The 57,671-nt window shown below is 68.3% G+C and carries 15 protein-coding genes (2 of these 15 cut by a window edge); 4 read left to right on the top strand and 11 right to left on the bottom strand.

Features of this window, described 5'->3' with window-relative positions; genetic code table 11:
* From ACFVUS_RS31820 to ACFVUS_RS31800, 5 genes are all read right to left on the bottom strand, one after another.
* Window positions 1–43,602 carry the 5' portion of a non-ribosomal peptide synthase/polyketide synthase gene (locus ACFVUS_RS31820; protein ID WP_387774996.1) on the bottom strand. Its footprint begins 786 nt before the window's first position, so only the first 43,602 of its 44,388 coding nucleotides appear in the window; the start codon lies at window positions 43,600–43,602; its stop codon lies beyond the left edge, outside the window.
* Window positions 43,603–43,890: 288 nt separating this feature from the next.
* The gene (gene cobM, locus ACFVUS_RS31815; RefSeq protein WP_387774993.1) at window positions 43,891–44,649 is read right to left on the bottom strand and encodes a precorrin-4 C(11)-methyltransferase; all 759 of its coding nucleotides are present in this window, start codon (window positions 44,647–44,649) and stop codon (window positions 43,891–43,893) included.
* Window positions 44,650–44,719: 70 nt separating this feature from the next.
* A complete protein-coding gene (locus ACFVUS_RS31810; RefSeq protein ID WP_387774990.1) occupies window positions 44,720–45,145 on the bottom strand; it encodes a PPOX class F420-dependent oxidoreductase in 426 nt (141 codons plus the stop codon).
* A gap of 15 nt (window positions 45,146–45,160) precedes the next feature.
* Entirely contained in the window at window positions 45,161–45,799 is a 639-nt protein-coding gene (locus ACFVUS_RS31805) for a LuxR C-terminal-related transcriptional regulator (protein ID WP_387778392.1), read from the bottom strand.
* A gap of 17 nt (window positions 45,800–45,816) precedes the next feature.
* Window positions 45,817–46,971: a sensor histidine kinase gene (locus ACFVUS_RS31800; RefSeq protein WP_387774987.1), complete on the bottom strand. Its 1,155-nt coding sequence runs from the start codon at window positions 46,969–46,971 to the stop codon at window positions 45,817–45,819.
* A 131-nt stretch (window positions 46,972–47,102) separates the two neighbouring features.
* Here ACFVUS_RS31800 and ACFVUS_RS31795 point away from each other — a divergent pair, with 131 nt between their 5' ends.
* From ACFVUS_RS31795 to ACFVUS_RS31780, 4 genes are all read left to right on the top strand, one after another.
* Entirely contained in the window at window positions 47,103–48,161 is a 1,059-nt protein-coding gene (locus ACFVUS_RS31795; protein WP_387774984.1) for an ABC transporter permease, read from the top strand.
* Between the two features lie 26 nt (window positions 48,162–48,187).
* Window positions 48,188–48,913, top strand: coding sequence for an ABC transporter ATP-binding protein (locus ACFVUS_RS31790; protein WP_387774981.1), 726 nt, complete (start codon window positions 48,188–48,190; stop codon window positions 48,911–48,913).
* 13 nt (window positions 48,914–48,926) lie between these two features.
* On the top strand, window positions 48,927–49,952 hold the full coding sequence (locus ACFVUS_RS31785) for a TIGR03617 family F420-dependent LLM class oxidoreductase (protein ID WP_387774978.1): 1,026 nt from the start codon (window positions 48,927–48,929) through the stop codon (window positions 49,950–49,952).
* A 156-nt stretch (window positions 49,953–50,108) separates the two neighbouring features.
* Window positions 50,109–50,534 carry a DUF4254 domain-containing protein gene (locus ACFVUS_RS31780; RefSeq protein WP_387774975.1) on the top strand — a complete coding sequence of 142 codons (426 nt, stop codon included), beginning with the start codon at window positions 50,109–50,111 and terminating at the stop codon, window positions 50,532–50,534.
* Window positions 50,535–50,575: 41 nt separating this feature from the next.
* On the opposite strand, the gene ACFVUS_RS31775 is transcribed toward ACFVUS_RS31780, so the two are convergent.
* The 6 genes in view from ACFVUS_RS31775 to ACFVUS_RS31750 are tightly spaced (at most 12 nt apart) and all read right to left on the bottom strand, a layout consistent with a single transcriptional unit that may run on beyond the window.
* Window positions 50,576–52,510, bottom strand: a complete 1,935-nt coding sequence (locus tag ACFVUS_RS31775) for an acetoacetate--CoA ligase (RefSeq protein WP_387774972.1) — start codon at window positions 52,508–52,510, stop codon at window positions 50,576–50,578.
* Window positions 52,511–52,522: 12 nt separating this feature from the next.
* The gene (locus ACFVUS_RS31770; protein ID WP_387774969.1) at window positions 52,523–53,356 is read right to left on the bottom strand and encodes an HpcH/HpaI aldolase/citrate lyase family protein; all 834 of its coding nucleotides are present in this window, start codon (window positions 53,354–53,356) and stop codon (window positions 52,523–52,525) included.
* The gene (locus tag ACFVUS_RS31765; RefSeq protein WP_387774966.1) at window positions 53,357–53,845 is read right to left on the bottom strand and encodes a MaoC family dehydratase; all 489 of its coding nucleotides are present in this window, start codon (window positions 53,843–53,845) and stop codon (window positions 53,357–53,359) included.
* Complete coding sequence (locus ACFVUS_RS31760) at window positions 53,842–55,002, bottom strand: acyl-CoA dehydrogenase family protein (protein WP_387774963.1); 1,161 nt, start codon at window positions 55,000–55,002, stop codon at window positions 53,842–53,844. Before ACFVUS_RS31760 ends, ACFVUS_RS31765 begins: the two co-directional genes overlap by 4 nt.
* On the bottom strand, window positions 54,999–57,011 hold the full coding sequence (locus tag ACFVUS_RS31755; RefSeq protein WP_387774960.1) for a biotin carboxylase N-terminal domain-containing protein: 2,013 nt from the start codon (window positions 57,009–57,011) through the stop codon (window positions 54,999–55,001). Before ACFVUS_RS31755 ends, ACFVUS_RS31760 begins: the two co-directional genes overlap by 4 nt.
* 8 nt (window positions 57,012–57,019) lie before the next feature.
* Window positions 57,020–57,671, bottom strand: the 3' portion of a protein-coding gene (locus ACFVUS_RS31750) for a carboxyl transferase domain-containing protein (RefSeq protein WP_387774957.1). It continues 935 nt past the right edge of the window; only the last 652 of its 1,587 coding nucleotides appear in the window; the start codon falls outside the window, past its right edge — the gene reads right to left on this strand; the stop codon is at window positions 57,020–57,022.

Below are 57,671 nucleotides of genomic sequence, written 5' to 3'. Positions count from 1 at the left end.
ACTTTCGGCGAGGATGCGGGCGCGTTCGGTGGCATCGAGGATGTCGATATCGCCGACCAGTGCGGACGGTTCACCCAGTAGCGATTCCAGTACCCGGTTCAGGCGCGCGGCGAGGGTCTCGACCTCGTCGGCGGTGAAGCGGGTGTCCAGGTAGCGCATGGAGATCTCGATGGTCTCGCCGGCCATGACCACCAGCGTCATCGGGTAGTGGGTGTCGTCGTTGATGCCGACGCCGTTCACCGACATGCCGTCGATGGAGCTGGCGGCGGCGATGGCGTCCTTGTCGACCGGGTAGGACTCGAACACCACCAGGGTGTCGAATTCCGCTGCGGCACCGGCGAGTTGCTGGATCTCGGCGAGGCCGATGTAGTGGTGATCCAGCAGATCCGCCTGCTCGTGCTGCACCCGCTCCAGCATGCCGCCCACGGTGAGGCGGTCGTCGATGCGAATGCGCACGGGCACGGTGTTGATGAACAGGCCCACCATGGATTCCACGCCCGCCAGATCGGCGGGGCGGCCGGACACGGTCGCGCCGAACACGACATCGCCACGGCCGGTGAGCCTGCCGACCAGGATGGCCCACGCGGTCTGCACCAGCGTGTTCACCGTGACGCTGAGTTCGGCGGCCCGCTTGCTGAGCTGGCGGGTGCGTTCGGCGTCGATTTCGAGCACGTGCCGCCCGACCTCGTACTGCTCGTCCGCGCGTCCGGCGGGTGCGAGCTGGGTCGGCTCGGACACACCGGTGAGCGCACGCGCCCACGCCCGCAACGATTCCTGGCGGTCCCGCCCGGCCAGCCAGGCCAGGTAGTTCCGGTAGGACACCGCGCGCGGCAGTGCGGACAGATCCCCGCGCACCGCGTACAGCACCAGCAGATCGCGCATGAGCAGCGGCATGGACCAGCCGTCCACCAGGATGTGGTGGGTGGTGATCACCAGGTTGAACTGCTCATCCGAGGTGCGGAACAGCGTGAACCGCATGAGCGGCGCGGCGGCCATGTCGAAATGCCGCGCCCGGTCGAGGTCGATGAGTTCGCGCATGCGCGGAACCCGTTCGCCCTCGGGCAGATCGGTGAGATCGACAATGCTCCACGGCGCTTCGACGCGATCCAGCACGACCTGGTGCGCCTGTCCCGCGGCATCGGTGACGAACGCGGTGCGCAGGCTCGCGTACCGGTCGACGATGGCCTGTGCGGCCGCGTGCAGTCGATCGGTGTCCACGGTGCCGTGCAGGTCCAGGACGGCCTGCATGGTGTAGACGTCGATCGCCTCCCGGCTCTGCGACATCAGCGCCTGGAACAGCAGACCCGATTGCAGCGGCGACAGCGGCCACACCTCGGTCATGGCCGGATAGGCCCGCTCCCAGACCTCGATATCGCCCTGGGTCACCTTGACCAGCGCCATATCCGACGGCGTGTAACCGCCCGCGTCCGGCCGCTTCGCGTGTTCGGCCAGCGCGGTCAGCGCCGCCACGAACAGATCCGCGAACTCCTGCACCCGCTCGCGCGAGAGCAGTCCGGTCGGGAAGGCGAAGGCCGCGCCCAACTGCGGGCCGTCCTCGCCATCGGTCACGATGGCGTTGATATCGAGGGTGGCGTTGGCGGGCATATCGAGATCCATGTCCGCGTCCAGCTGCCCGAGGTCGCCGACGGGCACCCAGCCCAGCTCCGAAAGCTGTTCCGGCACTTCACCGGTCGATACGCGACCCAGGTAGTTGAAGCTGATCTGCCCGACACTGCGCAGCCGCGGCGCGGTCTCGGCGTTCAGGTAGCGCAGCAGACCGAAGCCAAGACCCTTGTCCGGCACCGAGAGCAGCTGTTCCTTCACCGATTTCACGATGTGGCCCAGGGCTTTTCCGCCCGCGAACGCATCGTCGAGATCGGCCCCGGCCAGATCCAGCCGCACCGGGTAGGCGCTGGTGAACCAGCCGACGGTGCGCGAAAGATCCGCGCCCGGAACGACTTCCTCTTCACGACCGTGACCCTCGAGCTTGATGAGGGCGGCATCGCTGCCGTCCGCCCGCCAGCGCGCGACCGCCATGGCCAGCGCCGAGAGCAGACCGTCGTTCACGCCGCCGCGGTAGCGCCCCGGAATCGAGGTGAGCACCGCATCGGTGACCGCCGCCGGAACCGTGACCTCGACGCGTTCGACCGTGGCGAAGGTATCCACCGCCGGATCGAAGGCCCGCGAGCCGAGCAGCGGATCGGCGGTGCCGACCACGCCCTGCCAGAACGGCAGTTCCGCAACGCGTTCCGGTGCGGACGCCGCGTCGACCAGGGCGTGCGCCCAGCGCCGCATGGAGGTGCCGTTGGCCGGGAGCGCGACCGGCTGACCGAAGGCCAGCTGCGACCACGCCACCGCGAAGTCCGGAATCAGGATGCGCCAGGACACGCCGTCGACCACGAAGTGGTGCGCGGCCAGCAGCAGCACATCCGGGCGGCCCGCACCGAAGGCGAACCACACGAACTGGATCATCGAGGCATTGGCCGGATCGAGTCGGCCCAGGGCCGCGTCGAGCTGAGCGCTCGCGACCCGCGACAGCTCCTCGTCGGAGATGTCGGCCGCGACCTCGACGCGATGCACGAGCGCGTCCACATCGACGCCACCGCGCGGCAGCGCCTCGAATTCCCAACCCGCCGTTGCGTTCCCGCGCAGGCGCGACCGCAGCACATCGTGATGGTCGAAGACCGCCGACAGCGTGCCGATCAGCAGTGCCCGGTCGATATTGTCCGGCAGGCGCAGGGCCATGGACTGCGAGAACCGCTGGTACGTCGAACCACTCGACAGAATCGCCGTCATGATCGGCGTCAGCGGAATATCGCCGACCCCGCCGCCGGGCAGTTCCGCCAGCCGCTCCTGCTCGTTATCTCCGCCCAGCACCGCGATTTCGGCCAGTCCGGCCACGCTGCGCTTCTCGAAGACCTCGCGCGGGCTGAACAGGATGCCGCGCGCCTTGGCCCGCGATACCAGCTGGATCGACAGGATCGAGTCGCCGCCGAGCGCGAAGAACGAATCGTCCAGGCCGACCTGCTCGACGCCGAGCACCTCGGCGAAGACCTCGGCGATGGTGGCTTCGATATCGCTGACCGGGGCGCGGAATTCGCGCGGTGCGAGCACCGGTTCGGGCAGTGCGCGCCGATCCAGCTTGCCCGCCGGGGTCAGCGGAATCTGGTCCAGCACCGTGATGGCGGTGGGCACCATGTATTCCGGCAGTCGCGCGGCGGCGTGCTCGGTGAGCGCGGCGATATCGATGACGGCACCGGCGACGGGCAGCACGTAGGCCGCCAGCATGGTGGTGCCGACCTCGGTCCGGTGACCCACGGTGACCGCGAAGTCCACGGTCTCGTGCGCCATCAGCGCCGCGTCGATCTCGCCGAGTTCGATACGGAAACCGCGCACCTTGACCTGGAAGTCATTGCGGCCCACGTATTCCACGGCCGGAGCGCCCTTGGCGTCACGCGTCCAGCGCACCACGTCACCGGTGCGGTACAGGCGTGAGCCCGGTTCACCGTACGGGTTGGCGACGAAGCGCTCGGAGGTCAGACCCGGACGCGCGTGGTAGCCGCGCGCCAGCTGCTGACCGGCCACGTAGAGCTCACCGGCGACGCCCTCGGCGACCGGCTGCAAGCGCGCGTCGAGCACGAGTGCCCGCATACCGCGCACCGGACCACCGATGACGACCTTGTCGCCCGGGTTCAGCGCATCGCTGATGTTGGTGGCGATGGTGGCCTCGGTCGGACCGTAGGCGTTGTGGAAACGACGCGGACCAGCCGGATTGACGGACCACTTCGCGACGAGGTCGGCCGAGACCGCCTCACCACCGGCGATGATGACCTCCATGCCCGCCAGCTGCGACGGTTCCAGCGAGGCCAGCACGGACGGGGTGATGAGACCGGCGGTGACCCGCTCGCGGGCGATCAGCTCACCCAGTTCGTCGCCACCGTAGGTGCCCGGCGGCACCACCACGAGCGTGCCGCCCGCGCCGAGCGCCAGCAGCAGCTCCAGGATGGAGGCGTCGAACGACGGCGAGGCGAAATGCAGTGCGCGCGAAGAGGAGTCGAGTCGGTAGCGCTCGACCTGCTCGCGGGCGAAGTTCGCCAGACCCGCGTGGGTGACGACGACGCCCTTGGGCAGACCCGTCGAACCCGAGGTGTAGATGACGTAGGCGGCGTGCGCGGCCCGGATGGCCCCCCACCGCTCGGCATCGGAAACCGCCGCGGGCGAATGCGATTCGATCTCGGCGATGACCATCGGATCATCGAGCGAGATCCACCCGGCCAGGCTCGCCACCGGCGGCAGCGCCGCCAGTTCGGCATTGGTGGTCAGGCCCAGCATGGCGCCGGAGTCGGAGATCATGTGCGCGATGCGATCGGCCGGGTAGGCCGGATCGACGGGCACGAACGCCGCACCGGACTTGGCCACCGCCCACACCGCGAGCACGGATTCGAATGAACGCGGAATGGCAACGGCCACTCGCATATCCGGTCCCGCACCGCGTTCGATGAGCATGCGCGCCAGTCGCGAGGACGCCGCGTCGAGTTCGGCGTAACCGAGCACCTGACCGTCGAACACCACGGCCTCGCCGACCGGGTTGGCGGCCACGGCCGCGGCCATGATCTCCGGCAGCGTCCGGGGTTCGACCGCCGCCGCGCCATTGCGGGACAGCAGATCCGCGCGTTCGGCGGCGGACAGCAGTTGCAGATCGCCGACCGCCTGCTGCGGCCGCGCGGTGATCTGCTCCAGCAGGCGGGTGAAGCGCTGCGCGAACTTCTGCACCGTGGCGTCGTCGAACAGGTCACGGGCGTACGCGAATTCGGCGTACATGCCCTCGCCCGCGGCGCCGGCCTCGGTAATGGTCAGCGACAGATCGAATTTCGCGGTGTCGTTCTCGAAATCGACGGCGGCGACCCGCAGTCCGGGCAGCTCGAAGGTGCTGTCCGGCAGGTTCTCGAACGACAGCACCACCTGGAACAGCGGATGGCGTGCGGTGGAGCGCTCCGGGTTGAGCACCTCCACCAGTCGTTCGAACGGGATGTCGGCGTGCGCGAAGGCGCCGAGGTCGGCGTCCTTGGCGTTCGAGAGCAATTGCGCGAAGGTCAGATCCGGGTGCACGTCGGTGCGCAGCACCAGCGTGTTCACGAACATGCCGATCACATTGTCGAGTTCGGCCTCACCGCGACCCGCGATCGGCGTACCGATGGCGATGTCCTGGGTGCCGGACAGGCGCGCCAGGAAGACCGCCAGCGCGGCGTGCACGACCATGAACATGGTCGCGTTCTGCTCGCGCGCGATGGCCTGCAAGCCGCGATGCAGTCCGGCCCCGATCGGGAAGTGCACCTTGCCGCCGCGGAAGGACTGCGCATTGGGGCGCGGGCGATCCGAGGGCAGGTTCAGCTCGTCCGGCAGCTCGGCGAGGGTGGTCCGCCAGTAGTCGGCCTGGCCCGAGATGAGGCTCTCGGGATCGGTTTCCGAGCCGAGCACCGCGCGCTGCCAGATCGAGTAGTCGGCGTACTGCACCGGCATGGGAGCCCAGCCCGGCTGCACACCGGCGGCCCGGGACGCGTACGCGATCATCACATCGCGGGTGAGCGGGCCCATGGACCAGCCGTCCGCGCTGATGTGATGCGCCACGAATACGAGCACATGCTCGATCAGCGGCGCGGCCGGAACCTTGGTCCGGACGCCGACCACACCCGCGGCCTGTGCGCCGACGGCGCGCAGGGTCGCGGCCTCGAAGGCGTCGGCCACATCCAGCACCGCGGCCTCGTGCGCGCCGAGCTCTTCCACGACCGGGGTTTCGACGCGGAACAGCTTGGCGCGCAACGGCACCTCGGTGGTCACGTCGAATCCGGTGGAGATGAGTTCGGCGATGCGATCGCGCACCGTCTCGGCCCCGACCTCGATCGGGGTGAGGTTCGGGATCGCCTGTGCGGCGCTCACGATGACCTGCGATGCCGCCCCGTCGACCTGCGGGTAGATGGTGCGCAGGGTTTCGTGGCGGGCGATCACATCGGCGACGGCCTGTTGCAGTGCGGCGGTATCCAATTCGCCGGTGAGGCGGACGGCGACCGGGATGTTGTAGGCCGCCGAGGTGGTGTCGAACTGGTTCAGGAACCACATGCGCTGCTGTGCCAGCGACAGCGGCACCGATGCCGGGCGCTCCTGCGCGACCAGCGGCTGCCGGTCACCGCTGCCCGCGTGCGCCTCGAGCTTGACGGCGAGTCCGGCGACGGTGGAGGCCTCGAACAGCAGGCGGACCGGGACGCGAGCGTCCAGGGCCGCACCCAGCCGGGCCGCGACCTGCGTCGCCAGCAGCGAGTTACCGCCGAGAGCGAAGAAGTCGTCGTCCGCACCGATGCGCTCGGTGCCGAGCACCTCGGTGAACACCCCCGCCACGATCTCCTCGATCGGAGTGGACGGGGCACGGAAGGCCGTGGTCTCGAACTCGGGCTCGGGCAACGCCTTTCGATCCAGCTTGCCGTTGATGTTCAACGGCAGCGCGTCCAGCACCACGAACGCCGAAGGCACCATGTACGACGGCAGACCCGCCGACAGCGCCGCCTTGGCCTGCGAAATCTGCACGCCCGCAGTGGGATCGGACGGCACCAGGTAGGCGACGAGGCGGTCACCGGTGCGCTTGTCGGACTTGGCCAGCACCGCGACCTGCGCGATCTCGGGCAGCGCCAGCAGCACCGCCTCGATCTCGCCCAGCTCGATGCGGAAACCGCGGATCTTCACCTGGAAGTCGGTACGACCCCGGTATTCGAGTTCGCCGCTACCCGCCCAGGTGACCAGGTCACCGGTGCGGTACATGCGCTCGCCGGTGGCGAACGGGTTGGCCACGAAGCGATCCGAGGTCAGATCCGAGCGACCGTAGTAGCCGCGCGCCAGCTGCGCACCGGCGAGGTACAGCTCACCCTCGACCCCGGCCGCGACCGGGTGCAGCCGCGCGTCGAGCACGTACACCTGGCTGTTCCACTCGGGCAGGCCGATGGAGACCGAACCCTTGTCGGCATCGGTGACCAGGTGGTTCGTGATGGAGACCGCGGCCTCGGTCGGGCCGTACAGGTTGAACAGCTGCGCCGCCGGGTTGGCCGTGCGGAAGCGCTGCGCGACGGTGGCGGGCAAAGCCTCACCGATCGCCAGCACCCGACGCAGCGAACCCGTCAGCGCTCCAGCGGATTCGGTGAGCAACGCATCCAGCATCGACGGCACCACATGCAGCGTGGTGACCAGCTCACGCGCCATCAACTCGTTCAGGTACGACGGATCACGATGACCATCGGCCGAAGCGATCACCAGACGACCACCACTCGCGGCAGCCGACCAGAACTCCCACACCGAAAGATCGAAGGTCGCGGCGGTCTTGAGCAGCACCGCGTCATCCGCGCCGAGCCCGAATTCCGCTGTCTTCCACTGCAACTGATTCGCCACCGCGGCATGCGGCAGCGCCACACCCTTGGGGCGGCCGGTCGAACCGGACGTGAAGATCACGTACGCGGTGTTCGCGGGCAGCAGCGGGGCGACCCGCTCGGCATCGGTGATCGGCTCGGCCGCAACGGTTTCCAGCGTCAGCTGATCCAGGCGCACCAGCGGTGCGGCCTCGGTCGTGAAGCGGGCTTCGGCATTGGTGAGCACGCAGACCGGTGCCGCGGTCTCCAGGATGTAGTCGGTGCGCTCGGCGGGCTGATCCGGATCGACCGGGACGTACGCGCCACCGGCGACGGATACCGCGTACATGGCCACGACCAGATCCACCGAACGGCGCAGCGCGAGCGCCACCCGGGACTCCGGGCCGACGCCGATCGAGATCAGATGCCGCGCAAGGCGATTCACCCGAGCACTGAGCTCGGCGTAGGTGAGCACCTCACTGTCCGGCCCGATGAGCGCCACGGCGGTCGGGATGGCCGCCACGGTGGCATCGAGCAGCGATACCAGCGTCGCGGAGCGATCGACCTCGTGCGCGGTGGCATTGCGCGCCAGCACCAGATCGGCGCGCTCATCGCCTGCGAGCAGTTCGATATCGCCGACCGCGGTGCGCGGTGCGGTGGTGATCGCGCCGAGCAGTCGCACGAAGCGGTCGACGAAGCCCTGCACGGTCGCCTGATCGAATAGATCGGTGGCGTAGGTGAACAGGCCGGTGATGCCGACGGGCGCGCCCGTCTCGTCGTACCGGTCGGTGGCGATGAGATGCAGATCGAACTGCGAGATCTGGGTGTCGATATCCAGACCGGACACGGTCAGGCCGGGCAGTTCCAGGCTGGACTGGGCCAGGTTCTGGAAGGACAGGCCGACCTGGAACAGCGGATGCCGCGCGGTGGAGCGCACCGGGTTGAGCACCTCGACCAGGCGCTCGAACGGCACATCGGCATTGGCGAACGCCTGGATATCGGTCTCGCGCTGGCGGGCCAGCAGTTCGGTGAACGGCGCGCCCGCCTCGACCCGGGTGCGGAACACCAGGGTGTTGACGAACATGCCGATGAGGTCATCCAGGACGGCCTCGCCGCGACCGGCCATCGGGGTGCCGATGGCGATGTCGTCGGTGCCGGACAGGCGGGCCAGTAGTACCGCGAGCGCGGTGTGCACGACCATGAACAGCGTCGCGCCCTCGGCGCGCGCCAAATCGACCAGCGCACGGTGCGTTTCGGCATCGATGCGCACCTCGACCCGGTCACCGGCGAAGGTCTGCACGGCCGGGCGCGGGCGATCGGACGGCAGATCCAGCTGATCCGGAAGCTCGGCCAGCGCCTGCTTCCAGTAGGCGACCTGCTTGGCGGACAGCGATTCCGAATCGTCCTCGCTGCCGAGCAGATCGCGCTGCCAGATGGAGTAGTCGGCGTACTGCACCGCGAGCTTGGACCAGCCCGGGCCCTCGCCGAACGAGCGGGCGGCGTAGGCGGTCATCAGATCGCGGGTCAGCGGCGCGACCGACGAACCGTCACCGGAGATGTGGTGAATCGCCAGTGCCAGTACGTATTCCGTGGACTCGTCGGAGCCGATGCGGAACAGCGCGACCTTCAGCGGCACCTCGGTGGTGACGTCGAAGACGGTGGAGGTGAGCGCCACCACCGCGCCGGTGACCTCATCGGCCGTGACGGTGCGCACCTCGAGCTCGGGGACCGCCTGCGCGGCCGGGAGCACGACCTGGACCGGCCCCTGATCGGTCTGCGGGTAGATGGTGCGCAGGATCTCGTGGCGGGCAACGACATCGGTGATGGCGGCGCGCATGGCCTCGATATCCAGCGCACCGGACAGCCGCACCGCGACGGGCACGTTGTACGCGGCGGACTGGTTGTCGAAGCGGTTCAGGAACCACATGCGCTGCTGGGCGAGCGAGAGCGGAATGTGTTCCGGCCGTTCACCCGCCGTGAGCGCCTTGCGGCCCGCACCGGCGTCGAGTTCGACCCGGGCGGCCAGCGCGGCCACGGTGGAGGCCTCGAACATCAGGCGCACCGGCACCCGGGTGTTCAGCGCCTCGCCGAGGCGTGCCGCCACCTGGGTGGCGAGCAGCGAGTTGCCACCCCAGGCGAAGAAGTCGTCATCGAGACCGATGCGACCGCCCTCGATGCGCAGCACGTCCGCGAACACGCCCGCCACGATCTGCTCGATCGGGGTGACGGGTGCGCGGAAGACCGCCTTCTCGAAGGTGGGTTCGGGCAGCGCCTTGCGATCGAGCTTGCCGTTGGCGTTCAGCGGCAGCGCGTCGAGCTGCATGAACACCGACGGGATCATGTAGGACGGCAGTTCCCCGGCGAGCGCGGATTGCAGCGCCTGCTTGTCGAGATCGCCGTCGATACCGACGACGTACGCGACCAGTCGATCACCGAGCGCCGAATCCTGGTGCGCCACCACGGCGGCCGAGGCCACCGCGGTCTGCCGCAGCAGGGCGGATTCGATATCGCCGAGCTCGATGCGGAAACCGCGGATCTTCACCTGGAAGTCGGTACGACCTCGGTAGTCCAACTCGCCCTTGGCATTCCAGGCCACCAGGTCGCCGGTGCGGTACATGCGCGCAGCGGTGCCGAACGGATTCGCCACGAAGCGGTCGGCGGTCAGATCGCTGCGGCCGTAGTACCCGCGCGCCAGCTGCGCACCGGCCAGGTACAGCTCACCGGAGACGCCGACCGGCACCGGGCGCAGATGCGCGTCCAGCACGTAGACCTGGCTGTTCCATTCCGGCGCACCGATGGACACCGACACCTCGTCGGCGGTGCTCACCCGGTGGTTGGTGATGGAGACCGCGGCCTCGGTGGGGCCGTAGAGGTTGAACAGTTCGGTGCGCGGACGCTCGGCCAGCACGCGCTGGGCCAGCGGGCCGGGCAGCGCCTCACCGATGGCGAGGATGCGCCACAGCGAATCCGGCAGACCGTCGGCCAGCAGCGCGTCCAGCATGGACGGCACCACGTGCAGGGTGGTCACCCATTCGCGAGCCATGAGCTCGTTCAGGTACGCCGGATCCTTGTGCCCACCGGGCTGCGCGATGACCAGGCGGCCACCGCAGGCCACAGCCGACCAGAACTCCCAGACCGAGAGGTCGAAGGTGGCGGCGGTCTTGAGCAGCACCGCATCGGCGGGATCGAGGCCGAATTCGGTGACCTTCCAGAGCAACTGGTTCACCACGGCGGCATGCGGCAGCGCCACACCCTTCGGGCGACCGGTCGAACCGGAGGTGAAGATGATGTACGCCGTATTGGCGGAGGTCAGCTCCCGCACCCGCTCGGCGGCGGTGATCGGCTTGGCCGAGTACTCCGACAGCTCGAGCTCATCGATCTTCAGCACCGTCGCGGTGTCGTGCTCGAAAGCATCGGCGACGGTCGTCAGAACCACTGCCGGAGCGGCGGTTTCGAGGATGTAACCGGTGCGATCGGCGGGCTGATCCGGATCGATCGGCACATACGCCGCACCGGACTTGGCGACGGCGTACATCGCGACCACAAGATCGGTGGAACGCCGGATGGCAAGCGCCACACGGTCTTCCGCACCGATACCACGCGCGATCAGCTCACGCGCCAAACGGTTCACTCGGGCATCGAGCTCGGCGTAGGTCAGGTTCTCCACCCCGTCGGCGGTATCGGCCACAATGGCCACCGCCTTCGGGTCGGAAGCCACGGCCGCGTCGAGCAGCGAGACCAGGGTGGCCTCGGCACCTTCCGGGAACACCTGCGCCACATCCTGCGCGGTGTTGTTCCAGCGCTTCAGGATTCGCTCGTTCTCATCGGCGTCGAGCAGATCGATATCGCCGACGGTGATGCCCGCATCATCCAGCACCGCGTCCAGTACGCGCAGGAACCGGTCGGCGAAGGCGCGCACGGTGCTCTCGTCGAACAGATCGGTGGCGTAACCGAATTCGGTGAGGATTTCGGCGGGCGCACCCTCATCGGTGTACCGGTCGTACAGCGTGACGTGCAGATCGGTCTTGGCCAGCTGCGATTCGAACTGGACGGCGCTCACGTGCAGGCCGGGCAGTTCGAACGCGGTCTCGGCCAGGTTCTGGAAGGACAGGCCGACCTGGAACAGCGGGTTGCGGGCGTTGGAGCGCACCGGGTTGAGCACCTCGACCAGGCGCTCGAACGGCACCTCGGCATTGGCGAAGGCTTCCAGATCGCGTTCGCGCACCTCGGCGAGCACATCGGCGAACGGCACCCCGTGATCGATCTTCGTGCGGAAGATCAGGGTGTTCACGAACATGCCGATGAGATCGTCGAGCTCACGCTCACCGCGACCCGCGATCGGGGTGCCGACCGCGATGTCATCGGTACCGGACAGGCGCGCCAGCAGAATCGCCAGCGCGGCGTGCACGACCATGAACAGCGACGCGTTGTTGGCGCGCGCCAGCTCATGCAGTTTGGCGTGCCGTTCGGCGTCGATATCGAAGCGAATCGCCTTGCCGTGGAACGACTGCGCGGGCGGGCGCGGCCGATCGGTGGGCAGTTCCAGCTGATCGGGGAGATCGGCCAGGGCGCGGGTCCAGTAGGCGACCTGCTGTGCGGCAAGCGATTCCGGATCGTCCTCGGTGCCGAGCACTTCGCGCTGCCACAGCGCGTAGTCGGCGTACTGCACCGGAAGCGCCGCCCACTGCGGGGATTCGCCATTGGCGCGGGCCACGTAGGCCGCCATCACATCGCGCGCCATCGGGCCCATGGAGGAGCCGTCGGCGGAGACGTGGTGGATGGTGAAGGCCAGCACATGCTGTTCCACGGCACTGTCGGAGATGCGGAACAGCTTGACGGCCAGCGGCACCTCGACGGTGACATCGAAGGTGGTCATCGCGAATTCGATGACCTTGCCGAGCAATTCGCCCTCGGCGACCGGTTCCGGCACCAGACCCACATCGGTCTGGGTCGCGGGCAGGATCACCTGGTGCGGTCCGTCGGCCGAGCGCGGGTACACCGTGCGCAGCACCTCGTGGCGGCTGAGCACATCGCCGATGGCCAGACCCATGGCGTTCAGGTCCAGCGCACTGGTGAGCCGCACCGCGAGCGGAATGTTGTCCACGGCCGAGGTGCTGGTGTCGAACTGGTTCAGGAACCAGTAGCGCGCCTGCGCCGGGGACAGCGGCAGGTTCTCCGGGCGCTCCCCCGCGACCAGGCGCGGGCGGGTGCGGCCGGAACCGGCATGGCGTTCCACCCGCGCGGCCAGCGCCGCGACGGTGGAGGCCTCGAACAGATCGCGCACGGCCAGCTGGATTTCCAGTGCCGCGCCCAGTCGCGCGGTGACCTGGGTGGCGATCAGCGAGTTGCCGCCGAGTTCGAAGAAATCGTCGTCGACGCCGACGCGGCCGACACCGAGGACATCGGCGAAGGTGCCCGCCACGATCTCCTCGATCGGGGTGGACGGGGCGCGGAAGACCTTGGCCTCGAACACCGGTGCGGGCAGCTGCTTGCGATCCAGCTTGCCGGAGGCGTTGAGCGGGAAGGCGTCCAGCACCACGAACGCGGTCGGGACCATATAGCCGGGCAGGGCTTCGTGCAGTTCGGCGCGCACGCCCTCGACATCGACCGAGCGTCCGGCGGCGGGGATGACGTAGCCGACCAGCTGATCGCCGAGGCGATCGTCGGAGCGGACCACGACCACCGACTGCGCGATGGAATCGATTGCCGTCAGCGCGGATTCGATCTCACCGAGCTCGATGCGCAGACCGCGCAACTTCACCTGGAAGTCGGTGCGGCCCAGGTATTCCAGCTCACCCGCGCCGGTCCACTTGACCAGGTCGCCGGTGCGGTACATGCGCTGGCCACCGTGGAACGGATCGGCGACGAAGCGATCGGAGGTCAACTCCGGACGCGCCACATAGCCGCGCGCCAGCTGCGCGCCCGCCAGATACAGCTCACCCGCGACACCGGCCGCGACCGGGTGCAGGCGCGAGTCCAGCACGTAGACACGGGTATTGAAGACCGGGCGGCCGATCGGCACGGACAGCGTGTCCGCCGCGGTCACCTCGTGATAGGTGACGTCGACCGCGGCCTCGGTGGGGCCGTACAGGTTGTGCAGTTGCGCGCCGGTCAGTTCCAGCAGCTTCTGCGCGGTCGGCGCGGGCAGGGCTTCACCGGAGGCGAAAACCTGTCGCAGCGATACGCATTCGGCGGCCTTGGCCTCGGCAACGAACACCGACATCATCGACGGCACGAAATGCGCCGTGGTGACGTCGTATTCGGTGATCAGGTCCGCCAGGTAGGCGGGGTCGCGGTGACCGTCCGGCTTGGCGACGACCAGCTGCGCGCCGACCTGCAAGGGCCAGAAGAACTCCCACACCGACACATCGAACGTGGCCGGGGTCTTCTGCAACACCACATCGTCGTCGAACAGGCCGTATTCGGTCTGCATCCACACCAGGCGGTTCACGATCGCGGCGTGCGAGACGGCCACACCCTTCGGGCGACCGGTGGAGCCGGAGGTGAAGATCACGTAGGCGGTGTTCGACTCCCGCAGCGGCGCACTGCGATCCGCGTCGGTGAGCGGGGCGTCCGAGTACTCGGACAGATCGATCTCATCGATGCGCACGGTGGCCGAACGGGCGGCGTCGAAGCCGTCGCGGGCGGTGGTGAGCACGCAGACCGGCTGGGCGGTGTCGAGCACGTAGCCATTGCGCTCGTCCGGGTGATCCGGATCCAGCGGCACGTACGCGCCACCGGCGGCGATGACGGCGTACATGCCGATCACCAGATCCAGGGAACGGCGCATGCCGAGGGCCACAAGCGAATCCGGTCCCACGCCATTGGCGATCAGGTGCCGGGCGAGCTGGTTCACCCGCGAGGCCAGTTCGCCGTAGGACAGGGTCGTCCCCTCGAACGCCACGGCCGGGGCCTTGGGCGTCTGGGCGGCCTGCACCGCGAACATCGACGCGAGGGTGACATCGGCATCGGATTTGCGGCCCGCCAGCGCGACGCGGGTGACGTCGTATTCGGTGGCGTTCCAGGACCGCAGCACCCGGCGGCGCTCCAGATCGTCCAGGAGTTCGATATCGCCGACCAGGGTGGTCGGCTCCAGCACGATGGTGGTCAGCGTGCGCAGCAGGCGATCGGCGAACGCGGACACCGTGGCGGGGTCGAAAATATCGGTGGCGTAGGCGAATTCACCGGTCATACCGGCGGGCGCGCCGTCCGCGCCGACCCGTTCGGTCAGGTTCAGGTGCAGATCGAACTTGGCGGTCACCACGTCCAGCGGCACACCCGCCACTTCCAGACCCGGCAGTGTGAAGGTGGCCTCACCGGTGTTCTGGAACGACAGCATGACCTGGAACAGCGGATGCCGCGCCTGCGAACGCGCCGGGTTGAGGATCTCCACCAGGCGTTCGAACGGCAGATCCGCGTGCCCGAACGCCGACAGGTCGGTGTCCTTGGTGCGGGCCAGCAGTTCGGTGAACTTCTCGCCGCCGTCGACCGCGGTGCGCAGCACCAGGGTGTTGACGAACATGCCGATGGCATCGTCCACGGCCGCTTCACCACGACCGGCGACCGCGGTGCCGATGGCGATGTCATCGCCGCCGGACAGCCGCGCCAGCAGGGCCGCGAAGGCCGCGTGCACCACCATGAACAGCGACGCGCCGTGTTCGCGGGCGAGGTTGTTCAGGCTGTTCAGCAGCGCGGTGTCGATCGAGAACTCGTGCACGCCACCGCGGTTCGAGGCCACGGCCGGGCGCGGGCGATCCGAGGGCAGATCGATCTGATCGGGCAGGCCCGCCAGTTCGGTGCTCCAGTACGAGACCTGCTGGGCGATCAGCGATTCGGCGTCGGATTCGTCGCCGAGGGTTTCACGCTGCCACAGCGCGAAGTCGGCGTACTGCACCGGCAGCGGTTCCCACTGCGGGGCGGCGCCATTGGCGCGCGAGGCGTACGCGAGCATCACATCGCGGGCCAGCGGGCGCACCGACCAGCCGTCACCGGAAATGTGGTGCACCACGAAAACCAGTACGTGCGTGTCGATCTCGGCATCGGTGACCCGGAACAGACCCGCGCGCACCGGCGGGGCCACGGTCACGTCGAACCCGGTCAGCACCAACTCGGCGACCCGATCACGCAGCTGCGCCTCGGTCACCTCGACCGCTTCGGCATCCACACCGACCTGGTCGGCGGGCAGGATGACCTGCACGCCACGGCCTTCCGCGTTCTCCGGGTACACGGTGCGCAGCACCTCGTGACGCTCCAGCACATCGCCGACGGCCAGGCGCAGCGCGGCCGCGTCGAGATCGCCGGTGAGGCGGACCGCGAGCGGGATGTTGTTCACGGCCGAGGCGGTGTCGAAGCGGTTCAGGAACCACATGCGCTGCTGGGCGAGGGACAGCGGAATCTCTTCCGGCCGTTCCTGCGCCACCAGCTCGCGACGGCGGCCGGTGCCGGACTGCGCCTCGACGCGGGCGGCCAGGGTGGCGACCGTCGGGGCGTCGAACAGGGTGCGCACCGGCACGCGGGTATCGAGCGCCGCGCCCAGGCGCGCGACCACCTGGGTCGCGATGAGCGAGTTGCCGCCCAGCTCGAAGAAGTCGTCGTCGGCACCGACCGGGTTCTCCAGTCCGAGCACCTCGGCGAACACGCTCGCCACGATCTCCTCGGCGGGCGTCGCGGGAGCGCGGAATTCGCGAGCCGCGAACTCCGGCTCGGGCAGTGCCCGGCGATCCAGCTTGCCATTGGCATTGAGCGGGAATTCGGCAACGGCCACGAACGCGGCCGGAACCATGTACGACGGCAGCTGCGCGGAGAGGTGCTCGCGCAGCGCGTCCACATCCACCGCACCGGCGGGCAGCGCCACGGTGCCGGGAGCAGCCGACACGGCGGTGTCACCGGCGGCGGCATCGGAATCGGCGGTCTGCGCGGCACCGGACGGGACCACGTAGGCGACCAGCTGGTCACCGGTGCGGGCATCCGAGCGCAGCACCACGACCGCCTGGGAGACGGCGTCGTGCGCGGTGAGGGCGGCCTCGATCTCGCCGAGCTCGATGCGCAGACCGCGCAACTTGACCTGGAAGTCTGTGCGGCCCAGGTATTCCAGTTCGCCCGCGGCGGTCCAGGTCACCAGGTCACCGGTGCGGTACATGCGCTTGGACGCGCCGAAGGCCGCGAACGGGTTCGCGACGAAGCGATCGGCGGTCAGATCCGGGCGCGCGACATAGCCGCGAGCCAGCTGATCGCCGGCGAGGTAGAGCTCACCGGCCATACCGGGCGCGACCGGGTTCAGTCGCGCGTCGAGCACGTAGACCTGGGTATTGAAGACCGGGCGGCCGATCGGCACCGTCTCGGTATCGGCGTCCACCACATGGTGATAGGTGACATCGACCGCGGCTTCGGTCGGGCCGTACAGGTTGTGCAGCTCGGCACCGGTCAGTGCCCGCAATTGCTGCGCGGTGGTGGCGGGCAGCGCCTCACCGGAAGCGAAGACCAGGCGCAACGGCAGCGATCCACCGTTGGCCGCGAGCTCGGCGGTGAACACCGCGAGCATCGAGGGCACGAAGTGCGCGGTCGTAACACCCTCGGCGGCAATGACTTCCGCCAGATACGCCGGATCACGGTGACCGTCGGGCCGGGCCACGACCAGGCGCGCACCGACCTGCAAGGGCCAGAAGAACTCCCACACCGACACATCGAAGGTGGCGGGGGTCTTCTGCAAGACCACGTCGTCGGCGGTCAGACCGTATTCGGCCTGCGTCCACACCAGGCGGTTCACGATCGCCGCGTGGCTGACCGCGACGCCCTTGGGGCGGCCGGTCGAGCCCGAGGTGAAGATGACGTACGCGGTGTTCGAAGGACGCAGCGGCGCAAGACGATCCGCGTCGCCCAGCGGCGCGTCCGAGAAGCCCGACAGGTCGAGCGCGTCCACCGCGAGCACCGGAACGCTCGCGTGGGTGAACCCATCGCGCTCGGTGGTCAGCACGCATACCGGCTGCGCCGTATCGAGCACGTAGTCGATGCGGTCCGCGGGCTGATCGGGATCCAGCGGCACGTACGCGCCACCGGCCTCCAGCACCGCGTACATGGCCACGACCAGGTCGAGCGAGCGGCGGATACCCAGCGCCACCAGGCTGTCCGGGCCGACCCCGGCCTCGATCAGCTTGCGCGCCAACTGATGTACGCGCCCGGCGAACTCGCCGTAGGACAGACCTGTGCCCTCGAAGCCGAGCGCGGCGGCGTCGGGCGTGCGCGCGGCCTGCGCCTCGAACAGCGCGACCAGCGTGTTCGCCGCGTCACCGGTCTCGGGCAGCTGCCACAGGTCGTGCCGGGACGCACCCGGGAGTTCCAGTGCGGCCCAATCGATATCGTCGCGCTCGACCGCATCGGTCTGCTCGGCGACGACCTCGTCGACGGAGTAGTAGGTGCGGTTCCAGTCCAGCACGACGCGCGACCGCTCACCACCGGCGAGCAGATCGATATCGCCGACCGGTGTTTCCGGCTGTGCCGCAACGGCTTCCAACAGACGGTTGAACCGCGCCGCGAAGCGTTCCATCGTCGCCGCGTCGAAGAGATCGGTGGCGTAGATAAGTTCGGCGGTAATGCCGGACGGGGTGCCGCCGAAGCCGTTGCCGGATGCGTTGTGCGCGGCGGTGGCCTCGGTGAGCACCAGTTGCAGATCGAACTTGGCGGTGTCCAGCGGCAGATCGACGCCGCTCACGGTCAGACCCGGGAGTTCCAGTTCGGCCGGTCCCATGTTCTGGAACGACAGCATGACCTGGAACAGCGGATGCCGCGCCTGCGAACGCGCCGGGTTGAGGATCTCCACCAGGCGTTCGAACGGCAGATCCGCGTGACCGAAGGCCTGGATATCGGTGCCGCGCACCGATTCCAGCAGCTGGGTGAAGCCCGCGCCGGCGTCGATCGGGGTGCGCAACACCAGGGTGTTGACGAACATGCCGATCAGATCGTCGAGGGCGCGTTCACCACGGCCCGCGACGGGCGTGCCGATGGCGATGTCCGCTTCACCGGACAGGCGGGACAGCAGCACCGCGAGCGCGGTGTGCGCCACCATGAACAGCGTGGCACCGCGCTGACGCGCCAATTCGACCAGCTTGGCGTGGGTCTCGCCGTCGATGACGAAGGTGTGCGTCGCACCCTTGCCGGTGGCGACCGCGGGACGCGGCCGGTCGGCGGGCAGGTCCAGCTGATCGGGCAGCCCGCGCAGCTCCCGGCCCCAGTACGAGATCTGCCGTGCGATAACCGATTCCGCGTCGGACTCGTCGCCGAGCACCTCGCGCTGCCACAGCGCGTAGTCCGCGTACTGGACTTCCAGTGGCTGCCAGGCGGGTTCGCCGCCCTCCACGCGAGCGCCGTAGGCGGTCATGACATCCCGGGTGAGCGGGCCCATGGAGAAACCGTCGGCGGAGATGTGGTGCACCACCAGTGCGAGCACGTGTTCGGTAGGGCTCACCTCGAACAGGCGGGCGCGGAACGGCACATCGACGGTGACGTCGAATCCGGTGCGCAGGAATTCCGAAAGCGCCTGCGGCAGTCCGGCTTCGGTGGCGTCGATCGGCGTCAGGTCCGGGATGACCTGGCCGGTGGGCACGATCTCCTGGTACGCGGTCCCGTCGATCTCGGGGTACCGGGTGCGCAGCGATTCGTGCCGCGCCAGCACATCGGCGACGGCGATCTGCAACGCCTGCCGGTCGACCAGACCCGAAAGGCGTACGGCGGCGGGGATATTGTCCACGGCCGATTCGGGATCGAACCGGTTCAGGAACCACATGCGCTGCTGCGCCAGCGAGAGCGGCAGGCGTTCGGGGCGCTCCCGCGCGATCAGCGCCTGACGCGCGTTCGTCCCGGCGTGCGATTCGGCGCGCGATGCCAGCGCGGCGACGCTGGACGCCTCGAAGATCTCGCGCACACCCAAATGGGTGTCCAGTGCGGCGGACAGTCGCGCCGCCACCTGGGTGGCGATGAGCGAGTTGCCGCCGAGGGCGAAGAAATCGTCGTCCAGGCCGACCCGTTCCAGGCCGAGGACCTCGGCGAACACGCCCGCCACGATCTGCTCGATCGGGGTGGTCGGGGCGCGGAACACCGCCGCCTCGAAGACCGGTGCGGGCAGCGCGCGGCGATCCAGCTTGCCGGAGGCGTTGAGCGGGAACTCGTCCAGCACCATGAGCACCGACGGCACCATGTACGCGGGCAGGCGCTCGGCCAATTCCGCGCGCACGCCCTCGATGTCCACGGTGCGGCTCGGCGCGGCGATGACATAGGCGACCAGCTGGTCGCCGGTGTGCTGATCCCCGCGCACCACGACCACCGACTGCGCGATCGAACCCAGTGCGGTGAGCGCGGATTCGATCTCACCCAGCTCGATGCGCAGGCCGCGCAGCTTCACCTGGAAGTCGGTGCGGCCGATGTACTCGATCTCGCCGTCTGCGTTCCACACCACGAGGTCGCCGGTGCGGTACATGCGCTCGGAGGAGCCGAACGGGTTGGCCACGAAGCGATCCGAGGTCAGGTCGGGGCGCGCCACGTACGCGGTGGCGAGCTGATCGCCCGCCAGGTACAGCTCACCCGCGACGCCCACCGGAACCGGGCGCAGGCGCGAATCCAGCACGTAGACCTGGGTATTGAAGACCGGGCGGCCGATCGGCACCGAGTCCACGTCCAGGGCGGTCACATGGTGGTACGTGACGTCGACCGCGGCTTCGGTCGGGCCGTACAGGTTGTGCAGTTCCGCGCCGGTGATCTCGCGCAGCTTGTGCGAGGGCTTGGGCGAGAGCGCCTCACCGGAGGCGAAGACCATGCGCAGGCTGGTGCAGTGCACCGCCGCGGGCTCGGCCACGAAGACCGCGAGCATGGACGGCACGAAGTGGGTGACCGTGACGCCTTCGCTCGCGATGAGCTCGGCGAGGTAGACGGGATCGCGATGCCCGTCCGGCTTGGCGATGGCCAGGCGCGCACCGATCTGCAAGGGCCAGAAGAACTCCCACACCGACACGTCGAAGGTGGCGGGGGTCTTCTGCAACACCACGTCATCGGCGGTGAGCCCGTATTCGGACTGCATCCACACCAGACGGTTCACGATCGCCGCGTGCGGCACCGCCACGCCCTTGGGGCGGCCGGTGGAACCCGAGGTGAAGATGACGTACGCGGTATTCGAAGCACGCAGCGGCACAACGCGATCCGCGTCGGTGAGCGGGGCGGCCGAGTAGCTGGACAGGTCCAGCAGATCGATCCGCACCTGCGCGGTCTGCACCGGCAGATCCTCACCCGAGGTCAGCACGGTCACCGGATCGGCGGTGGCCAGGATGTATTCGGTGCGCTCGGCCGGATGATCCGGATCCAGCGGCACGTACGCGGCACCGGCCACGGTGACGGCATACATGCCGACCACCAGGTCGACCGAGCGCCGCATACCCAGCGCCACAAACGATTCCGCGCCGACACCGCGCTCGATGAGCCAGCGCGACAGGCGATGCACCCGCTCGGCGAACTCGCCATAGGACAGACTTGTGCCCTCGAAGCTGAGCGCGATCGCATCGGGCGTGCGCTCCGCCTGCGCCTCGAACAGCGCGACCAGCGTCTTCGCGGCGTCGGGCTCCGCCCCCGTCATCCCGGCGTGCTTGTGGCCGGGATCCACACGATCGGTGTCAGCCAGCCCGTAGGTCACGGCCAAGGCGGTGTCGACGTCGTATCCGGTCTCGTTCCACTCGGTGGTGACGAGCTCCAGCTCATCGGCGTCGAGCAGTTCGATATCGCCCACTGCCGCTTCGGGTTCGGTGGTGATGGCGGTGAGTACCCGAACCAGGCGATCGGCGATGCGGTGGACGGTGTCCTCGTCGAACAGATCGCGCAGATAACCCGCGCGAACGCGCAGCCGGGTGTCGAGCTGGGCGATCAGGGTCAGCGGGTAGTGCGTGGCATCGGCGGCGTCCAGGCCGGTGACGGCCATACCGTCGATATCGGCGGCCTGGGACCGAATGCCCTCGGCGTCAACGGGATAGGACTCGAACACCACCAGGGTGTCGAAGAGCCCGCCGATCCGCGCCGCGGACTGGATGTCGGCCAGGCCGATGTAGTGGTGATCGAGCAGATCGGCCTGCTCACCCTGGGTGCGGTTGAGTAGCGCCCGCGCCGATTCGGCCGGATCGAACGCGACCCGCACCGGCACGGTGTTGATGAACAGACCCACCATCGATTCCACACCGGACAGCTGCGCCGGGCGACCGGACACGGTGGTGCCGAACAGCACGTCCTCGCGGCCGGTGAGGCGGCCGAGCAGAATGCCCCACGCCACCTGGAGCACCGTGTTCGGCGTGACGCCGATATCGGCGGCCAGCGCGGTCAGGCGCGCGGTCGCGGTCTCGTCCAGATCGAAGAAGTACTCACCGGACAGCGCGGTGATCTCACGTCCGGCGTCCGGGCGGGTGAGCAGCGTCGGCTCGGACACCCCGCGCAGCGCCTGCTTCCAGGCGTCGAGCGAAGCCGAACGATCCTGCTGCGCAACCCATTCCAGGAAGTACCGGTAGGACCGCACCGGCGGCAGCACGCTCACGTCCGAATGCGTGGCGTACAGCACCAGCAGGTCCTGCATGAGCAGCGGCATGGACCAGCCGTCGAGCAGGATGTGGTGGTTGGCCACGGCCAGCTGCCACGCGTCGGCGGCGGTCCGCACCAGCGTGTACCGGATCAGCGGCGGCGCGGTGAGGTCGAACCGGGTCATGCGATCGGCGTCGATGACCTGTGCCACCGCCGCCTGCCGCGCATCCGCGTCGGCGATACCGCTGAAGTCGTGCGCGGACCAGGCCACGTGCACGCCATCCAGCACCACCTGTACCGGAACGCCATTGGCGTCGGAAACGTATGCGGTGCGCAGGATTTCGTGGCGGTCCAGCAGCGCCTGGGCGGCCGCACGCAGGCGGTCGCCGTCCACGCGGCCGGTCAGGGTGAGCACCGCCTGCGCGGTGTACACATCCACCGAGGTGGCGGCGAGCTGGGCGTGGAAGAGCAGACCGGCCTGCAGGGCGGACAGCGGCCACACCTGGTCGATCGCGCCGAAACGCCGTTCCCAGCCGTCGATATCGCGCTGGGTGATGTCGACCAGCCCGAAGTCGGACGGGGTGTGCCCACCGGCCTGCGCCGATTCCGCGTGGTGCGCGACGGCGTTCAGCGCACTGATCCACAGCGCGCCGAATTCGGCGACGGCGGCGGCGTCGAGCAGGGTGCTCGGGTAGCCGATATTGGCGGTCAGCTTGTCCCCGACCACGATCGCGTTGATATCGATCGGGGCCATGGCGGGCATATCGGCGTCGTACGCGCCGCCGAGATTGCCGAGCTCGGGAGCCGGGATCCAGCCGAACCCGCGCAGCGCCTCGGGCACATCGCCCTCGTTGACGCGGCCCAGGTAGTTGAAGCTGACCTGGCCGGGCAACTGCTTGGGCAGCTGATCGGCGGTGGCCTGGTTCAGGTAGCGCAGCAGGCCGTAACCGATGCCCTTGTCCGGCACCGCGAGCAGCTGCTCCTTGACCGCCTTGATGGCGCGGCCCATGGCGTCGCCACCGGTGAGGGCGGCGTCCACATCGATCCCGGAGAGATCGAAGCGCACCGGGAAGATGGCGGTGAACCAGCCGACCGTGCGGGACAGATCCGCGCCGGGCACGACCTCTTCCTCGCGGCCGTGGCCTTCGAGGCGAACGAGGGCGGACTTGTCCCCCGCACCGATTCTCTTGTCCGAGCGCCACTTCGCCACGGCCAGCGCCAGCGCGGTCAGCAGACCGTCGTTGACACCGCCGTGGAACAGCGCGGGCACGGTGGTGAGCAGCGATTTGGTGGTCTCGGCGGAAACCTCGACCTTGTGCTTCTCGACGACGGCGGTGATATCGACGGCCGGGTCCATGGCGCGCTCGGTGAGCAGAGGATCCGGTCCGTCGACGACGCCACGCCAGAAGTCGAGTTCGGCGAGCCGCTCCTCGGTGGCGGCCTCACGCTCGAGGGCGTGTGCCCAGGTGCGCATGCTGGTCGCGGGCGCGACCAGTTCCGGGGTCTGCCCGGCGGAGAGCTGTCCCCAGGCGGTGACGAAGTCCGGCACCAGGATGCGCCAGGTGACACCGTCCACCACCAGGTGGTGCGCGGCCACGATGAGGCGACCGGCGCGGGACTGATCGGTACCGGATGCCGGTGCCAACCAAACGAAACGAACGACCACACCGGCGGTCGGATCCAGCTTATCGAGGGTGGCATCCAGTGCGGCCGAGGCGATTTCGAGGAACTCCTGCGCGCCGACGCTCGGATCGAATTCGGTGCGGTCGATGAGCGAATCCACATCGATCGCGCCCGCCGCGGCGGTCTCCACGACCCAGTCCGCGCCCGGCACCCGCCGCAGGCGTGCCCGCAGCATGTCGTGCCGGTCGATGACCGCGCCGACCGTGGCGGCGATACCCGCCCGGTCGATACCGATCGGGAGTTCCAGCGCCATGGTCTGGTTGAAGCGCCCGAACTCACCCGGCCGCTCCACCATGAACCGCACCACCGGGGTCAGCGGCATGACACCGACGCCGCCGCCGGGCAGCTCCAGCAGCTGCGGAGCCGAATCACCCTGGCCGTCGGCGGTTTCCGCGATGGCGGCCAGACCCGAGACGGTGCGCTGTTCGAAAACATCACGCGGGCTGAAGATCACCCCGCGCGCCTTGGCACGCGACACCAGCTGAATGGAGACGATGGAATCGCCGCCGAGGGCGAAGAACGAATCGTCGATACCGACCCGCTCCAGGCCCAGCACCTCGGCGAACACCTCGGAAATGGTGTGCTCCAGGGTGTTTCGCGCGGCACGGAACACCACCTCGGTGGCGAACACCGGTTCGGGCAGCGCCTTGCGGTCCAGCTTGCCGACCGGGGTCAGCGGCACCCGATCGATGATCATGACCGAGGACGGCACCATGTACGCGGGCAGCCGCTGTTCGACATGCGCGGTCACCGCCGCGATATCGACCGAATGACCAGGCGCGGCAACCACGTACGACACCAGCGAGGTCGCGCCCGCGGCGTTCTTGTGACCGATGGTGACCGCGAAGTCCACACTCTCGTGCGCGGCCAGCGCCGCATCGATCTCACCGAGTTCGATGCGGAAACCGCGCACCTTCACCTGGAAGTCCGAACGCCCGACGTATTCGACCTCGCCCGTGCGGGTCCAGCGCACCACGTCACCGGTGCGGTACATGCGCTCGCCGTCCACATACGGGTTGGCGACGAAGCGATCCGCGCTCAGACCCGGACGCGCGTGGTAGCCGCGCGCCAGCTGAATGCCGGACAGATAGAGCTCACCCGCGACACCGACCGGCACGGGGCGCAGCCGGTTGTCCAGGATCAGCGACTGCATGCCCCGGGTCGGGCCACCGATGGTGACCAGATCGCCCGCGACCAGCGCATCGCTGATGTTGGTCATGATGGTGGTCTCGGTCGGACCGTAACCATTGTGGAAGGCGCGAACAGTGCCGTCCGCCAACGGAATAGCCCACTTGGCGACCAGATCGGCCGGGACCGCCTCACCACCGGCGGACAGTACGCGCAGCGTATCCAGTCCGGCCGGATCGAAGGTGGCCAGCGCGGCCGGGGTGATGAACGCGTGCGTGACGCCCTCGGAGCGAATCAGCTCCGACAGTTCCTCACCGCCGTAGACGCCCGGCGGCACCACCACGAGCGCACCGCCCGCACCGATGGCGAGCAGGAACTCCAGCATCGAGGCGTCGAACGACGGCGAGGCGAAATGCAGTGCGCGCGAGGCGGAATCGAGGCCGTAGCGCTCGACCTGCTCGACACTGAAGTTGGCCAGGCCGGCGTGCGAGACCACCACGCCCTTGGGGACGCCGGTGGAACCGGAGGTGTAGATGACGTATGCCGGATGCTCCGGGCGCAGCGGGCGCACCCGCTCGGCGTCGGCAATGGCATTGGCGGAGAACGCGTTCAGGTCCAGTTCGTCCAGGACCAGCCACTCCACCGAGTCCGGCAGTTCGGCGCGCACCGAGGCGACGGTCAGGCCGACCGGGGAACCCGAATCGGTGACCATGTGCGCGATGCGATCGGCCGGATAGTTCGGGTCGACCGGTACGAACGCCGCACCGGACTTGGTGACCGCCCATTCGGCGAAATAGGAGTCGTCCGAACGCGGGACGGCGATGGCGACCAGGTTCTCGGTGCCGATACCGCGCTCGATGAGCAGGCGCGCCAGGCGATTCGAGCGCTCGTCGAGCTCGGCGTAGGACAGACCTCGCCCCTGGAAGCGGACGGCCACGGCCCGCGGATCCCGCGCCACGGCCTCGGCCAGCAGCTCGGGCAGGGTGCGGCCCGCGATGGCGGGCGCACCGAACCGCGCGACCAGATCGGCGCGCTCGGGCTGATCGAGAATATCGATCGCCCCGACGGTGACCTCCGGATCGGCGGCGACCGCTTCCAGCACCCGCAGCCAGCGCTGCGCGAACCCGGCGGCGGTGTCCGCGTCGAACAGATCCGTGGCGTAGGTCAATGCCAGCGCCATACCGGCATCCTGCTCGGACAGCGTGAATTGCAGGTCGAAGCGCGAGATGTTCTCGTCGAGATCCAGCGCGGCGACGGTCAGCCCCGGCAATTCCAGGGTGGCGCGGTCCAGGTTCTGGAAGGCCAGCATGACCTGGAACAGCGGGTTCCGGGCCTGCGACCGCTCCGGTGCGAGCAGCTCCACCAGACGCTCGAACGGCACATCGGCATTGCCGAAGGCATCGAGGTCGGTGTGCCGGGCGCGATCGAGCAGATCCGAGAAGGATTCCGCCGGATCGATCCCGGTGCGCAGCACCAGGGTGTTGACGAACATGCCGACCAGATCGTCCAGCGCGGCCTCGCCACGACCGGCGACCGGGGTGCCGACGGCAATGTCATCGCCGCCCGAGAGCCGGGCCAGCAGCACCGCGAGCGCGCTGTGCATGACCATGAACAGCGACGAACCACGCTTGCGCGCAATGTCTTCCAACGCGCCGATGAGCTCCGGGCTCAGGCTGCGCTGCAAGGTCGCGCCACGATGGGTGGCCACCGCCGGGCGCGGGCGATCGATCGGCAGCGCCAGCTCATCCGGCACGCCGTCGAGGGTCCGCTGCCAGTAACCCACCTGGCGGGCCATCAGCGAGGACGAATCCTCTTCGCTACCGAGCACTTCGCGCTGCCAGACGGCGAAGTCCGCGTACTGCACCGCCAGCGGGGCCCAGCCCGGCACCGCACCCTGGGTGCGCGCCGAGTAGGCCACCATGACATCGCGGGTCAGCGGGGCCATCGAGAAACCGTCACCCGCGATGTGATGCACCACGACCACGAGCACATGTTCGGACGCGTCCTCGGTGCCGACCCGGAACAGCCGGGCGCGCAACGGAACCTGGTCCGCCACATTGAATCCGAGGGTGGCGAAGGCGGTCACCGTCTCGGTGAGCTCACCCGCCGCGACCGTGACCGGGCGCAGATCCAGGGCGATCTGCTCGGCCGGGACGACCACCTGCATCGGCGTGCCGCCGTGCTCGGGGTACCGGGTGCGCAGCGACTCGTGCCTGCGCACCACATCGGCGACCGCGAGTTCCAGTGCGGCGGTGTCGAGTTCACCGGTGAGGCGAATCGCCAGCGGCAGGTTGTACGCGGCCGAGGAGGTGTCGTACTGGTTCAGGAACCACATGCGCTGCTGCGCGAACGACAGCGGAGCCAGTTCCCCCGGCACGCGCGGACGAGCTACCAGCTTGGCGCGCGAAGCACCATCGGCGTGGGATTCGATGCGGGCCGCCAGCGCCTCGACGGTGCTGGCCTCGAACAGCGTGCGCACCGCGACCGTGGTGTCCAGGGCCGCGCCGATGCGCGAGACCACCCGGGTGGCGATGAGCGAGTTGCCGCCCAGATCGAAGAAATCGTCATCCAGACCGACCCGGGGCAGGTCCAGGACCTCGGCGAAGACAGCGGCGACCGTCTCCTGGATCGGGGTCTCGGACGCGCGGAAGGCACGCGCCTGCACCGCCGGTGCGGGCAGGGCGCGGCGATCGAGTTTGCCGTTGACGGTCAACGGGATTCGATCCATGGCCACCATGGCGGCCGGGACCATGTACGACGGCAGGCGTTCGCCCGCGCCGTCGCGAATCTCGAGCAGGCGGATATCGGTCGGCTCGACACCGGCCTCGGGCACCACGTAGGCGACGATGCGCTGATCACCCGGCGCGTCCTCGCGCACGATGACCGCGGCCTGGGCCACACCCGGCTGCGCCAGCACGGCCGCTTCGATCTCACCGAGTTCGATGCGGAAACCGCGAACCTTGACCTGATCGTCCGCGCGGCCGAGGTATTCGAGCTCACCGAAGCGGTTCCAGCGCGCCACGTCACCCGAGCGGTACAGGCGAGAGCCGTGCGCGCCGAACGGGCTGGCCACGAAACGAGCCGAGGTCAGGTCGGGGCGACCCAGGTAGCCACGCGCCAATTGCGCACCGGCGACATACATTTCACCCGCCACACCGACCGGGACCGGGTGCAGGCGCTCATCGAGCACGTACACGCGCAGACCCGCGATGGCGCGACCGACCACGCTGCCGGTGGCGGCCGCGATGGTATCGGCGTCCAGGACCCGGTGCGAGACGTGCACCGTGGTCTCGGTGATGCCGTACATGTTCACCAGGTACGGCGACGAATCACCGTGGCGCGCAACCCAATCGCTCAGGCGGCGCAGCTCGAGAGCCTCACCGCCGAAGACCACGTAGCGCAGCGCGAGGGACTGTTCGTCGCCCGCCGCGGCGGCGATCCGCTCGGCCTCGGCCAGCTGATAGAACGCGGACGGGGTCTGGTTGAGCACCGTAACCCGTTCGCGGCGCAGCAATTCCAGGAACTGCTCGGGCGAGCGCGAGACGTAGTAGTCGACCACCACGAGCTTGCCGCCGTAGAGCAGCGGTCCCCACAGCTCCCACACCGAGAAGTCGAACGCGTACGAGTGGAACAGCGTCCACACGTCATCGGCGTTGAAGCCGAACTCGCGATCGGTATTGGCCATGAGCCGCACCACATTCCGGTGCGCCACGGCCACGCCCTTGGGGCGGCCGGTGGAACCGGAGGTGTAGATGACATAGGCGACGTGATCGGGCCGCAGCGCGGCGGTGCGATCGGCGTCGGTGATCGGCGAATCATCCGCGTCCACCACATCGCCCGCCTCGACGGTGTACCCGTCCAGCGATACGGTCGGCAGTCCGGCGGGCAGTTCCACCGTCACGGTCGAATCCACGACCACGCTGGTCGGCTCGGCATCGGAGAGCACGTAGGCGATGCGATCGGCCGGGTAGGTCGGATCGACCGGCACATAACCCGCACCGGTCTTGATGACCGCGAGCAGCGCGACAACCAGATCCAGCGAACGCGGCAGCAGCACCGCGACCAGCGACTCCGGACCCGCACCGTCTTCGATCAGCCTGCGCGCCACCACATTCGAGCGGCGATCCAGATCGTCGTAGGTCAGCTCGTCCTCGCCGAACCGCACCGCGATCCGCTCCGGATGCGCCGCGACGGCCCGATCGAACAGGCTCGACAGCGTGGCATCCGCGTCCACGAACGGGCTGGACAGCGCCGCCACCGGATCGGTGAACAACTCACCGACGGCACCGAGCACACCACCGGGTGCGAGCACCTCGGCCAGTTCCTCGGCGGACACGCCGGCTGCCTCGGTGGACGCGCCGGCAATATCCAGGCCGGACGCACCCGTGCTGCCGGTGGCAACGGCCGCGTGCCCATTCGTCGCGATCGACGTGCCGTTCACGCCGAGCGCGGAGTCGGTATGCGGCGCGCCATTGGCACCCGCGTCGGCGATATCGTTCGCGCGCACCGCGGCTCGTGCGACCGCCGCCAGATCGACGATGTCGTCACCGGCGGAGACCCAGCGCTCGGACACCTCGTGCCGCTCGACGCCGCCGAGCAGATCGATATCGCCCAGCAGCACCGACGGATCCTCGGTGACCGCGCGCAGGATGCGGACCAGGCGCTCGGCGAACGAGGCCACGGTCTCGGGATCGAACAGATCGGTGGCGTAGTTCCACGACAGGCTCAGCCCATCGTCGGCGCGCTCGCCGACGGTCAGCTGGATATCGAATTTGGCGGTGCCGGGATCGAATTCGACGGCTTCGAGCTCGAGACCGGGCAGCGAGACCGCGCCCGCGTCCTTGGCCCCGGCGGCCTCGAAGGTCAGCGCCACCTGGAACAGCGGGTGGTGCGCCTGCGAGCGGACCGGGCTGAGTACATCGACCAGGCGCTCGAACGGCACATCGGCGTGCGCGAAGGCGGCCAGATCGGTGCGGCGCACCTGCGCGAGCAGCTCGCGGAAGGTGGCGTCCGGCAGCACCGGGGTGCGCAGCACCAGGGTGTTGACGAACATGCCGATCAGATCGTCCAGCGCCCGATCGCCACGACCGGCGATCGGGGTGCCGACCGCGATGTCGATGGAGCGGGACAGGCGCGCGGACCAGGTGGCCAGCGCGGCGTGCAGCACCATGAACAGCGTGACATCGTGCTCGCGGGCGAGCCCGGTGAGCGCGCGGCGCAGTTCGGCGTCGATCGAGAAGTCGTAGGTGCCACCGGAATTGGTGGCGACCTCGGGACGCGGCCGGTCGGCGGGCAGCTCGATCTGCTCGGGCAGATCGCGCAGCTGTTCGCTCCAGTAGTGCACCTGCTGTGCGGCAACCGATTCCGGATCACTCTCGGCGCCGAGCACCTCGCGCTGCCACAGCGCGTAATCCGCGTACTGCACCGGCAGCGGGGTCCACTCCGGTGCGGCTGCGCCGCTGCGGGCCAGGTACGCGCCCACCACGTCGCGCAGCAGCGGGCGCAGGGAGAAACCGTCGGCGCTGATGTGATGCAGCACCAGCACCAGCACGTGGGTGACGCGGGCGTGCTTGCCCTCCGGGGTCACCGTGAGCACGGTGGCGCGGAACGGCAGCTCGCGGGTGACATCGAAGTAGACGCTCGCGAGTTCGGTGATGCGCGAGGGCAATTCGGCGGCGGCGACCGTCTCGGTGCGCACCTCGAAATCGATCTCGGACAGCTCCAGCACCCGCTGGAAGCCATCACCGGCCACCTCGGGGTAGATGGTGCGCAGCGCCTCGTGCCGCGCCAGCACATCGGCGATGGCGGCGTTGAAGGCCGCGATGTCGACATCGCCGGTGAGGCGCAGCGCCACCGGGATGTTGTTCACCGCGGTGCGGTTGTCGAAGCGGTTCAGGAACCACATGCGCTGCTGCGCCGGGGACAGCGGCGCGAGCGCGGCGGACTCACCGCTGGGCAGCGTGACCGGGGCGGGGCGCTCCTGCGCGACCAGCGGGGCGCGACTGCCGGTGCCGACGCGCGATTCCAGTTGCGCGGCAAGGGCTGCCACGGTGGTGGCCTCGAAGAGCGTGCGCAGCGGCACATCGGCATCGAGCGCGGTGGACAGGCGGGCGACCACCTGGGTGGCGATCAGCGAGTTGCCGCCGAGTTCGAAGAAATCGTCGTCCAGGCCGACCGCGTCGCCGCCGAGCACATCGGCGAAGACACCGGCGACGGTCTGCTGCACCGGGGTCTCCGGGGCGCGGTACACCTTGGCCGCGAAGGCCGGGGCCGGCAGCGCCTTGCGATCCAGCTTGCCGGAGGCATTGAGCGGGAAGGCGTCCAGCACCATGAAGGCGGCCGGGACCATATAGGCCGGAAGCTGCTGGGACAGCGCGTCTTTCACGGCGTCCAGGTCGATATGACCGTCGGCCGCGACCAGATATGCCACCAGTTGATCACCGGTGCGCTCGTCATTGCGCACCACGACCACGGACTGCGCAACCGAGTTCAGCGCGGTGAGCGCGGATTCGATCTCACCGAGTTCGATGCGCAGACCGCGCAACTTCACCTGGAAGTCGGTGCGGCCCAGGTATTCCAGCTCGCCGGTACCGGTCCAGGTGACCAGGTCACCGGTGCGGTACATGCGGGCACCGGCCCCGAACGGGTTGGCCACGAAGCGATCCGAGGTCAGATCGGGACGCGCCACATACGCCGTGGCCAGCTGATCGCCCGCCAGATAGAGCTCACCCGCGACACCCACCGGAACCGGCCGCAGCCGCGAATCCAGCACGTACACCTGGGTATTGAAGACGGGCGCGCCGATCGGCACCGTGGCGACGTCGGCATCGGTGACCTCGTGGAAGGTCACGTCGACCGCGGCCTCGGTGGGGCCGTACAGGTTGTGCAGGCGCGCGCCGGTCAGTGCGCGCAGGCGCTGCGCGGTCGGCGCGGGCAGGCCCTCACCGGAGGCGAACACATTGCGCAGGGTGGTGCAGGCGGCCGCACCCTCGGCGGCCACGAACACCGCCAGCATGGACGGTACGAAGTGCACCGTGGTGACGTGCTCGGCGGTGATGAGCCGCACCAGGTAGGCGGGATCGCGGTGGCCGTCCGGCTTGGCGACCACCAGGCGCGCGCCGACCTGCAAGGGCCAGAAGAACTCCCACACCGACACGTCGAAGGTGGCGGGGGTCTTCTGCAGCACCACATCGTCGGCGGCCAGGCCGTACTGGGCGTGCATCCACACCAGGCGGTTCACGATGGCGGCGTGGCTGACCGCCACACCCTTCGGGCGACCGGTGGAACCGGACGTGAAGATCACGTACGCGGTATTGCCGGGGCGCAGCGGGGTGGTGCGATCGGCATCGGTGAGCGGGGTGTCCGCGAAGCCGGACAGATCCAGCTGATCGATCCGAACCCGGCGTGCGGCAGACCCTTCCAGGTCCGCGACGCCGTCCAGATCATCCCCGGAGGTCAATACGCAGACCGGCTGCGCGGTCTCCAGGATGTATTGCGTGCGCTCGGCCGGATGATCCGGATCCAGCGGCACGTACGCGCCACCGGCGACGGTGACGGCGTACATGCCCGCCACCAGATCGATGGAGCGGCGCATACCCAGCGCCACAAAGGATTCCGGTCCGACACCCGCGGCGATGAGCCAGCGCGCGAGCTGCCGGACCCGTCCGGCGAACTCGGCGTAGGACAGCGATGTCCCCTCGAACGTAACCGCCGTCGCGTCGGGGGTCAGCGCCACCTGCGCCTCGAAGAGCGAAACCAGCGTCGCCGCGGCGCCGACCGAGACCTCGGGCAGCGCGGCGTCCAGCTCGAACGCGGTGTCGTTCCACCCGCGCAGCACCCGCTGGCGTTCACAATCGCCGAGCAATTCCACATCGCCGACCCGCATCGTGGGATCGCTGACCAGGGCGGTGAGCATGCGCTCGAACCGCTGCGCGAAGACCTCGGCGAACGCGCCGTCGAAAAGATCCGTGGCATAGACGAGTTCGGCGTCCATACCGGCTGGGCTCGGCCCGTCCGCGCCGCCGTCCGGCACCTCGGACAGCGTCAATTGCAGATCGAACTTGGCCGACTGCTGATCGATGCCCAGCTCGGACACGCTCAGCCCCGGCAGTTCCAATGCGGTGCGGCCCAGGTTCTGGAACGACAGCATGACCTGGAACAGCGGATGCCGGGCCTGCGAACGCGCCGGGTTCAGCACATCCACCAGGCGTTCGAACGGCACATCGGCGTGCGCGAAGGCGGCGAGATCGCGCTCGCGCACCTTCTTCAGCAGTTCGGCGAAGCTCTCATCGGTATCGACGGGCGAGCGCAACACCAGGGTGTTGACGAACATGCCGACCAGATCGTCCAGCGCCTGTTCACCACGACCCGCGACGGGGATGCCGACCGCGATGTCATCGGTGCCGCTCAGGCGGGCCAGCAGCGCGGCGAAGGCACTGTGCACCACCATGAACAGCGTGGTGCCGTGCGACTGCGCGACCCGCTGCAAACCGGTGATCAGTTCACCGGGCACCCGGAAACGGTGCGTGCCCGCCTCGTAGGAGGCCACGGCCGGGCGCGGCTTGGCGGACAGGCGCAGCTCATCCGGCAGACCGGTGAGCGTGCGCCGCCAGTAGTCCAGCTGTTCGGTGATGAGCGAGCGCTGATCGTCCTCGGAACCGAGGGTCTCGCGCTGCCACAGTGCGTAATCCGCGTACTGCACCGGCAGTTCCGGCCAGCCCGGGGCCTCGCCGTTGCTGCGCGCGATGTACCCGGTCATGAGATCGCGCACCAGCGGGTTCATCGAGAAACCGTCGGCGGCGATGTGATGCGCGACGAGCACCAGCACGTGATCGTCTTCCGCCAGGCGGAAGGCGCGCAGGCGCACCGGCGGTTCGGCGGTCACGTCGAAACCGCGACCGGCGAAATCGTAGACGGCGGCGAACAATTCGCCCTCGGCCACGTCCAGCACGTCGAGCTGCGGGATCGCACGGGCGGTGGGCAGCACCTTCTGGTAGGCGACGCCCTCGTAGGACGGGTAGATGGTGCGCAGCGATTCGTGCCGCGCCACCACATCGGCGATGGCACCGCGCATGGCGGCCAGATCCAGTGCGCCGGTCAGCCTTACGGCTGCCGGGATGTTGTTGGCGGCCGAATCGGTGTCGAACCGGTTCAGGAACCACATGCGCTGCTGAGCGAGCGACAGCGGCGGATGCTCCGGTCGCGTGCGGACCGTAAGCGCTTGGCGCACACCGGTTCCGGCGTGTGATTCCACCCGCGCGGCCAGTGCCGCCACGGTCGGGGCCTCGAACAGCACGCGCACGCCGATCTCGGCATCGAGCGCGGCGGACAGCCGGGCGACCACCTGGGTGGCGACCAGCGAGTTGCCGCCGAGTTCGAAGAAATCGTCGTCGACGCCGACGCGATCGATGCCGAGCAGGTCGGCGAAGATCGAGGCGGTGATCTCCTCGATCGGGGTGGACGGGGCGCGGAAACGCCTGGCCTCGAAGACCGGTGCGGGCAGCGCCTTGCGATCCAGCTTGCCCGACGCGTTGACCGGGAAGGCGTCCAGCACGAGGATCGCGGCCGGGACCATATAGCCGGGCAGCGAGCGACCGAGCGCGGCCTTGACCGCGTCCAGGTCGATGACCGCCTCCGGCTCACGGACCACGTAACCGACGAGCTGATCACCGGCATGGGCGTCGGCGCGGACCACCACGACGGACTGGGCGACGCCCTGCTGCGACAGCAGTGCGGCCTCGATCTCGCCGAGTTCGATGCGCAGACCGCGCAGCTTGACCTGGAAGTCGGTGCGGCCCAGGTATTCGATCTCCCCCGCGCCGGTCCACTTCACCAGGTCGCCGGTGCGGTACATGCGAGCGCCGGGAACGCCGAAGGGGTTGGCCACGAAGCGATCCGCGGACAGATCCGGACGGCCCAGGTAGCCGCGAGCGAGCTGATCACCCGCGAGATAGAGCTCACCCGCGACACCCGGCGCGACCGGGTTCAGGCGGGCGTCGAGCACATAGGTGCGGGTGTTCCACACCGGGCGGCCGATCGGCACGAAGACGGTGTCGGCGTCCACGACCTCGTGGTACGTGACGTCGACGGCGGCTTCGGTGGGGCCGTAGAGGTTGTGCAGGCGCGCGCCGGTCAGCTCGCGCAGCTTCTGCGCGGTCGGGGCGGGCAGCGCCTCACCGGAGGCGAACACCTGACGCAGGCGCGGCGCGGCGACGGTGGAGTCACCGTTCTCATTGCCGAGGGTGGCGACGAAGACCGAAAGCATGGACGGCACGAAATGCGCCGTGGTGATGCCCTGTTCGGCGATGATCTGCGCCAGGTACACCGGATCGCGATGGCCGTCGGGCTTGGCAACGACCAGGCGGGCACCGGTCTGCAAGGGCCAGAAGAACTCCCACACCGACACATCGAACGTCGCCGGAGTCTTCTGCAGCACAGCGTCATTCGCATCGATCGGGTACTCGTGCTGCATCCACAGCAGACGGTTCACGATCGCACCGTGTTCCACCGCGACGCCCTTGGGGCGGCCGGTCGAACCGGAGGTGAAGATGACGTACGCGGTGTGCTCGGGCCGGATCGCCTGTCCGCGTTCGGCATCGGTGATCGGCGCGGCCGAATAGCCCTCGAGGTTGAGGGAATCGATCTCCAGCACCGGCACATTGCGGCCGGTGACGTAGTCGTCGCGACCGGTGGTCAGGATGGCGACCGGGCGCGCGGTGTCCAGGACGTAGTCGATGCGCTCGGCGGGCTGATCGGGATCCAGCGGCACGTACGCGCCACCGGCCTCGAGCACCGCGTACATGGCGACCACGAGATCCACCGAGCGGCGGATGGCAAGGGCCACCAGCGATTCCGCGCCGACGCCCTGTGCGATGAGCTTGCGGGCCAGGCGATGCACGCGGCCCGAGAACTCTGCGTAGGACAGAGTTGTCCCCTCGAACGCAACGGCAGGCGCATCGGGGCTGGTCAGAGCCTGTGCCTCGAAGAGCGAAACCAGCGTCGCGGCATCGCCTTCGGGCAGTGCGGGCAGTACCTCGGCGAGGTCGAAGGCCGTGTTGTTCCAGCCCTCGAGCACCTTGTCGCGCTCACCGTCGATCAGCAGATCGATATCGCCGATCGGCTGCGACGGATCGGCGACGACCGCCGCCAGGATCAGATCCAGGCGGTGTGCGAACGCCGCGACGGTGGCCTCGTCGAAAAGGTCACGCGCGTAGGAGAACTCGGCGGACATGCCCGCGTTCTCACCGTGTGCGTCCTGCGCTTCCTGCAAGGTCAATTGCAGGTCGAACTTGGCCAGCTGGGCGTCGTAGTCGATGCCGTTGACCGAGAGTCCGGGCAGTTCCAGGCTGGCCTGCCGGGTGTTCTGGAAGGTCAGCATGACCTGGAACAGCGGGTGGCGGGCCTGCGAGCGGGCCGGGTTGAGCACCTCGACCAGGCGCTCGAACGGCACATCGGCGTGCGCGAAGGCGTGCAGATCGCTCTCGCGCGCCTGCGCCAGCAGATCGGCGAAGGTCTTCTCCGAGTCCACCTCGCTGCGCAGCACCAGGGTGTTGACGAACATGCCGATCAGATCGTCGAGCGCGGCCTCACCGCGGCCGTGCACCGGCGTGCCGATGGCGATATCGCCGGTGCCGGACAGGCGGGCCAACAGTACCGCGAGGGCGCTGTGCAGCACCATGAACAACGAGGCATTGTGCCTGCGGCCCAGTTCCACCAGGCGCTGCTGCGTCTCGGCGGAGATCGCGAACGGATAGGTGCCGCCGCGATACGAGGCGGCGGCCGGGCGCGGGCGATCCGAGGGCAGCGTCAGCTCGTCCGGCAGATCGGCCAGGGTGTCGGCCCAGTACCGAATCTGCTTGGCGATCAACGAGTTCGGATCGTCCTCGGCGCCGAGCACCTCGCGCTGCCAGAGCGCGTAGTCGGCGTACTGCACCGGCAGTTCCGCCCAGGCCGGGGCCTCCCACGAGGTGCGGGCCGCGTAGGCGACCATGACATCGCGGGCCAGCGGTCCCATGGACCAGCCGTCGGCGGAGATGTGGTGCACCACCATGCCGAGCACGAACTCGGATTCGCTGAGTTCGAACAGCGCGGCGTGCATCGGCACCTCATCGGTGACGTCGAACGCCATCGACGCCAGCTCGACCAGGTGGTCGATGAGGTTGGCCTGGGTGACCGGGACCGGGGTGAGGTCGGGCACGATCTGCGCGGCGTCCAGCACGCGCTGCACCGGGCCGTGCGCGGTCTCGGGGAAGACGGTGCGCAGCGATTCGTGCCGATCGATGACATCGATGACGGCGACCTGGAGCGCGGCCACATCGAGTTCACCCGACAGCCGGATGGCGACCGGGATGTTGTTGACCGCCGAGGCGGTGTCGAACCGGTTCAGGAACCACATGCGCTGCTGCGCAAGGGAAAGCGGGATATCGGCGGGCCGCTCGCGAGCGACCAGCGCCTTGCGGGCACCGTCACCGGCGTGCGACTCCACCCGGGCCGCGAGCGCGGCCACGGTGGCGGCCTCGAACAGCATGCGCACCGGCACGCGGGTATCGAGGGCCGTACCCAGGCGGGTCGCCACCTGGGTGGCGATCAGCGAATTACCGCCGAGTTCGAAGAAGTCGTCGTCGACGCCGACGCGCGCGATGCCGAGCACCTCGCCGAAGATCTGGGCGACGATCTCTTCGATAGGCGTTGTGGGAGCGCGGAATTCGCGCACCTCGAACACCGGCGCGGGCAGCGCGCGGCGATCCAGCTTGCCCGAGGCATTGAGCGGGAAGGCTTCCAGCACAACGAAAGCCGACGGCACCATGTACGCGGGCAGCGTGCGATGCAGCAGCGCCTTCACGCTGTCCAGGTCCACCGGGCCGCGGGTCACGACGTAGGCGACCAGCTGATCACCGGCGACGGTGTCGATGACCAGCACCACGGCCTGATTGACCGACGGGTGGCCGAGCAGCGCGGTCTCGATCTCGCCGAGTTCGATGCGCTGGCCGCGGAACTTCACCTGGAAGTCGGTGCGGCCGATGTATTCGAGTGCGCCGGAGGCGTTCCAGCGCACCAGGTCACCGGTGCGGTACAGGCGTGAACCCGGGGTGCCGAACGGGTCGGCGACGAAACGTTCGGCGCTCAGATCGGGGCGGCCGTAGTAGCCGCGCGCGACCTGGGTGCCACCCAGATACAGCTCACCCGGGACACCGGCCGGGACCGGGCGTAGTCCTTCGTCAAGGACGTAGGTGTGCGCGTTCCACACCGGGCGGCCGATCGGCACCTGCGCCGGGGTCGGGTTCCCGATCGCGGCGTAGGTGGCGTGCACGGTGAACTCGGTGGGGCCGTACAGGTTGTGCACGGCCGCGGTGGAGAACCGCCGGAAAGCGGTCACCGTGGCGGGCGGCAACGCTTCACCGGCAACCAATACCGCACGCAGGGACAGGCATTCGGCCGCCGAGGCGCTGCTGGCGAACACGCTGAGCATGGACGGCACGAACGAGGTCATGGTGACCCGGTGCCGTCCGATGACCTCGGACAGGTACATGGGATCGCGATGCCCGTCCGGGGCGGCGATGACCTGCTGCGCACCCACCGCGAGCGATCCGAACAGCTCCCACACCGACACGTCGAAGGTGACGGGGGTCTTCTGCAGGATCACATCGGTGTCGTCGATGCCGTATTCGTTGGTGATCCAGGCGATCTGGTTCAGAACCGCGTGGTGCGGTACCGCGACGCCCTTGGGTCGGCCGGTGGAGCCGGAGGTGTAGAGCACGTACGCGGTGTTCGACGGGCGCAGCGGAGCCAATCGATCGGCATCGGTGACCGGTGCGGCGTCGAATTCGCTCAGATCCAGCGAATCCAGGTGCAGCACGGTGCATTCGGCGTTCTCGACCGCGTCATCGGTGGTGGTCAACAGGACCACCGGACGCGAGCTGCCGAGCACGTACTCGGTGCGCTCGGCCGGATGATCGGGATCGACCGGTACGTAACCGCCACCGGCGGTGAGAGTGGCGTAGATGGCCACCAGCATGTCGATGGAACGGCGAATGCCGACCGCGACCAATGTCTCCGGGCCGACGCCCTCGGCAATGAGCTTGCGCGCCAGGCGATTCACCCGGCCGGCGAAATCGGCGTAACCGAGTTCGGCGGCCGCGCCGAACATGCTGCCGCTGCGCTCGCCCGGATCGAAGATCAGGGCGGTGCCGTGCGGGCGCACCCGGACCTGTTCCTCGAACAGATCCAGCACCGTGCGCGCACCGGGCAGCGCGTGCTCGTTGCGGCTCCAATCGCCCAGCACCTGGGCGCGCTCATCCTCGTTGAGGATGTCGATATCGCGGACCACGGTTTCCGGTGCGGTGACGGCGGTTTCGAGGACGCGCACGAAGCGGTGCCCGAACTCGGTCACGGTCTCGGCATCGAACAGATCGGTGGCATAGGACAGCACCACCGAGAGTCCGGCGGCGGCACCGGACACATCACGCTGTTCGGTGAGCGTCCATTGCAGGTCGAACTTGGCGATGTCGACTTCGAGCTCGTCCGCGGACACGGTGAGTCCGGGCAGCTCCATAGAGCCGTGTGACATTTCCTGGAAGGACAGCATCACCTGGAACAGCGGATGCCGTGCTTGGGAGCGGGTCGGGTTGATGACCTCGACCAGGCGCTCGAACGGCACATCGGTGGCCGCGAACGCCGCGAGATCGGTTTCCCGGGTGCGGGCCAGGAAGTCGGAGAAGCTTTCCGCCCCTTGTACTTCCGAACGCAACACCAGGGTGTTGACGAACATGCCGATCAGATCGTCCAGGGCCTGCTCACCGCGACCGGCGACCGGGGTGCCGATGGCGATATCGGAGGTGCCCGAGAGCCGGGCCAGCAGTACCGCGAGCGCGGAGTGCATGACCATGAACAGCGACACACCCTGCGCGCGTGCGAGTCCGGCGAGTTTGCCGTGCAGCTCGGCCGGGATCTCGAAGGTGACGCGGTTACCGCGGAAGGACTGCACCGGCGGGCGCGGGCGGTCCGCGGGCAGGTCCAGCTGATCGGGCAGACCCGCCAAAGACGAACGCCAGTAGGCGATCTGGCGTGCGGCCATGGATTCGGGATCGGCCTCCGAGCCCAATACTTCGCGCTGCCAGAGGGAGAAGTCCTGGTACTGCACCGGCAGCGGAGCCCACGCGGGCTCCTGCCCACCCACGCGCGCCAGGTAGGCGGCGGTCATATCGCGCGAGAGCGGACCGAAGGAGAAACCGTCCGCCGCGATGTGATGCACCACGAAAGCCACGGCGTAATCGGCAGATTCGGCCGTCGCCTCGCCGACCTGGAACACCCGCACCCGAATGGGCAGCTCGCGTGAGACATCGAAGCCGCGCGAGGCGAATTCGGCCAGCGCGGAGAACAATTCGCTCTCGGCGATGGGCTGCACCTCGATGCCGAGATCCACCTCGGACATGGGCAGCACCTGCTGCAAACCGCCGTCACCGGATTCCGGGAAGACGGTGCGCAGCGATTCCTGCCGCTCCACCACATCGTGCAGCGCCAATTGCAGGGCGTCGAGATCGACGCCGCCGCGCAACCGCACCACGAACGGCAGGTTGTAGGTCGGCACATTCGGGTCGAACTGGTTCAGGAACCACATGCGCTGTTGCGCCAGCGACAGCGGCACCCGGTCCGGTCGCCGCTGCGCCACCAGGGGCAGCCGCGAAACCTCGGACGGGGCGGTGTTTTCCATACGCGTGGCGATACCCGCGACGGTCGGCGTCTCGAACAGCGCGCGCACACCCAGGCGGGTGCTGAACGCGGCCGAGATGCGGGCCACCACCTGCGTGGCGACCAGCGAGTTACCGCCCAGATCGAAGAAGTTGTCGTCGATGCCGACGCGTTCGTGGCCGAGGACGTCGGCGAAGATGCCCGCCACGATTTCCTCGGCGGCGGTGCGCGGGGCGCGGTATCCGGCGGCGTCCACGCTGAACACCGGATCGGGCAGACCCTTGCGGTCCAGCTTGCCGGAGGTGTTGAGCGGGAACGCCTCCAGCACCATGATCGAAGCCGGGACCATGTAGGTCGGCAGCTTCTCGGCGGCGAAACGGGTCAGCTCGGCCGGTTCGATGCTCTGGCCGGGCATCGGCACCACGTACGCGACCAATTGCTGACCGGTCGCGGTGTCCATGACCAGCACGGCGGCCTGGCTCACCGACGGATGCGCGAGCAGATCGGTCTCGATCTCACCGAGCTCGATGCGCTGACCGCGGAACTTGACCTGGAAGTCGGTGCGCCCGATGTACTCCAGCGCGCCGGAATCATTCCAGCGCACCAGGTCACCGGTGCGATACATGCGTTCGCCGGTGTCCGACAACGGATTCGCCACGAAGCGATCCGAGGTCAGGTCCGGGCGGCCCTTGTACCCGCGCGCGAGCTGACGCCCGCCCAGGTAGAGCTCACCGTGCGCGCCGATCGCGGCCGGGCGCAGACGTGAATCCAGTACGTAGACATCGACATTCCACTCCGGCATGCCGATGGGCACGGTGGTGGTGTCGGCGTCGGTGTTCTCCCAGTACGTCACCGAGACCGCGGCCTCGGTGGGGCCGTACAGGTTGTGCAGACCCGCCGAACTCAACGCCCGGAAGCTCGCACCGGTCTCGGGCGGCAACGCCTCACCGATGACGAAGACGGACTTCAGCGAAACACACTGCGCGGCACTGGCGTGCGAGACGAACACGGTCAGCATCGACGGCACGAAGTCGGTGACCGTGACCCCGTGGCGCTGAATGGTTTCCGCGACGTACACCGGATCGCGATGCCCGTCCGGGGTCGCGATGATCATCTTCGCGCCCACCAGCAGCGGCAGGAAGTAGCCCCAGAGCGAGACGTCGAAGGTGGTGGCGGTCTTCTGGAGGTAGACGTCGTCGGCGGTGAGGCCGTACTCGTCCAGCATCCAGAGTTCCTGGTTGACGATGGCGTGATGGGTGACCGCGACGCCCTTGGGGCGACCGGTGGAACCCGAGGTGTAGATGACGTACGCGGTGTTGAGCGGGCGCAGCGGGGCGATTCGATCCGCGTCCGTCACCGGGTTGTTCGAGTAGCCCGATACGTCGAGGGTGTCGATCTCCAAGCGCCGCACCGAATCCGGCAGCGCGAGTTCATCGCGCGCGGTGGTCAGTACACAGACCGGTGCCGCGGACTCGAGGATGTAGGCGGTGCGATCGGCCGGATGATCGGGATCGATCGGCACGTACGCGCCACCGGCGCGCAGTACCGCGTGCATGCCGATGACCAGCTCGAGCGAGCGGCGCATGCCCAGGGCGACAAGCGATTCCGGGCCGACGCCGTCCGCGATCAGGAACCGTGCCAGACGATTGACGCGCTCGCCGAATTCGGCGTAGGTCAGCGTCGCGCCCTCGAATTCCAGGGCGATATTGTCCGGCGTCAGCGGGATCTGCGCGTCCAGCAGCTCCGGCAGCGTGGTGGTCGGGACCTGATGTCCCGCCGAGTTCCACTCCACCAGGGTGCGGGTGCGTTCTGCGGTGGTGGTGATGGGCAGACCCCACACCCGCTGTTCGGCGCTCGCGGCCAGGAAGTTGTCGAAGAACTCCAGGAACCGCGAATGATGCTGACGCGTCTCGTCTTCGGAGTACAGGTTCGGGTTGGTCTCGAAGTCGATGTGGTTCCGGGTGCCGGCCACCGACTGGTAGAAGTTGATGCCCAGATCCTCGATGGAACCGGTGGACAGCACGCTGTACTCACCGGTGACCGGGCCCAGGGTGACCTCGTTGTGGAACAGCATGATGTTGACCCAGGGCCCGAAGAACTCCCGGTTCACCACGCCTTCGCCCGCGCTGTCGCGGCGAATGTCCTCGTGCCGGTAGCGCTGATGCCGCAGCGCGCCGGAGATCTCGACGGTGACCTGTTTGACCAGCTCGTCGATGGTGGTGCCGTGCCCCACCCGCAGGCGCAGCGGCACGATATTCGAGGCCGCGCCACCCGAGCGGCGCATGGCCGCGGTGGTACGCGCGGTCACCGGCAGCGACAGGATGACATCCTCGGTGCCGGTCCACTGCGCCAGATAACCTGCGAAACCCGCGACGAGCAGTACCGCCGGAGACGAATCATGAACGGCCACCGCGGTATCGAGCAGTGCGCTCTGATCATCGCTGAGCGAGGCGGAGGCGACGCTGTTCATCGCGGCCGGGGGCGCGCTGCGCCCGGACAGAGATGTCCCCTCTTCCAGACCGGCCACTCGCTCGGCCCAGTGCGCCTTGTCACCGGTGAAGCGGGTGCTCTCGCGGTACGCGAACTCCTGCTCGACCATGGTGCGCAGCGGGGTCGCCTTGGAAGCGGCGGGTTCCTCGCCGTTGTAGCGCGCGGTGTAGATCTCCGCGACGCGACCCAGGTAGGTCATGGCGCTGAAACCGTCGAGCACGATGTGGTGCACGCGGGCGTACCAGTAGTAGTGGTCCTCGCCCAGCTGGATCAGCGCCGACCGGATCAGACGATCCTCGGTGATGTTCAGCGGCCGGCCGTAGTCGGCGCGCATCCACTCCAGGGCGGCCGCGCGCGGATCCTCGGCAGCGCGGACGTCGATCTGATAGATCGTGCGGTCCAGCGACTCGTCGATCAGCTGCAGCGGTTCGCCATTGCGCTCGATGATGCGCAGGAAGCCCGAACCGACCTCGAGCGAGCCGTCGACCATGGCCTGCTCCAGCAGCGGAACGTCGATCGCCCCGCGCAGTTCGACGTACTGCGCGATATTGATCGGCACCTGCGGGTCGAGATGCTGGGCGTACCAAATGCCCAGCTGAGCAGGCGACAGCGGAAACGCCTCGCCCGATCCCGGCGCGATTTCGCTGCCAGCTTCGCCGTTGCCGCCGAAATCTAGCCGGTCCAACCCAAACCTCGCTTCTGGAACACCACAGCGCTCCCCACCGAAAACCCGAACAGGACGCCACACCAGCCAGGGTGGCGTCCGATGCTCGGGGCTCACTTCACGTATTTTTGAGATCCCCTGGGCTATCTACCCAGTCGACCGAACTTGTTACATGGGCGTACGAACGTCCAATGGACTTCCGGCCGCTATCGGCACAATGCTGCTGAACACCCGGACCAATCTACCGGCAGCTTGCAACCCCTAACGAAGAAGCACCATAGCTGCGAACTATCACCGCATTTCGCGGTCTCAGCCAGTGATATGCGTCCTGTCCCGGGCCGGGTCATAGAGGTGCGACTGGGCACAATCCACCGATTTCGCCAGTGCCCGACCGACCAGGATGACCGCGGCCTGACGCAGCTCGGCGGCCTCGACGCGGTCCGCGATATCGGTCAGGGTGCCGCGCAGGACCAGCTGATCGGGTTGGCTGGCCCGGTAGACGACCGCGACCGGACAGTCGTTCCCATAGTCGGGAATCAGCTCCTCGGCCAGGGCCCGGATGCGGGTGATAGCGAGATGCAATACCAGCGTCGCACGGGTACGGGCGAAGTTGGACAGCGCCTCGGAATCGGGCATCGCGGTGGAACGCGCTTGCGTGCGGGTGAGCACGACGGACTGGGTCAGCTCGGGGACCGTCAGTTCGGCGCCGAGCAGCGCCGCCGCGGCCGCGTAGGCGGGAACGCCCGGGGTCACATCCCAGGGCACACCGGCGGCGTCCAATCTGCCGGTCTGCTCGGACAGCGCCGAATATATGGACGGATCACCCGAACACAGCCGGGCGACGTCCTTGCCCGCGTTCGTGGCGCGTACGCAGTGGCCGATGATCTGATCCAGATCCAGGCCCTGGGTATCGATGAGCTCGGCATCGGGCGCGCAGTGCGCGAGCACCTCGGGGTCGAGGTAGGTCCCGGCGTAGAGGCAGACGGGCGACTCGCGCAGCAGACCCACCGCGCGCACCGTCAGCAGGTCCGCGGCTCCGGGTCCGGCCCCGATGAAGTGCACAGTCATGCGGCCGAGTCTGGCACTGCCCCGGCCCGCCACCATCTCGCACCCCCACGCCCGGGCGCACGGACCGGTCTCAGTCGGTGACGTTGAAGGCGGCGGTCACCTTGGTGGGCACCAGGCGCACCACCAGCTCACCCGCGACGCCATTGCGTTTGCCGAACTCCTCGGCCCGGTCCGCTCCCATATAGCGAGCGCCGATGAGCGTGGCGGTGCGCACCAGTTCGCCCAGGTCCTCGGAGACCTCCGCCTTACCCTGCACCTGGACGTAGCCGTACGGAGCGACCTCGAGATCGACGACCATGGTCAGGCGGCCGTCGCGGGCGATGGACCTGCCCTTGGCCGAGGTCGCGCCGGTATTGAAGACGATGGCGTCACCGTCCAGGACGAACCAGACCGGGGTGACGAGCGGACGTCCATCGGCCGCGATGAAAGCGACCTTGCCGGTGCGGGTGTCCGCGGAGAGGAATTCGCGCACTTCGGGATCGGAGAGGGAGGCCATGAACCCACCGTAGGGTCAGATGGCCCCGCGTTCGCGAGCACGCGCCACGGCGGAGGTCCGCGATTTCACCCCGAGCTTGGCGTAGATGTGCACGAGGTGCGATTTCACGGTGGTCTCGCTCAGGAACAGGCGGCGGCCGATCTCGCGATTGGAGTGGCCGTCCGCGACCAGGCGCAGCACCTCGATCTCGCGCGGGCTCAGCGTGGTGTCGGGTTTGCGGACCCGGGTCATCAGGCGTGAGGCCACCGACGGGGACAGCACGCTCTCGCCGTCGGCCGCAGAGCGGACCGCGGCCAGCAGTTCCGAGGGCGGGGTGTCCTTGAGGATGTAGCCGACCGCACCCGCCTCGATCGCGCCGAGGATATCGGCGTCGGTGTCATAGTTGGTGACCACCAGCACATTCGGCGGATCGGGCAGTTCGCGTACGGCGGCGGTGGCGTCCGCGCCGGACTTGCCCGGGCCGAAGCGCAGATCCATCAGCACCAGATCGACCCGGGTGGTGGAACAGAACGCGACGGCCTCCTCGGCGGTGGCGACCTCGCCGACCACATCGATATCCGCGCCGGAATCGCTCTCCGCCACACCGGAATCCAGTAGGGCGCGCAGACCCGCGCGGACGATGGCGTGATCGTCGGCGAGCAGGATGCGAATCATCTGTCCTCCAGCGGAAGTCACTGCTCCTCCAGCGGGAACGAGACGGTGACGGCGGTGTGCCCGGGTTCGGACTCCACCTCCATGGTGCCGCCCTGCTGCTCCACTCGATTGCGCATGGCGGTGAGACCGAAACTGCCGGAGGGTGATTGGGCCAGCACCTCGGGGGCGATGCCGATGCCGTCGTCGACCACATCCAGGTGTACCGCGTCCCCCGCATAGGTCAGGGTGACGCGCATGCGCTGGGCCTGCGCGTGCCGCACCACATTCGAGACCGCGCCCTGGGCGATGCGCACCAGCGCGGCCTCGATGGGCATGGGCAGTGCGTGCGGATCACCCTCGACCAGCATTTCGGCATGCAGTCCGGGAGCGGTGGCGCGCTGGGTGATTCGGGTGAGCGCGTCCGCGAGGGATTGGCCATCCAGGGCGGCGGGGGTGAGTTCGGCTATGAGATGGCGGGTTTCGACCAGGCTGTCGGCGGCGGTTTCGCGGGCGAGCCGAATCTTGGCCAGCGCCGGGTGATCCGGGGCCGCGCGCTCCACCGCGTGCAGCAGCAATTGGATGCTGCTCAGGCCCTGCGCGACGGTGTCGTGGATCTCCTGGGCCAGGCGTTCACGCTCGGCCATCTTGCCCGCGGTGCGCTCCTGTTCCGCGAGAGTGTTTCTGGTGGTGAGCAATTCGTCGATCAGGCGCTGGCGTTCGGCGGCCTCGCGGAACAGCGCCTCGTAGCCGAGGCCGATGCCGACCGCCACCAGCGCGCCCAGCAGCGGGCCGATGATGCCGCCGAAGGTCCAGCCGCGATGCAGGGCGAACCCGACCACGGACACCACGGTGGTGACGCTGACCGCCACCAGGCCCCAGTTACGCGGCAGCAGATGCAAATACAGGAAGAACAGGCCGAAGACGAGATAGACGGCCTCGGGCACGAAGGCCACCAGCACCAGCCACAGCAGCGTCAGCACCACCAGCCACACCCGGGCGGCCACCAGTCTGCGGCGGAACAGGCCGCCGGCGAAGTACACCCCGAGGAACGCCCCGGACAGCACCACCACCAGATAGGGATGCGCGTCCGCGATGATGGCCCGCGCCGCGACCACCGCCGTCAGCGCCACCACCAGCGCGTGCAGACCCAGCTGCACGGCGGACAGGACGGGGGTGAGGGGCGATCGGTGCACGCCGACCAGCTTATGCCGGGCAATCGGGGCGGCATCCATCGAAAGTAGGAAACGCCGGACCACCCTTGGCTGGGGGCGGATTCGTCCCGCGGCGCGATGGATTCGCCGGGCATCCGCACCAGAGTGGAGTCATGTTCGTAGCACTCCGGGATCTGCGGGCCGCCCGCGGCCGCTTCCTGCTCATTGCCCTCGTGGTGACCATGGTCGCGCTGCTCGTCAGCTTCTTGAGCGGGCTGACCGCCGGGTTGGGGCACCAGAATATCTCGGCCATCCAGTCCTTGCGGACCAGCACGGTGGTGTTCGCCGACACCGGGTCGGCGGCGTCCTTCGACTCCTCGACGCTCAGCGATGAGCAGGTGCGGGCCTGGCAGGCCGCCGCCGGGCCGGACGGCACCGTCGACCCGGTCGGGATCAGCCGGACCCGGGCCACCCGCGATGGGGCCTCGCCCGCTCAGGTCGCGCTGTTCGGGGTGCAGGGGACGCCATTCGGCAATCGGGTGGCAACCGATGCCGGGCAGGTGGTGCTGTCCAAGGCCGCGGCCAAGGATCTCGATGCCGGGCCGGGTGACACCGTCGCGCTGGGCGCGGGGAACTTCACGGTGCGGAGCGTGACCGAGGACGACTGGTACGCGCACACCCCGGTGGTGTGGATGACGCTCGGCGATTGGCAGACGCTCAATCCGCGCTCGGGTGCGGCGACCATCATGGCGGTCTCCGGGGTGCACGACGAGTCCGCGATCAACACGGCCGCGCACACCACCACGACCTCGTCCAAGGGCTCGCTGTCGGCCATGAGTTCGTATCAGGCCGAGAACGGTTCGCTGACCTTGATGACGGGCATGCTGTTCGCCATTTCGGCGCTGGTGATCGGCGCCTTCTTCACGGTGTGGACCGTGCAGCGCACGCCGGACATCGCGACGCTGAAGGCCCTCGGCGCGACCACCGGTTCGCTGATTCGGGACGCACTGGGGCAGGCCCTGGTGGTACTGATCGCCGGTGTCGGGGTGGGCGTCGGAATCACCGCGCTGGCAAGCCTTTTCATCGGCGATGCGATGCCGTTCGTACTGGGCGTGAGCACCACGCTGTATCCCGCCGCCGCGCTGATCGCGCTCGGTCTGCTCGGCGCGGCCTTCGCGCTGCGCTTCCTCGCCACCACCGACCCGCTCACCGCCCTCAATCAGGCGCGCTGATCAGCTTGTCCCACAGGAGTTTCGCGATGACCAACGCATTGACGGTAACCGATCTCACGCTGACCTTTCCCGATGGCAGTGAGCGCATCACCGCGCTGAACCGGGTGAATCTCGCGGTGCGCGGCGGCGAGATCGCCGCCATCACCGGGCCCTCGGGTTCGGGCAAGTCCACCCTGCTGGCGACGGTGTCCACCCTGGTGCGCCCGGACTCGGGCCGGATCGAACTCGAAACAGACGGTGGCACCGTGGATTTGGCGACATTGAGCCGTCGCGCCGCCACCGATCTGCGGCGGCGTTCGATCGGCATCGTGTTCCAGCAGTCGAATCTGGTTCCGGCGTTGACCGCGCTGGAGCAGCTCGAGGCCATGGCGCATCTGGGTGAGACCTGGTTCGTCTCCCCCGCTCGCCGCCGCGAAGCGCGTTCGCACGCAAGGGAATTGCTCGACGCCGTCGGCCTGTCCGGCCATGAGAACAAGCGGCCCGCGCAACTGTCCGGCGGCCAGCGCCAGCGCGTGAATATCGCCCGCGCGCTGATGAACGATCCGGCGCTGCTGATCATCGACGAACCTACCAGCGCCCTGGATCAGGAACGCGGCGCGGCCATCATCGACCTGATCGTCCGCATCGCCCGCGAGCACTATGCCGCCACCCTGCTGGTCACCCACGACCGCGCCCACCTACACCAGATGGACACCGTGCACCGCATGGTCGACGGCGTCCTCACCCCCGAGTCCGCGAAAATCCCCGCCTGAGAACATGCATGCCATGGAACTCGTGACCTCCCTGCCCGCCGTCACTTCGCTATCGGAGGTGGCGGCGGGTATCCGGCGCATCGAGGACCTCGGCTTCGACACCGTGCACATCTCCGAAACCCTGCGCGATCCATTCAGCGTGTGCACCCTGGCCGCCGAACACAGCACCGCCCTGACCATCCGCACCAGCATGGTCGTGGCCTTCCCCCGCAGCCCCATGCTCACCGCCCACGCCGCCTGGGACCTGGCCCGCTTCTCCGGCGGCCGCTTCCAGCTCGGCATAGCCTCCCAGGTGCGAGGCAATATAGTCGGGCGCTACTCCACCACCTGGACCGATCCGGTAGCCCAGCTAGCCGACTACGCCGCAGCCCTCCGCGCCATCTTCGACTCCTTCCACACCGGCTCCCGCCTCGACCACCACGGCTCCCACTACGAATTCACCCGCCTACAGCCATATTTCAACCCCGGCCCCCTCGACGTAACCCCACCCACCCTCTGGATGGGCGGCGTAGGTCCCCGCATGTGCGAACTGGCAGGCGCGACCGCGGATGGCTTCGTAGCCCACCCCACCGGCTCCCATCCCCTCTCCATGACCGACCAGGTCCTGCCCGCCCTCCGCGCGGGCGCACAACGCGCCGCCCGCCCCGACAACGGTCCCCGAATCATCGTGGTCCCCAAGGTAATAACCGGCCCCGACGTCGAATCACTCGCCGAATCCCGCGAAAAACTCCGCTCCGAACTGGCCTTCCTCTATTCCACCCCCGCCTACCGCGGCACCCTCGACCGCCTCGGCCATAGCGAAACGGCCGACGCACTGGCAAGCAGCGCGCAAGCGGGCAACTGGTCCGGCCTGCCCAACCTGCTGTCCGACGATCTACTGGAAGCCCTTGTCCCCCAAGGCACTTACAGCGACCTGCCCGCAATCCTGGCGAAGTGGTACACCGGCCTGTGCGACGGAATCGCCCTCGATGTGCCCCCGGACCCGAGCCACGACAGGCAATTCCAGGACATGCTCAGCGAAGTGCGCGCGATCAGCTAGGAAAGGCGCGACGTCGAATTGGGGGTGGGGCTCACTCCGGGGAGTTGGGGGTGGGGATGAGGGTGAAATGGGGTGTTGGGGTGGAGGTTACGGGGTGGTCATTTTGAGGGAATAGCGTTCTTGGAATTCGCGGTTCTCGGATGAGGAGGGGTTGCGATGAGGGAAGCGCTTCCCAGTAAGAGGCAGGTTTTGCTGGCTTGCCGGGGGTCCAGTTTTCCGGGGCATCCGGTACTTAGTGCGGCTCATGAATTGACGGAGTTACACGGGCGGAAGATGGCTGCCGGGCCGGATGTTCGCGGTGAACTCGATAGTCTGCGCGATGAATTGGTGAATACCATCGATTGCTGGGTTACGTCGCGGTTGCCACCTTCGCACGGTGCCGCCCGCGTGCATACCGAGACGATGGGGGCCGTTATCGATCGGCTGGCGGAATTGACCGCGCATGCCTATGCGGCGCTCGCGCACGCATCGGGGCCGGAGTTGACCCGCATTTGGGAACGGCTGGCCGAATTGGCGATCGGGTATGAGGATTTGGCGTCGGAGGTGTGCACGGGGCGACGGCGACTGCCCGGCACACATTGAGTGGCCGGGCAGTGCAGCGCGGAAAATTGTTGGGGTATCGGCTAATTCGGCGGGGTATGTTGCGCATACCAGGTCAATAGCGCCGGATCGTCCACTGCCGTGGGCGCCACCACCCTGGACAGTTCCGCGCCCTGGAACAGTTTCTTGAGCGGGACTTCGAGTTTCTTACCGGTGCGGGTGTGCGGAATACCGGGGGCGGTGATGATTTCGTCGGGGACGTGGCGGGGGGATACCTCGGCGCGAATGGCGGTGTTGATGCGCGCCTTGACCTCGTCGGTGAGTTCCACGCCCGCGGCGGGAACCACGAACAGCGGCATCCAGTAGCGGCCCTCGGGGAGTTCGATGCCAAGCACCAGCGCCTCGGCCACCTCGGGGAGCGCCTCCACGACCTGGTAGATATCGGCACTGCCCATGCGGATACCGTGCCGGTTCAGGGTGGAATCGGAGCGACCGTGCACGGTGATGCTGCCGTGGTCGTTGACGGTGATCCAGTCGCCGTGCCGCCAGACGCCGGGGTACATGTCGAAATAGGCGTCGTGGTACCGGGATCCGTCCTCGTCATCCCAGAAGCGCACCGGCATGGAGGGCATCGGTTTGGTGATGACGAGTTCGCCGACCGCACCGCGCACGGGGTGCCCCTTCTCGTCCCAGGCGTCCAAGGCCACGCCCAGGTAGGGGGCGGAGAGTTCACCGGGCCAGACCGGGACGGTGCGCACGCCGCCGATGAAGGCCGAGACCACATCGGTGCCGCCGCTGATGGAGGCCACCGGAATGTGCTCACCCACGTTGTCGCGCAACCAGAGTGACGAGGACGGCGGCAGCGAGGACCCGGTGATGCCGACCATGCGCAGCGCCGACAGATCGTGATCGCGGCGCGGCACCACGCCCGCCTTGGCGCAGGCCAGCACATAGCCCGGACTGGTGCCCACCACCGTGGCCCCGGTGCGAGCGGCGATGGCCCACAGCGCATCCGGGGTCGGCGTGGACGGACTGCCATCGTAGGTGACGATGGTCGCACCGGTCAGCAGCCCGGCGACCTGGAAATTCCACATCATCCAGCTCGGGCTGGTGTACCAGAAGAAGGTGTCGTCGCGCCCGATATCTGATTGCAGGGCAACGGCTTTCAAGTGTTCCAGCAGCACCCCGCCGTGGCCGTGCACGATGCCCTTGGGCTTGCCGGTGGTACCGGAGGAATACAGCACCCACAGCGGATGCTCGAAATCCACCGGTGCGATATCGATTTGGCCGCCCGGCGCGGCGAGCAGCTCATCCCAGGCCAGCACATCGGGCAGTGTCCCGCCGATGCGCGACACCAGCACGGTGACGGCCAGCGACGGCAGACCGGCGCGCAATGCCGCGATATCGGCGGTCTTGTCGTGCGTCTTGCCGCCGAAGCGATAGCCGTCCGCGGTGACCAGCACCTTGGGCTCCAACTGACCGAGCCGATCCAGCGCGGCCTGCGCGGAATAGTCCTGGCCGCAGGCACTCCAGACGGCCCCGATACTGGCCGTGGCCAGGAACGCGATCACGGCGTGCGGGATATTCGGCAGGTAACCGGCCACCCGATCACCCCGGCCCACCCCCAGTTCCCGCAGGGCGCGGGCGAAAGCCGCCGTACCGCCCAGCAATTCGGCCCAGGACAGCTCGATGACGCTGCCGTCCTCGTCGACGCCGAGAATGGCGGGCCGGTCGGTGCGCGCCTGGCGCACCACCTGCTCGACATAGTTCAACTGCTGTGCCGGAAACCATTTGGTGCCCGGCATTTCGGTGGACACGAGCACCGCGCCGCTGCGCTCCCCCAGCTCGAAATAATCCCAGAGCGCGCCCCAGAAGCCCGCCACATTGTCCACCGACCACTGCCAGAGCGATTGGTAGTCCGGGAACGACTCCCCCGTCCGCGCGGTCACGAACGTCGCGAAATCGGTGACCCGCGCCCCGGCGATATCCGCCGCGGACGGCACCCACTGTGGTTCCACCTGCACTACCTCCTACGACGCGAATCCGGCGCTGTCCGCGACCTGCGCGCGCTGCACGATCCGCTCGGCATGCCGGATGACCGGCATATCCACCATGCGGCCCTCGAAGGTGAATACACCCCGATGGTTCGGCACCTCGGCCAAAAGCCTTTGCGCCCAATCGACTTCCTTGGGCACCGGCGCGTAGGCGCGCCGGATGACCGGGATCTGACTCGGATGAATGGCGACCTTGGCGTCGAATCCGACGGCGACCGCGTCCTGCGACTCCGCCGCCAGTCCATCCAGATCCGGGATATTCAGGAACACCGAATCGAGTGCGAATTTGCCATATGCCTTGGCGGCCAACAGCGATTGCGAGCGCACATGCAGCGCCACATCCCGATAGCCGCCGTCGGCATGCCTGCTGGAATTGCCGCCCAGCGCCGCGACCAGATCCTCCGCGCCCCACATGACGCCGATGGCATTGCGCACCATGACCGCGCGCCCGACCGCCATCGCGCCCAGCGGGGATTCGATGAGCGCGATCACCTCGTAATCGGCCAGCCGCGTAATCTGTTCCGCCGATTCGCATTTGGGGAGCATGAGCCGCCGGTACTCGGTGCGCAGCAGGGCATCGAGATCGAGCATGTGCTCGACGGTGCCCGCCGCGTTCACCCGGATGACGGTGCGTTCGGGATCCTGCGGGGTGGCGATCAGCGCCTCGCGGGCGGCCGCCTTATCCGCTTCGGCCACACCGTCTTCCAGATCGATGATCACCACGTCGGCCGCGGCGGCTGCTTTGGCGTAGCGCTCGGGGCGATCCGCGGGACAGAACAGCCACGCCGGTCCGGGCAGCTCCCAGCTCATCTATTTCTGCTTTCTCACCAGGGTTTTGCGGACGGCCGTCGCCACCACGTCCCCGTGTTGATTACGGCCGGTGTGCGCGAAGGTCACGATGCCCTCCCCCGGACGGCTCTTGGATTCCCGCAGGTCGGTGACCACGGTTTCGGCGTACAGCGTGTCACCGTGGAAAAGCGGTTTGGGAAAGGCGATTTCGGAGAAGCCGAGATTGGCCACGATGGTGCCCTGGGTCAGCTGCGCCACCGACAGGCCCACCAGCGTGGACAGGGTGAACATGGAGTTCACCAGCACCTGCCGGAACGGCTCCTGGGTGGCCGCGAACGCCGCGTCCAGATGCATCGCCTGGGTGTTCATGGTGAGCGTCGTGAACAGCACATTGTCGGCTTCGGTTATGGTGCGGCCGGGCCGGTGCTCGTACACCACACCGGTCTCGAACTCCTCGAACCACAGGCCGCGCTGGACGATCCGGCGCGCCTGCGCCTGCTGTTCGGTCACAGACCCAGCTCCCGCCCGATAAGCATCAACTGCACCTCCGTGGTGCCCTCGCCGATCTCGAGAATCTTGCTGTCGCGATAGTGCCGTGCCACAGCATATTCGTTCATGAAGCCGTAGCCGCCGAAAATCTGGGTGGCGTCGCGGGCATTGTCCATGGCGGCCTCGCTGGCCACCAGCTTCGCGATGGAGGCCTGCTTCTTGAACGGCTTGCCGGACAGCATGAGCGCGGCCGCGTCGTAGTAGGCGGTGCGGGCCATATGCGCGCGCACCTCCATGCGGGCGATCTTGAAGGCAATGGCCTGGTTGCTGCCGATGGGGCGGCCGAACGCCTCGCGCTCCCTGGCGTATTTGACGCTCTCGTCCACGCAGCCCTGTGCCGCGCCGACCGACAGCGCGGCAATGGCGATGCGGCCCTCATCGAGGATGCGCAGGAAGTTGGCGTAGCCGCGACCGCGCTCGCCGAGCAGGTTCTCGGCCGGGACGCGCACATCGGTGAAGCTCAGCGGATGGGTGTCCGAGGCGTTCCAGCCAACCTTGTTGTACGCGGGCTCGGCCACGAATCCGGGGGTGTCGGCGGGCACGATGATCGTGGAGATCTCCTTCTTGCCCTCGGTCGTGCCGGTCACCGCGGTGACGGTCACCAGGCGGGTGATATCGGTGCCCGAATTGGTGATGAACTGCTTGCTGCCGTTGATGATCCAGCTGTCGCCGTCCTGCACGGCGGTGGTGCGGGTGCCACCCGCGTCACTGCCCGCACCGGGTTCGGTGAGGCCGAACGCGCCGAGCGCGCGACCGCTGGCGAGCAGCGGCAGCCATTCCTGCTTCTGCTTGTCATTGCCGAAGCGGTAGATCGGCATGGCGCCCAGCGAGACACCGGCCTCGAGGGTGATGGCCACGCTCTGATCGACCTTGCCGAGCTCCTCCAGGGCCAGGCAGAGCGCGAAGTAGTCGCCGCCCATACCGCCGAACTCCTCCGGGAACGGCAGGCCGAACAGGCCCATATCCGCCATACCCGCGATGACCTCGTATGGGAAGCTGTGCTCCGCATCGTGTTTCGCGGCGACCGGGGCCACCACCTGATTGGCGAAATCGCGGACGGTGAGCGCCAGTTCGCGGTATTCGTCCGGCAGTGTGCCGGTGGACAGGAAGTCGGTCATGACGCGGTGTTCTCCTGGGAATCGGCGGTGATGATGCGGGCCAGCAGCTCTTCCAGCTTGACCTGGGCACCGGGCTCGACGAGCACCTCCACCCGACCGGCCACGGGGGCGGTGAGGGTGTGCTCCATTTTCATGGCTTCGACAATGACGATCGGGGCCCCGGCCTCGACCTCGCTGCCGTGGGCCGCGGGCACGGCGATGACCGAACCCGGCATGGGACTCTTGATTTCGGCATCGCCGACGTGTTCGCCGCCGCCGCGGATATCGGCTTCGGCGACCTCGCGGAGTTGCACGACGCCGGTGGCGTCGGCCACCCACAGTTGGCCGTCGCCGGTGGCGACGCGGTAGCGGGTACGCAGCCCGTCTAGGGTGAGGGTGAGCCACTCGCCATCGGAAGTGGCTGTGAGGGAATACTTTTCACCATCCTCCACCCACGCCCGGGCATTGTCCGGTGTTCCAGACAGATAGACGTGCGCGGTGCGATCGCCACCGGTGAGCCGGAATCCGGTGGGTGCGTGCGCGCCGATGCGCCAGCCGTTCGGTGTCGACCACAGGTCGGCCGCCGCACTCGGCCAGCGGCGCAGCCACAGATCCGTTGCGGCGGCGATGAATTGGGCGTCGGTGATGACCGGCGGGACGTAATCGACCACGCGCAGGTCCAGCAGGGCGGTATCCAGATGCCCCGCGCGCACATCGGTGTCGGCGAGCAGGAAGCGCAGGAAGTCGATATTGTCCCGCACCCCGAGGATCTGGGTATCGCGCAGTGCCGCATCGAGTTTCGTGATCGCGGTGGCGCGGTCCCCCGCGTGCGCGATGACCTTGGACAGCATCGGGTCGTAGTCCGTGCCGACCACGGTCCCCGCGCGCAGGCCCGAATCCACCCGCACGCCCCTGCCTTCCGGCTCGGACAGCGCGAGCACCGTACCGCCGGTGGGCAGGAAGCCCCGGCCCGGATCCTCGGCGTACACGCGCGCCTCGATGGCGTGCCCGGTCAGCTTGATGTCCTCCTGGCTGGCCGCCAGCTTCTGCCCGGCGGCAATGCGCACCTGGCATTCCACCAGGTCGACGCCGGTGACCAGTTCGGTGACCGGATGCTCCACTTGCAGCCGGGTATTCATCTCCATGAAGAAGAACTCGTCCGGCTTATCGGCCGAGACGATGAACTCCACGGTGCCCGCGCCCACATAGTCGACGCTGCGCGCGGTATTGCAGGCCGCCGCGCCGATACGGGCGCGGGTGCGGGCATCGAGCAGCGGTGACGGCGCTTCCTCGATCACCTTCTGGTGGCGGCGCTGCAAACTGCATTCGCGCTCACCCAGATGCAGCACCTGACCGAACTCGTCGGCGAGGATCTGCACCTCGATATGCCTGGGGCGGTTCACGAATCGCTCCAGGAACAGGGTGTCGTCACCGAAGGCCGACCCGGCTTCGCGGCGTGCGCTCAGCAGCGCCTCGGGCAACAGCGCCGGATCGTCCACCCGGCGCATACCCTTGCCGCCGCCCCCGGCGGACGGTTTGACCAGCACCGGATAGCCGATTTCCGTTGCCGCCTCGATCAATTCGGCATCGGTGAGGCCGGGTCGGGCGATACCGGGCACCACGGGGACGCCGTACGCGGAGACCGCGTTCTTGGCGGCGATCTTGTCGCCCATGATCTCGATGGCGCGGGCGGGCGGCCCGAGGAAGACGATATCGGCCGCGTCCAGCGCCGCCGCGAAAGCCGCGTTCTCCGAGAGGAATCCGTAGCCCGGGTGCACGGCCTGCGCGCCCGAGCGCACCGCCGCGTCCACCACCTTGGCGATATCGAGGTACGACTCACGCGCCGGGGCGGGTCCGAGCCGGACGGCGATATCGGCCTCGTGCACGTGCCGGGCGTTCGCGTCGGCATCGCTGTACACCGCGACCGAGCGAATTCCCATGGCGCGCAGGGTGCGAATGACCCGCACCGCGATTTCCCCGCGATTGGCGACCAGCACCGTATCGAAGGCGACGGGGTGAGCTTTGTTCATCAAGGCGATCACATCCTGAAGACGCCGTAGGAGACGTCTTCCAGCGGCGCTTGCGCGCACGCCGAAAGCGCCAGGCCGACAACTGTTCTGGTATCGGCGGGATCGATGACGCCATCGTCCCAGAGCCGGGCGGTGGAGTAGTACGGATTGCCCTGCGCCTCGTACTGATCGCGGATAGGGGCCTTGAACGCCTCCTGATCCTCGTCCGACCACGGCTTGCCGGAGCCGTCCAGCTGATCGCCGCGCACGGTGGCCAGCACTGACGCGGCCTGCTCGCCGCCCATCACCGAGATGCGCGCGTTCGGCCACATCCACAGGAAGCGCGGCGAATACGCGCGACCGCACATGGAGTAGTTGCCCGCGCCGTAGGAGCCGCCGATGACGACGGTCAGCTTGGGCACCCGTGCGCAGGCCACCGCGGTGACCATCTTCGCGCCGTGCTTGGCGATACCGCCCGCCTCGTAATCGCGGCCGACCATGAAACCGGTGATGTTCTGCAGGAACAGCAGCGGGATCTTGCGCTTATCGCAGAGCTCGATGAAATGCGCGCCCTTCATGGCGGATTCGGCGAACAGCACGCCGTTGTTGGCGACGATGCCGACCGGATGGCCGTGGATGTGCGCGAAGCCGGTGACCAGGGTGCGGCCGTATTCGGCCTTG

It is taken from the genome of Nocardia sp. NPDC058058 (assembly GCF_042885355.1).
GTDB lineage: Bacteria > Actinomycetota > Actinomycetes > Mycobacteriales > Mycobacteriaceae > Nocardia.
The sequence above is the reverse complement of the archived record's forward strand: the minus strand, read 5'-3'. Positions and strand labels throughout refer to the sequence as shown.

Bases quoted from the DNA above. Each gene is read 5' to 3' on its own strand.
- ACFVUS_RS31785 (WP_387774978.1), top strand. From the start codon at position 48,927: ATGGAACTCGTGACCTCCCTGCCCGCCGTCACTTCGCTATCGGAGGTG.
- ACFVUS_RS31795 (WP_387774984.1), top strand. From the start codon at position 47,103: ATGTTCGTAGCACTCCGGGATCTGCGGGCCGCCCGCGGCCGCTTCCTG.
- ACFVUS_RS31810 (WP_387774990.1), bottom strand. From the start codon at position 45,145: ATGGCCTCCCTCTCCGATCCCGAAGTGCGCGAATTCCTCTCCGCGGAC.
- ACFVUS_RS31755 (WP_387774960.1), bottom strand. From the start codon at position 57,011: ATGAACAAAGCTCACCCCGTCGCCTTCGATACGGTGCTGGTCGCCAAT.
- ACFVUS_RS31760 (WP_387774963.1), bottom strand. From the start codon at position 55,002: ATGACCGACTTCCTGTCCACCGGCACACTGCCGGACGAATACCGCGAA.
- cobM (WP_387774993.1), bottom strand. From the start codon at position 44,649: ATGACTGTGCACTTCATCGGGGCCGGACCCGGAGCCGCGGACCTGCTG.
- ACFVUS_RS31780 (WP_387774975.1), top strand. From the start codon at position 50,109: ATGAGGGAAGCGCTTCCCAGTAAGAGGCAGGTTTTGCTGGCTTGCCGG.
- ACFVUS_RS31770 (WP_387774969.1), bottom strand. From the start codon at position 53,356: ATGAGCTGGGAGCTGCCCGGACCGGCGTGGCTGTTCTGTCCCGCGGAT.
- ACFVUS_RS31790 (WP_387774981.1), top strand. From the start codon at position 48,188: ATGACCAACGCATTGACGGTAACCGATCTCACGCTGACCTTTCCCGAT.
- ACFVUS_RS31805 (WP_387778392.1), bottom strand. From the start codon at position 45,799: ATGATTCGCATCCTGCTCGCCGACGATCACGCCATCGTCCGCGCGGGT.